59 protein-coding genes and 1 tRNA gene (2 of these 60 only partly in view) are annotated in these 54,466 nt (G+C 68.0%); 19 read left to right on the top strand and 41 right to left on the bottom strand.

The features are described from left to right. On the top strand, positions 1–191 hold the final stretch of the coding sequence (locus ACXPWS_RS11455) for a winged helix-turn-helix transcriptional regulator (RefSeq protein WP_458713498.1). The gene continues 214 nt to the left of window position 1, outside the view; 191 of the gene's 405 nt are visible here — the last part of the coding sequence; its start codon lies beyond the left edge, outside the window; its stop codon occupies positions 189–191. A gap of 102 nt (positions 192–293) precedes the next feature. Here the strand turns inward: ACXPWS_RS11455 and ACXPWS_RS11450 are convergent, their stop codons facing one another. Beyond that, positions 294–905 (bottom strand): TetR/AcrR family transcriptional regulator, encoded by a 612-nt coding sequence (locus ACXPWS_RS11450; RefSeq protein ID WP_458712543.1) that lies wholly within the window; start codon positions 903–905, stop codon positions 294–296. Positions 906–976: 71 nt separating this feature from the next. Here ACXPWS_RS11450 and ACXPWS_RS11445 point away from each other — a divergent pair, with 71 nt between their 5' ends. Then, positions 977–2,080 carry an FAD-dependent monooxygenase gene (locus tag ACXPWS_RS11445; RefSeq protein ID WP_458712542.1) on the top strand — a complete coding sequence of 368 codons (1,104 nt, stop codon included), beginning with the start codon at positions 977–979 and terminating at the stop codon, positions 2,078–2,080. 362 nt (positions 2,081–2,442) lie between these two features. Here the strand turns inward: ACXPWS_RS11445 and ACXPWS_RS11440 are convergent, their stop codons facing one another. The 6 genes from ACXPWS_RS11440 to ACXPWS_RS11415 form a co-directional block, all read right to left on the bottom strand. Continuing rightward, complete coding sequence (locus ACXPWS_RS11440) at positions 2,443–2,868, bottom strand: nitroreductase family deazaflavin-dependent oxidoreductase (protein WP_458712541.1); 426 nt, start codon at positions 2,866–2,868, stop codon at positions 2,443–2,445. Continuing rightward, positions 2,865–3,833 carry an NmrA/HSCARG family protein gene (locus tag ACXPWS_RS11435; RefSeq protein ID WP_458712540.1) on the bottom strand — a complete coding sequence of 323 codons (969 nt, stop codon included), beginning with the start codon at positions 3,831–3,833 and terminating at the stop codon, positions 2,865–2,867. Before ACXPWS_RS11435 ends, ACXPWS_RS11440 begins: the two co-directional genes overlap by 4 nt. 30 nt (positions 3,834–3,863) lie before the next feature. Beyond that, positions 3,864–4,115 (bottom strand): hypothetical protein, encoded by a 252-nt coding sequence (locus ACXPWS_RS11430; protein ID WP_458712539.1) that lies wholly within the window; start codon positions 4,113–4,115, stop codon positions 3,864–3,866. Between the two features lie 94 nt (positions 4,116–4,209). Next, on the bottom strand, positions 4,210–5,154 hold the full coding sequence (locus ACXPWS_RS11425) for an NADP-dependent oxidoreductase (RefSeq protein ID WP_458712538.1): 945 nt from the start codon (positions 5,152–5,154) through the stop codon (positions 4,210–4,212). Positions 5,155–5,270: 116 nt separating this feature from the next. Continuing rightward, complete coding sequence (locus ACXPWS_RS11420; RefSeq protein ID WP_458712537.1) at positions 5,271–5,537, bottom strand: alpha/beta fold hydrolase; 267 nt, start codon at positions 5,535–5,537, stop codon at positions 5,271–5,273. Positions 5,538–5,711: 174 nt separating this feature from the next. Beyond that, a complete protein-coding gene (locus ACXPWS_RS11415) occupies positions 5,712–6,164 on the bottom strand; it encodes a DUF2000 family protein (RefSeq protein WP_458712536.1) in 453 nt (150 codons plus the stop codon). Positions 6,165–6,243: 79 nt separating this feature from the next. Here ACXPWS_RS11415 and ACXPWS_RS11410 point away from each other — a divergent pair, with 79 nt between their 5' ends. Beyond that, positions 6,244–6,732, top strand: coding sequence for an Lrp/AsnC family transcriptional regulator (locus tag ACXPWS_RS11410; protein WP_458712535.1), 489 nt, complete (start codon positions 6,244–6,246; stop codon positions 6,730–6,732). A 114-nt stretch (positions 6,733–6,846) separates the two neighbouring features. On the opposite strand, the gene ACXPWS_RS11405 is transcribed toward ACXPWS_RS11410, so the two are convergent. The 8 genes from ACXPWS_RS11405 to ACXPWS_RS11370 form a co-directional block, all read right to left on the bottom strand. Continuing rightward, positions 6,847–8,595, bottom strand: a complete 1,749-nt coding sequence (locus ACXPWS_RS11405; RefSeq protein ID WP_458712534.1) for a phospholipase D-like domain-containing protein — start codon at positions 8,593–8,595, stop codon at positions 6,847–6,849. A gap of 485 nt (positions 8,596–9,080) precedes the next feature. Continuing rightward, the gene (locus ACXPWS_RS11400; RefSeq protein WP_458712533.1) at positions 9,081–10,451 is read right to left on the bottom strand and encodes a metallopeptidase TldD-related protein; all 1,371 of its coding nucleotides are present in this window, start codon (positions 10,449–10,451) and stop codon (positions 9,081–9,083) included. Further along, positions 10,448–11,965 (bottom strand): TldD/PmbA family protein, encoded by a 1,518-nt coding sequence (locus ACXPWS_RS11395; protein ID WP_458712532.1) that lies wholly within the window; start codon positions 11,963–11,965, stop codon positions 10,448–10,450. The genes ACXPWS_RS11400 and ACXPWS_RS11395 overlap by 4 nt, the downstream gene beginning before the upstream one ends. A 34-nt stretch (positions 11,966–11,999) precedes the next feature. Continuing rightward, positions 12,000–12,788: an ABC transporter permease gene (locus tag ACXPWS_RS11390; protein WP_458712531.1), complete on the bottom strand. Its 789-nt coding sequence runs from the start codon at positions 12,786–12,788 to the stop codon at positions 12,000–12,002. After that, on the bottom strand, positions 12,785–13,936 hold the full coding sequence (locus ACXPWS_RS11385) for an ABC transporter substrate-binding protein (RefSeq protein ID WP_458712530.1): 1,152 nt from the start codon (positions 13,934–13,936) through the stop codon (positions 12,785–12,787). Before ACXPWS_RS11385 ends, ACXPWS_RS11390 begins: the two co-directional genes overlap by 4 nt. Continuing rightward, positions 13,933–14,646 (bottom strand): ABC transporter ATP-binding protein, encoded by a 714-nt coding sequence (locus ACXPWS_RS11380; RefSeq protein ID WP_458712529.1) that lies wholly within the window; start codon positions 14,644–14,646, stop codon positions 13,933–13,935. Before ACXPWS_RS11380 ends, ACXPWS_RS11385 begins: the two co-directional genes overlap by 4 nt. Then, positions 14,622–15,641 (bottom strand): acyl-CoA dehydrogenase family protein, encoded by a 1,020-nt coding sequence (locus ACXPWS_RS11375; RefSeq protein WP_458712528.1) that lies wholly within the window; start codon positions 15,639–15,641, stop codon positions 14,622–14,624. The genes ACXPWS_RS11380 and ACXPWS_RS11375 overlap by 25 nt, the downstream gene beginning before the upstream one ends. After that, positions 15,638–16,168: a DUF4242 domain-containing protein gene (locus tag ACXPWS_RS11370; RefSeq protein WP_458712527.1), complete on the bottom strand. Its 531-nt coding sequence runs from the start codon at positions 16,166–16,168 to the stop codon at positions 15,638–15,640. The genes ACXPWS_RS11375 and ACXPWS_RS11370 overlap by 4 nt, the downstream gene beginning before the upstream one ends. A 93-nt stretch (positions 16,169–16,261) precedes the next feature. Here ACXPWS_RS11370 and ACXPWS_RS11365 point away from each other — a divergent pair, with 93 nt between their 5' ends. From ACXPWS_RS11365 to ACXPWS_RS11350, 4 genes are read left to right on the top strand one after another with little or no spacing between them, the layout of a single operon-like run. Beyond that, positions 16,262–16,861, top strand: a complete 600-nt coding sequence (locus ACXPWS_RS11365; protein WP_458712526.1) for a TetR/AcrR family transcriptional regulator — start codon at positions 16,262–16,264, stop codon at positions 16,859–16,861. After that, a complete protein-coding gene (locus ACXPWS_RS11360) occupies positions 16,861–17,730 on the top strand; it encodes a carbohydrate ABC transporter permease (protein ID WP_458712525.1) in 870 nt (289 codons plus the stop codon). The genes ACXPWS_RS11365 and ACXPWS_RS11360 overlap by 1 nt, the downstream gene beginning before the upstream one ends. After that, complete coding sequence (locus ACXPWS_RS11355; protein ID WP_458712524.1) at positions 17,717–18,529, top strand: carbohydrate ABC transporter permease; 813 nt, start codon at positions 17,717–17,719, stop codon at positions 18,527–18,529. The genes ACXPWS_RS11360 and ACXPWS_RS11355 overlap by 14 nt, the downstream gene beginning before the upstream one ends. Continuing rightward, positions 18,526–19,836, top strand: coding sequence for an ABC transporter substrate-binding protein (locus ACXPWS_RS11350; protein WP_458712523.1), 1,311 nt, complete (start codon positions 18,526–18,528; stop codon positions 19,834–19,836). The genes ACXPWS_RS11355 and ACXPWS_RS11350 overlap by 4 nt, the downstream gene beginning before the upstream one ends. A gap of 8 nt (positions 19,837–19,844) precedes the next feature. Here the strand turns inward: ACXPWS_RS11350 and ACXPWS_RS11345 are convergent, their stop codons facing one another. Together ACXPWS_RS11345 and ACXPWS_RS11340 are read right to left on the bottom strand one after the other, a co-directional pair. Beyond that, positions 19,845–20,666 carry a CbiQ family ECF transporter T component gene (locus tag ACXPWS_RS11345; RefSeq protein WP_458712522.1) on the bottom strand — a complete coding sequence of 274 codons (822 nt, stop codon included), beginning with the start codon at positions 20,664–20,666 and terminating at the stop codon, positions 19,845–19,847. Beyond that, positions 20,663–22,693, bottom strand: a complete 2,031-nt coding sequence (locus tag ACXPWS_RS11340; protein ID WP_458712521.1) for a DUF2232 domain-containing protein — start codon at positions 22,691–22,693, stop codon at positions 20,663–20,665. The genes ACXPWS_RS11345 and ACXPWS_RS11340 overlap by 4 nt, the downstream gene beginning before the upstream one ends. A 106-nt stretch (positions 22,694–22,799) precedes the next feature. Between ACXPWS_RS11340 and ACXPWS_RS11335 the strand changes: the two genes are divergently transcribed. Beyond that, entirely contained in the window at positions 22,800–23,243 is a 444-nt protein-coding gene (locus ACXPWS_RS11335; protein ID WP_458712520.1) for a MarR family winged helix-turn-helix transcriptional regulator, read from the top strand. A 68-nt stretch (positions 23,244–23,311) separates the two neighbouring features. Here the strand turns inward: ACXPWS_RS11335 and ACXPWS_RS11330 are convergent, their stop codons facing one another. Further along, a complete protein-coding gene (locus ACXPWS_RS11330; protein ID WP_458712519.1) occupies positions 23,312–24,394 on the bottom strand; it encodes an esterase-like activity of phytase family protein in 1,083 nt (360 codons plus the stop codon). Between the two features lie 19 nt (positions 24,395–24,413). Beyond that, positions 24,414–25,124 (bottom strand): VIT1/CCC1 transporter family protein, encoded by a 711-nt coding sequence (locus ACXPWS_RS11325; RefSeq protein ID WP_458712518.1) that lies wholly within the window; start codon positions 25,122–25,124, stop codon positions 24,414–24,416. A gap of 100 nt (positions 25,125–25,224) precedes the next feature. Here ACXPWS_RS11325 and ACXPWS_RS11320 point away from each other — a divergent pair, with 100 nt between their 5' ends. After that, positions 25,225–27,195, top strand: coding sequence for an acyl-CoA dehydrogenase family protein (locus tag ACXPWS_RS11320; RefSeq protein ID WP_458712517.1), 1,971 nt, complete (start codon positions 25,225–25,227; stop codon positions 27,193–27,195). 1 nt (position 27,196) lies between these two features. On the opposite strand, the gene ACXPWS_RS11315 is transcribed toward ACXPWS_RS11320, so the two are convergent. Continuing rightward, the gene (locus ACXPWS_RS11315) at positions 27,197–30,247 is read right to left on the bottom strand and encodes an MMPL family transporter (RefSeq protein WP_458712516.1); all 3,051 of its coding nucleotides are present in this window, start codon (positions 30,245–30,247) and stop codon (positions 27,197–27,199) included. Between the two features lie 101 nt (positions 30,248–30,348). Between ACXPWS_RS11315 and ACXPWS_RS11310 the strand changes: the two genes are divergently transcribed. Further along, complete coding sequence (locus ACXPWS_RS11310; protein ID WP_458712515.1) at positions 30,349–30,915, top strand: TetR/AcrR family transcriptional regulator; 567 nt, start codon at positions 30,349–30,351, stop codon at positions 30,913–30,915. Between the two features lie 64 nt (positions 30,916–30,979). On the opposite strand, the gene ACXPWS_RS11305 is transcribed toward ACXPWS_RS11310, so the two are convergent. Together ACXPWS_RS11305 and ACXPWS_RS11300 are read right to left on the bottom strand one after the other, a co-directional pair. After that, positions 30,980–31,459, bottom strand: coding sequence for an LppP/LprE family lipoprotein (locus tag ACXPWS_RS11305; protein WP_458712514.1), 480 nt, complete (start codon positions 31,457–31,459; stop codon positions 30,980–30,982). Positions 31,460–31,488: 29 nt separating this feature from the next. Continuing rightward, positions 31,489–31,561, bottom strand: a tRNA-Asn gene (locus tag ACXPWS_RS11300). Positions 31,562–31,705: 144 nt separating this feature from the next. Here ACXPWS_RS11300 and ACXPWS_RS11295 point away from each other — a divergent pair. Further along, complete coding sequence (locus ACXPWS_RS11295; protein ID WP_458712513.1) at positions 31,706–31,972, top strand: hypothetical protein; 267 nt, start codon at positions 31,706–31,708, stop codon at positions 31,970–31,972. Here the strand turns inward: ACXPWS_RS11295 and ACXPWS_RS11290 are convergent. Genes ACXPWS_RS11290 through ACXPWS_RS11280 form a run of 3 tightly spaced genes read right to left on the bottom strand, consistent with a single transcriptional unit; the run spans position 31,969 to position 35,520 of the window. Then, complete coding sequence (locus ACXPWS_RS11290; protein WP_458712512.1) at positions 31,969–32,295, bottom strand: DUF7155 family protein; 327 nt, start codon at positions 32,293–32,295, stop codon at positions 31,969–31,971. The two genes, ACXPWS_RS11295 and ACXPWS_RS11290, sit on opposite strands and share 4 nt — an antisense overlap. A 16-nt stretch (positions 32,296–32,311) precedes the next feature. Beyond that, a complete protein-coding gene (dnaG, locus tag ACXPWS_RS11285; RefSeq protein WP_458712511.1) occupies positions 32,312–34,231 on the bottom strand; it encodes a DNA primase in 1,920 nt (639 codons plus the stop codon). Between the two features lie 20 nt (positions 34,232–34,251). Beyond that, a complete protein-coding gene (locus ACXPWS_RS11280; protein ID WP_458712510.1) occupies positions 34,252–35,520 on the bottom strand; it encodes a deoxyguanosinetriphosphate triphosphohydrolase in 1,269 nt (422 codons plus the stop codon). A 32-nt stretch (positions 35,521–35,552) separates the two neighbouring features. Here ACXPWS_RS11280 and ACXPWS_RS11275 point away from each other — a divergent pair, with 32 nt between their 5' ends. Beyond that, positions 35,553–37,553, top strand: coding sequence for a TPM domain-containing protein (locus ACXPWS_RS11275; protein WP_458712509.1), 2,001 nt, complete (start codon positions 35,553–35,555; stop codon positions 37,551–37,553). Here the strand turns inward: ACXPWS_RS11275 and ACXPWS_RS11270 are convergent. Continuing rightward, complete coding sequence (locus tag ACXPWS_RS11270; RefSeq protein ID WP_458712508.1) at positions 37,550–37,999, bottom strand: winged helix-turn-helix transcriptional regulator; 450 nt, start codon at positions 37,997–37,999, stop codon at positions 37,550–37,552. The two genes, ACXPWS_RS11275 and ACXPWS_RS11270, sit on opposite strands and share 4 nt — an antisense overlap. A gap of 91 nt (positions 38,000–38,090) precedes the next feature. On the opposite strand from ACXPWS_RS11270, the gene ACXPWS_RS11265 reads away from it, so the two are divergent. From ACXPWS_RS11265 to ACXPWS_RS11255, 3 genes are read left to right on the top strand one after another with little or no spacing between them, the layout of a single operon-like run. Further along, complete coding sequence (locus ACXPWS_RS11265) at positions 38,091–38,768, top strand: SDR family oxidoreductase (RefSeq protein WP_458712507.1); 678 nt, start codon at positions 38,091–38,093, stop codon at positions 38,766–38,768. A gap of 12 nt (positions 38,769–38,780) precedes the next feature. Next, entirely contained in the window at positions 38,781–39,797 is a 1,017-nt protein-coding gene (locus tag ACXPWS_RS11260; RefSeq protein ID WP_458712506.1) for an alcohol dehydrogenase catalytic domain-containing protein, read from the top strand. Then, positions 39,794–40,300, top strand: coding sequence for a DUF302 domain-containing protein (locus tag ACXPWS_RS11255; RefSeq protein WP_458712505.1), 507 nt, complete (start codon positions 39,794–39,796; stop codon positions 40,298–40,300). Before ACXPWS_RS11260 ends, ACXPWS_RS11255 begins: the two co-directional genes overlap by 4 nt. Here the strand turns inward: ACXPWS_RS11255 and ACXPWS_RS11250 are convergent. Next, positions 40,297–40,824 carry an EspA/EspE family type VII secretion system effector gene (locus tag ACXPWS_RS11250; RefSeq protein WP_458712504.1) on the bottom strand — a complete coding sequence of 176 codons (528 nt, stop codon included), beginning with the start codon at positions 40,822–40,824 and terminating at the stop codon, positions 40,297–40,299. The genes ACXPWS_RS11255 and ACXPWS_RS11250 overlap by 4 nt on opposite strands. Before the next feature lie 50 nt (positions 40,825–40,874). After that, positions 40,875–42,257, bottom strand: a complete 1,383-nt coding sequence (locus tag ACXPWS_RS11245) for a glycine--tRNA ligase (RefSeq protein ID WP_458712503.1) — start codon at positions 42,255–42,257, stop codon at positions 40,875–40,877. A gap of 85 nt (positions 42,258–42,342) precedes the next feature. On the opposite strand from ACXPWS_RS11245, the gene ACXPWS_RS11240 reads away from it, so the two are divergent. Both ACXPWS_RS11240 and ACXPWS_RS11235 read left to right on the top strand, forming a co-directional pair. Further along, complete coding sequence (locus ACXPWS_RS11240) at positions 42,343–42,696, top strand: ArsR/SmtB family transcription factor (RefSeq protein WP_458712502.1); 354 nt, start codon at positions 42,343–42,345, stop codon at positions 42,694–42,696. Continuing rightward, positions 42,693–43,085 carry a Fur family transcriptional regulator gene (locus ACXPWS_RS11235; protein WP_458712501.1) on the top strand — a complete coding sequence of 131 codons (393 nt, stop codon included), beginning with the start codon at positions 42,693–42,695 and terminating at the stop codon, positions 43,083–43,085. Before ACXPWS_RS11240 ends, ACXPWS_RS11235 begins: the two co-directional genes overlap by 4 nt. On the opposite strand, the gene ACXPWS_RS11230 is transcribed toward ACXPWS_RS11235, so the two are convergent. From ACXPWS_RS11230 to recO, 4 genes are read right to left on the bottom strand one after another with little or no spacing between them, the layout of a single operon-like run. After that, the gene (locus ACXPWS_RS11230; protein ID WP_458712500.1) at positions 43,078–43,476 is read right to left on the bottom strand and encodes an NUDIX hydrolase; all 399 of its coding nucleotides are present in this window, start codon (positions 43,474–43,476) and stop codon (positions 43,078–43,080) included. The genes ACXPWS_RS11235 and ACXPWS_RS11230 overlap by 8 nt on opposite strands. Next, a complete protein-coding gene (locus ACXPWS_RS11225) occupies positions 43,473–43,859 on the bottom strand; it encodes a hypothetical protein (protein ID WP_458712499.1) in 387 nt (128 codons plus the stop codon). The genes ACXPWS_RS11230 and ACXPWS_RS11225 overlap by 4 nt, the downstream gene beginning before the upstream one ends. Then, on the bottom strand, positions 43,859–44,740 hold the full coding sequence (locus ACXPWS_RS11220) for a decaprenyl diphosphate synthase (RefSeq protein ID WP_458712498.1): 882 nt from the start codon (positions 44,738–44,740) through the stop codon (positions 43,859–43,861). The genes ACXPWS_RS11225 and ACXPWS_RS11220 overlap by 1 nt, the downstream gene beginning before the upstream one ends. After that, a complete protein-coding gene (gene recO, locus ACXPWS_RS11215) occupies positions 44,688–45,530 on the bottom strand; it encodes a DNA repair protein RecO (protein ID WP_458712497.1) in 843 nt (280 codons plus the stop codon). The genes ACXPWS_RS11220 and recO overlap by 53 nt, the downstream gene beginning before the upstream one ends. 66 nt (positions 45,531–45,596) lie before the next feature. Between recO and ACXPWS_RS11210 the strand changes: the two genes are divergently transcribed. Both ACXPWS_RS11210 and ACXPWS_RS11205 read left to right on the top strand, forming a co-directional pair. Beyond that, positions 45,597–47,054 (top strand): amidase, encoded by a 1,458-nt coding sequence (locus ACXPWS_RS11210; RefSeq protein WP_458712496.1) that lies wholly within the window; start codon positions 45,597–45,599, stop codon positions 47,052–47,054. 11 nt (positions 47,055–47,065) lie between these two features. After that, on the top strand, positions 47,066–47,554 hold the full coding sequence (locus ACXPWS_RS11205; RefSeq protein ID WP_458712495.1) for a CAP domain-containing protein: 489 nt from the start codon (positions 47,066–47,068) through the stop codon (positions 47,552–47,554). A gap of 3 nt (positions 47,555–47,557) precedes the next feature. On the opposite strand, the gene era is transcribed toward ACXPWS_RS11205, so the two are convergent. The 9 genes from era to dnaJ form a co-directional block, all read right to left on the bottom strand. Beyond that, on the bottom strand, positions 47,558–48,460 hold the full coding sequence (gene era / locus ACXPWS_RS11200; protein WP_458712494.1) for a GTPase Era: 903 nt from the start codon (positions 48,458–48,460) through the stop codon (positions 47,558–47,560). Continuing rightward, positions 48,457–48,720, bottom strand: a complete 264-nt coding sequence (locus ACXPWS_RS11195; protein ID WP_458713497.1) for a cytidine deaminase — start codon at positions 48,718–48,720, stop codon at positions 48,457–48,459. The genes era and ACXPWS_RS11195 overlap by 4 nt, the downstream gene beginning before the upstream one ends. Before the next feature lie 47 nt (positions 48,721–48,767). Beyond that, on the bottom strand, positions 48,768–50,054 hold the full coding sequence (locus tag ACXPWS_RS11190) for a hemolysin family protein (protein WP_458712493.1): 1,287 nt from the start codon (positions 50,052–50,054) through the stop codon (positions 48,768–48,770). After that, positions 50,051–50,587 (bottom strand): rRNA maturation RNase YbeY, encoded by a 537-nt coding sequence (gene ybeY / locus ACXPWS_RS11185; RefSeq protein WP_458712492.1) that lies wholly within the window; start codon positions 50,585–50,587, stop codon positions 50,051–50,053. Before ybeY ends, ACXPWS_RS11190 begins: the two co-directional genes overlap by 4 nt. Then, complete coding sequence (locus ACXPWS_RS11180; RefSeq protein WP_458712491.1) at positions 50,584–51,621, bottom strand: PhoH family protein; 1,038 nt, start codon at positions 51,619–51,621, stop codon at positions 50,584–50,586. Before ACXPWS_RS11180 ends, ybeY begins: the two co-directional genes overlap by 4 nt. Before the next feature lie 130 nt (positions 51,622–51,751). Continuing rightward, positions 51,752–51,919 (bottom strand): hypothetical protein, encoded by a 168-nt coding sequence (locus tag ACXPWS_RS11175; protein ID WP_458712490.1) that lies wholly within the window; start codon positions 51,917–51,919, stop codon positions 51,752–51,754. A gap of 157 nt (positions 51,920–52,076) precedes the next feature. Next, a complete protein-coding gene (gene dctA / locus ACXPWS_RS11170; protein ID WP_458712489.1) occupies positions 52,077–53,453 on the bottom strand; it encodes a C4-dicarboxylate transporter DctA in 1,377 nt (458 codons plus the stop codon). Between the two features lie 76 nt (positions 53,454–53,529). Next, entirely contained in the window at positions 53,530–54,264 is a 735-nt protein-coding gene (locus ACXPWS_RS11165) for a 16S rRNA (uracil(1498)-N(3))-methyltransferase (RefSeq protein WP_458712488.1), read from the bottom strand. A gap of 4 nt (positions 54,265–54,268) precedes the next feature. Beyond that, positions 54,269–54,466: the 3' portion of a molecular chaperone DnaJ gene (gene dnaJ / locus ACXPWS_RS11160; protein WP_458712487.1), read on the bottom strand. It continues 954 nt past the right edge of the window; 198 of the gene's 1,152 nt are visible here — the last part of the coding sequence; its start codon lies beyond the right edge, outside the window — the gene reads right to left on this strand; it ends in the stop codon at positions 54,269–54,271.

Here is a 54,466-nt window from a genome sequence, read left to right as displayed (position 1 = left end):
TGGAACGCGACGGCTTGCTTACCCGGACCGTGACGCCCACCGTTCCCGTCACGGTCTCCTACGAGCTGACCTCGTTGGGTCTGTCCCTGTATGCGTTGACGCACGGAATGCGGCACTGGGCCCAAGACCACATGCCCGAGGTGCTCGCCCACCGCGACTCCTACGATTCCCGCGTAGCGGGCTCGCCCTAGACGCGCCATGGGGCACGCTCACACATCCCGCTCGGTCAGCCTAGGAAAGATTGTGACAGTGAGCTTTCCGCGAGATGGCATGACAATGGCGGCGGCATTCTTCTAGCCGTCGTCGACTGCCCCGAGCCCGACCAGAGGCAGGAACACTGCGTCCACGATCTCCTCGATGGCCTCGTCGGTCAGGGGTGCCAGCGTGAACAGCACGTCGTGGCGAAGCAGATCGACGGGTAGCTGCGCGATGCGACCCGTGATCTGATCGGGCCGGATCTCTCCTCGGGCGACAGCACGGGCGATGAGCTTGTCCATGGTGGCGCCACGCTCACCTTCGAGCACGGCGCGCAGTTCGGCGAAGTTGATGCCGGTGTCGCGGTAGAAACTGCCGAGCCGGGTGATGACGGTGACCGCGAGATGACCGCGTTGACTGTTTGCCTGGCGCAACAGGTCGAGTACGTCGGCGCGCAGACTTCCATTGTCCGGCACGATGATCGGGTTCTTCATCATCGCGTCGATCAGCGCGGCGTGCACCAATTCCGGCTTCCCCGGCCAGCGCCGGTACAGCACCGCGCGACTGGTGCCGGCCCGAGCGGCGACGCCGTCGACGGTGAATTCGTCGTAGCCGCGCTCGTTGAGTTCGACCCAGGCCGCGGTCAACAACGCGTTCTCCAACGCAGGACCGCGGCGACGCCGCGGACCCGCGTCAGCGTTAAGAGACATTGCGTTTCCTAAGTGTTGTGGGTACGGTTCTTTAGATACACGACGAATCCTATCTCCGAGGAGGCTTACCGATGCGCATTCTGGTTTGTGGCGCGGGCATGGCGGGACTGTCCGCGGGCATCACCCTAGGCAACAGCGGGCATGACGTCACCATCATCGAACGCGCGCAACATCTTCGGGTCAACGGATCCCCGATAGACATCCGCGGCGAATCGCTGGCAGTAGCCCAAGAGATGGGCATCCTCGACGACATCCGAGCCCGTCGGGTCGACATGACGCAGCGCACGTGCTTCGTCGACGCCACCGGCGAGCGGGTGGCCGACCTCCCGCTCGCGGCAATCAACGACTCGGCCGACGACACCGAGATCCCCCGCGAGGACTTGGCGCACGTGCTGCGCAATGCGCTCGGACCGTCGGTGGCGTTGACTTTTGGCGACTCGATCGCCGAACTGCACGACGACGGTCGCGGCATCGACGTCCTCTTCACCTCCGGCGAGCGCAACCGGTACGACCTCGTGGTGGGCGCCGACGGTCTGCACTCCGCCACCCGCCGCATGGTCTTCGGACCCGAGCACCAGTACGTGCGTCATCTGGGTTTCTACACCGCGCTGGCGAATCTGCCGGACCATCGCCCGACGGACACCCCCAACCCGATCTACAACTACCCGGGACACATGGCGGGAATCGTCACCTATCGTGACGTCGCGCTGGCGGTGCTGACCTTCCGATCGTCCTGGATCGACTACGACTACCAGGACCTCGATGCGCAGAAGCGCATCCTCACCGAGGAATTCGGCGGCCACGGCCGATGGCGGGTGCCCGAGCTGCTCGACGCCGCACGCCACGACCCCGACCTGTACTTCGACTCTGTCAGCCAGATAGACATGCCGTCGTGGCACAAGGGACGGGTCGTCCTCGTCGGCGACGCGGCCCACTGTGCATCCCCGATGTCCGGGCGCGGCACCAGCCTGGCGCTGACAGGAACATGGCTGCTGGCCAAGGCATTGACCGAAAACGCCGGCGACCTGGAAGCGGCGTGCACCCAGTACGAGCATGAGCAACGCCCGCACGTCAGCTACGCGCAGGGCACGGTCGACGCGGGCGGGAACCTGCTGATCCCCGCCTCTCAGGAGGCCATCGACGCACGCAATCGGGAGCTAGGTCGAGCTGGCTGACTTCGGCCACAGGCGGGTCAGGGTGCTTCGGGCGGCGGCTGCGCGTGGCAAAAGGCGGGAGCCCCTCTGCCACCGTCGGCGGGTCGACCCGCGGCCACGACCTCGGTGAGCACGGCGTCGTCAGGGCGCCGTCGGGTCCTGATGCCCGAGGATCGGTGTGGCGCACTTCGATCATGCTCAACCCGCCTGGCAGCCCGATCCGCGCCGCGCCGAACACCGCAAGGACGTGGTCCACGGCAGCGGAGGTCATCCATCGGCCCGTGCCCCCGCGCGGGCACGGCCGTGGGTGGGTCCAGATGAATACGGGTCAACCTGTCGAGAACGCCGGCGGCACGGCGGCGTCCAAGGCGTCACGGATGCGGTCATCCACCGTGGGGTCCGCGCGGTTGCAGCGCGATGACCGGAATCGTGCGCGATGTCTTGCGTTGGTACTCGGCGAAGCCGGGATACCGGCGGGCCTGCTCGGCGTACTTCTCGTCGCGTTCGGCGCCGGTGAGTTCGACGGCGTGCACGTTCAGATGTTCGTCGCCCACCTCGATGCTCGCATCGGGGTGGTGAAGCAGGTTCCAGTACCACGCCGGGTTGTTGTTCGCCCCGGCCGCCGAGGCGAACACCAGATAACGGTCGCCGTCGGCAAGGTACATCATCGGACTGACGCGCTCCTGCCCGCTGCGCACCCCTACGGTGTGCAACAGCAACATCGGTGCGCCCTCGAAGGATCCGCCGAGTCGGCCATGATTGGCGCGGAACTCCTCGATGTTGCGGCGGTTGAAGTCCTCGACGCTCATGCGGGTGTCTCCAGACCTGCGCGGGTGAGCCAGTCGCGGAATGACTGCAGTGCGGGATTGAGTGTGCGCACTGCCGCCAAGTCCCGATCACCGACGAAGCGCGCAGCGTTCTGCGCGTAGTACTGGAACATGTTGCCCATCTCGACGGCTCCGGGGAAACCCTGGGCGCGGAAGTCGTCCCAGCTGATTGGCCGGTAGGTGACCGTCTCGCCGAAAGCCTCGCTGAACGCCGCTGCGTACTGGTCGCCGGTCAGGTGTTCGCCGGCAATGCTCACCGTCTGGCCGATGAATTCCGCGCCGCGCTTGAAGATGCCAAGCGCGGTCTTGCCGATGTCGGCGACGGCGATCCCGGACAGCGGTTGATCGGCCATCGGCATGGTGAGCACCAGCGCGCCGTCGCCGTCTCGCATCGGGCCGACGCCGCCGGCGAAGCCCTCCCAGAAGAACGTGGTGCGCAGAAAAGTCGTCGGCACACCGTAATCGCGGAACGATGCATCCGCCTCGGCCTTGGCGTCGAAGTGTGGCACCTTGTAGCGCTCGTCGACGGTGGGGACTTGGTCGTCGGAGCCGAGGACGTCGCGGGTGTCCTCGAGGGTGGACCAGATCACGTGCCCGACGCCGGCCCGTTTGGCGGCCAGCGCGGCGTTGTCAGCCTGCCTGAGTTCCATTTCGGCTCTGGTGGTTTCGGCCTCGTCTTCCGCAGAGCGTTCGGCCCAGTAGTTGGTGACGACGAAGGCGCCGTCGGCGCCCTCGAACGCCGTCCGCACGCTCGCCCCGTCCTCGAGGTCGGCTGCGACGACCTCGGCGCCGGCAGCGGCCAGCTCGCGGGCCTTCGCCGACTGCGCACTGCGGGTGAGGACCCGCACCCGAAATTCCCGTGCGGGGTCGTCGAGGATGGCCCGGACCAGTCCTCCGCCTTGGGATCCGGTGCCTCCCACCACGGCGATCAGCTTCTCGTTGGTCATGATCTTCTCCAATCGTGTTGATATGAAACGCTATTGCGCGGTCGTGGTGATGTGCTGGGCGGTGCGCGCCTCGTCCAGGGTGGCCGCAGCACGGGCAGCCATGCGCACCGAGTCGTCGAACAACATCTCGTTGCCGCCGACTTGGAGCAGGGTGATGCCGTCGGGTGCGGCGAAGTGGGCCATGTTTCGGGCGAAGCCCACGCGTAGTTCCGTAGGTGTGGACCCGGGCATTTCGGACTGCCGGTAGAAACGGTCGATCGCTTCGCGTTGTCGGGTGCTCATCGTGGCTTCTCCTTGGGTGGGGCCGTGCCGTCCCGCCGGAGGAGGCGGCGGGACGGCACGGTGGCCGGTACTCGAATGCAGTTGCGGCAGAGCGCTACTTGTCGGCCGGCACCAGGATGGTCTTGCCGTGCAGGCGTCCGGCGTCGGAGTCGGCGTGCACCGCCGCGGCCTCGGCGAGCGGGCGACGGCGGGCGACCTCGACCCTCAACTGCCCGTCGTCGACCCGGCGCACCAACCCAGCCAGCTGCGCGGCGTCACTGCGCACGAACACCCGCTGCGACCGCACCCCCCGCTCGGGCTCCTTCGGCCCGAAGACCATCGTGCCGACATGGAAACCGCCATCGGCCACCAGTCCGATCAGCGCGTCGGTCTGCTCGTCAGAAGTGGGAACCAAGTTCAGCACCACGTCGAACGGCGCACCCTCGACCACCAGTGGGGACTGGGTGTAGTCGACGTAGTCCACGATGCGGTCCGCGCCGTAGCCGCGCAGCCGATCCGCATCACGGTCCTTCGCGGTCGCGGTGACCACAGCACCGGCCTGCTTGGCCAACTGAATGGCGTATCCGCCCACCGCACCCGAGGCGCCGTTGATCAAAACCGACTGGCCATCGGTGAGCCCGGCGATCTCGAAGAGGGACTGCCACGCCGTCAACCCGGCCTCCGGCAGCGCGGCGGCATCCGCCAGCGGAACCGACGTCGGTGCGGCAGCGAGCGATTCGGCCGGGGCGATCGCGTACTCCGCAGCGGCTCCGTCAGCGTCCAGCGGGAGGAACGCCACCACCGCATCGCCGACGTTCCAGCCCACCACGCCCTCGCCGATCTCGGCGATGGTTCCCGCCACGTCGACGCCGGGGGTGTGCGGGAAGCTGACGGTGTACACCTGGGCCAGATAACCGCCGCGGATGCCGGCGTCCACCGGGTTGAACGAGGTCGCGGCCACCTCGATCAGCACCTCACGCGGGCCGGGAACCGGTTGCGGAGCATCCTCGTATGCAAGAACGTCGCTGTCGCCGTAGCTGTGATACCGGACTGCCTTCATGATTCCTCCTCGGTTATTTGCTTCGAATGTGAAGCAGTTACGAACTGTACAAGTCGCTTCGATATCGAAGCATTCCTGATGGCGCTGTGAGCGTGGTCACACTGCGCGATGTCGGACTATTGCCCGGCGTGAGGCTCGGGAAGGGCCTGTTCGATGAGCAGGTTGACGAGCACGGGCCGCCTGGCGAAGGCAAAGTGGTCGCCACCGGGCAGTTCGGCCAAATGCGCCCGTGGGATCCGGTCTCGCAAATACAGCCCGACGCCACCGAGAACTTCCAGACCGGCCGTGCTGGAGAGGATCAGCGTCTGCGCTTGGATGCGAGGCAGCAGCTCGCGGTCGTCGTCGCGGGATATGCCGTCGAAGAAGCTCAGCAGCGTGGTCACCCCAGCAGCCAGACTCATCGGCGCGAACCAAGCGGCCAGTTCGGCGGCCCGAGCGTCGTCGACGTCGCTGGTCTCGATCAGTGCGTGCAGGTCGTCGACGTAGAGTTGCGTGACGTCAGAAACCTTGTCGCCCAGCGGGCTTGAACCGCTCCGGACGGCCCGGAAACGTCGCGGTCAGCCATGAAGCTTGAGTCCGTCAACGACCTTGTCGACGATCTTTCGTTCAGCGCGCACTGCTAGCCCGACGACGTCCAACTCGGCGCGCGAGACCGCGGCCACGGCGGCGCGGTTCTCGTCATCGTGGCCGGTGCTAAACAGCGCGGACGTGAAGATCACCGGCGACAACCCACGGCCCACTGCCCGGTTGAGAGTGCGCATCAGACGCGCTTTGTCCGCGCCGAACACCATGACGGGCTGACCGAACATCGGCGCGTAGTCGGTGCCATCGGCGTCGCAATAGCGTTCGCCGATCGACTCGGGCGCGGTGGCCGCGATTCCGCCGGCCAAGAAGGCTGTCACGTTGAGTTTCTGCCACGTGGGAAGGCTGTCGTCGAGGATCACGGCAATCTTTGTGTGCAGACGGTTCATCTCGTCAAATGCTCGAACAGGCATCGTTAGTTCGCTCATGGTGCCCAAGGTAGGCATTCCGATGGTTGCAATCCACTACAACCGAATTTCATTCGGGAGACCATGGGACGATGGCGGCGTGGACGAATTAGATTCAGCGATCATCGCCGCCTTGCAGGCAGACGGTCGGCGCAGCAACCGCGACCTCGCCGCAGCATTGGGCGTGTCACCGTCCACCACGCTGGAGCGGGTGCGCTCATTGCGACAGCGCGGCGTCCTGGCCGGCGTCCACTACGTCGTCGACCTCGCCGCACTGGGACGGCCCGTGCAGGCGATGATCACCGTCAAGCTCCGACCGCAATCCCGCGACGTCGTGTTGGGCTTTCGTAACTTCGCGCTCCAATTGCCCGAAACCCTGCAGGTGTTCATCACCACCGGCGCCGAAGACATCGTCCTGCACGTCGCCGTGCCCACGACCGAGGCGCTGCGGGACTTCGTGCTCGACTCCCTGACCAAACGGCGCGAAGTCGCCGGTGTGCGCACCGAGGTGGTCTTCGACCACGAGCGGAAGCACGTCATGCCCCCTTCCACGGCGAGCCGGGCGCAGCCTCAGCTCAGGTCAGGGTGACGACGACCTTCTGAGATGGAGAGTGAAAGCCCACCAGAAACGCCGCCAGCGCCGACCACCAGGTTCTATTGTAGGAGTGCCGTGTCGGTCGTGAAAGATCTTGTGCGGCAATAGCTATGGTGTTGGCGGGACGAAGGTGTGGGCGAAGACGTCGAGCCGTTTGCGTTTGAGTTTTCCAGGTGCGTATTTTTGTTGCCAGGCGTCGGTCTCGTCGAGGAACAGGCTGGCGGTGTCGGCGTCATGTTGGCCTTGGCGGGCTTCGGTGACGCTGCGGAAGTAGTAATGATTGAACAGCCGGTTGAATTCGGTGAAGTAGATGTCGGCGGCACGATAGCTGCCACGGATGGCGAGCATGTTCTCATCGTTGTCGGCAGTGGAGGCGGTGCTGAAGTTGGCTGATCCGGTGATGATGATCGGATCCCGGCCGAGCGGGTCGACGAGCATGAACTTCGAGTGGATGTAGTGCACGTGGGTGCTCAAACCCAGTCCACCGGTGGTGGTTTCCCGGGCCCACTGATAGACGGGGTTACGCATGAAGCTGCCCCACGCCTTGTACACGTTGTTAGCGGCGTTGATGACGACGAACGGGGCTTTGCTACGCGGGTCGGGTTGATCTTTGCGTTCCAGCAGCGCGAAGATCAGCGCGTCGTGGTTGGTGTTGTCGGTCAGCAGCGCTTTGAAGTCGGCGCCGATCCCGAAGGCCAGTGTGATGCAGCCCAATTCGTGTGCTTGGTCGAGTAGGCTGGCATAGCTTTTCAGTACGGAGGCATCCGGGCGTGGTGAGAAGATCGGCGTCGTCCCCTCCGAAAGGGCGTGCAAGTCGGCGGGCACCGGTGAAAGGTCTTCGACTGCGATCTCGAAGGCGGTGTTGGCGGCGCGCTTGATGGCGTTGGTGTCACCAGCTTTGCCACCCGGGTCGCCGCGCAGCAGCCGCCAGTACTGCTCATAACTGGCCGCGACTGCGGGGTTGCGTAACCAGTGTCCGACGTTGGTTTGGCCGGCCAGGCCGCTGAGGGTGAGGTTGGTGGACCCTGTCCACACCTGCTCGGCTGTCCCGTTGCGGACGAGGACCATGAACTTGTTGTGTGCGATGTCGCTGCTGCGGGCGGTACGCGCAACGACCCGGTCAGCCGGAAAGCCACTGCGGGTGAGTTCTTCCTGGTTTTCCTGGATCGGGAACTGATCACTGTTGTCTTTCTCATCGATGATCAGCGCAACATCGACACCGCGGGTGATCGCGGCCTGCAGGGCGTCGGTGGCCGGCGGATAGGCGAATTCGTAGAAGCAACCCAGCAGTTGGTCCCCGGCCTGGGAGTGGTTGATGAAGTTGAGCAGGGCGTCGTCGAGGTCACGGGTCAGCCAAGCGATCGCCTCCGCTCGGGTGCCGGCGTCGAGTTCATCAATAGGTGTGGATCCGAAGCGGCGCTCGTAGGCCTGGCTGCTGGCTACGCCGCGGTTGAAGAACACGTCGTGTTCGGTGTCGGTGTAGAGCGGTTCGGTGTGCACGGTGATGGTCAGCGGTGCGGTGCTGCGGTCGAGCTTCTTCGCGCGGCCCTTGAGGGGGTAGAAGTCGTAGGTGTAGTCCTGGTCGGGCTTGGTGGTGAAGTCGTCCCAGACGAAGCTCTGCACGGGTTGGTCGTAGGTGCTGACCTGCAGGGTGGGCAGTGGGTCAGGCATCACCGATTTGAAGACTTTGTAGCCGGCCATGAAGTACTGCTCGTGCGTGACGGGGTCGGTGCGCCGGACCGCGAACCCGAGCAGACCGTCGTTGACAGCATCGGTGGTGAGAAACGCGAACGACACCGTGTTGACCCCGGTGACCCCAATGACTTCCCCGCTCGGACCGTGCGCTCGAAACCTCATAGCCAATCCCCTCGTCCCTGGGTGCTGCGGCGCGCGGATCGCCAGCCGCAATGACCGCAGATTACGAACCCGTCATGTCGGCGCCATGAGTACCCGACTACCTGATTTGCAACATTCGCTTTGTCGTCACCTGCAGGCAAGCAATGTCCAAGACCTACCGCCACGCGCCTCGGCCCGGCCCGTCACGGGAGGCGGTGGGTACAGCGCTTGGTGCGGAGATCTGTGCGCCGAACCTCGGCGGCCGACAAATGCACGCGAATGTGGAAGCCATCGGCTGCTTCCAGCAGCGTCGGCGCCGGAGATCGGTCATCGAGAGGAGTGCACTGCGTCGACCGGACGAGCACCCAGCTTCCACACCGTCTCGGTGGCAGTCTTACTGAGAGTCTTGCCGACCCCGTCAGAACAGGTCCGCGAAAAGCTCTACCACGCCGGGCTTTTGGGACTCCACGCCGGCGTCGGTGACCAGGCCGCCGCCGTCCAGCGGCTTACTGCGCCTGACTCACCGACGACATGTGAAAGTCCGGGATCCGCAGGGCCGGCATCGTCGCCCGGGTGGCCCAATCGCCCCATTCGCGTGGCAGCGTCGGCTCACTGACGCCGGCCTCGGTGGCCCGGCGCAACAGGTCCAGCGGGCTCTCGTTGAACCGGAAGTTGTTCACGGCGGCGCGCACCTCACCGTCCTCGATCAGGTACACGCCGTCGCGGGTGAGACCGGTCAGCAGCAGTACCGCGGGGTCCACCGTGCGGATGTACCACAGCGTGGTCAACAGCAGGCCGCGCTCGGTGGCAGCGATCATGTCCGCCAGCGATGCCGTGCCACCCGTCATCAACAGGTTGCCGGCCGGAACAGCGACCGGGACACCGAATTCCGCGGCGGCCGAGCGCGGATAGGCCAGCTCGTTGATGACCCCGTCGCGCAGCCAGTCCACCCTGCCGATGTCCAGACCGTTGTCGAAGACCGAAGCGCGCTCCGAGGAACTCGGCACCGCCACGAATGGCTGGCATTCCTGCCCGGTCGCCAGCGGATCGGAGTACAGCGTCAGCGGAAGGTCGGTGAGCTTCTCCCCCACCCGCGTTCCCCCGGGTGCCGACAATGCGGTCCGGCCCTCCTGCGCGCCGCGACCGTCCATGCTCCAGCCGAGGTAGATCAGCATGTCGGCCACCGTGGACGGCGGCATCAAAGTCTCGTACCGACCGGCAGGCAACTCCACCGTGCGCGCCGCCCAGCCCAGCCGCAGCGAAAGCTCCTCCAGCAGTGCGTCGGTCGGCACGTCGGCGTAGTCGGCAGTACCCACACCGGCCCAGGCGCTGGCACCGTCGCGCTTGGCGTTGATCTCCACCGAACCGGTCGGCTGGGTGTAGCGCCGGCGCAACCCACCCGACGTCGCGACGAACGTCGTCTCCAGCACATGCCGCGCATACCCGTACAACGTGTCGGCGCCACCGAAGCCACGCACCAAACTCGTTGCCACATCGGCGAACACGTCGGCACCGGTGGCCGGCACTCCCGAATCCCAGTCCGCGGGCACACCGTCGGCCGGCAGTGCGGGCGCGGCATCGCTGGCCGCAGGCGCCGAGGCGGCCGCATCCTGGGAAGCCGCCACCAGTCCGGCAACCGCGGACGGATCCACCTCGGCGGAGGTCACCGAGCCGACGTGGGCGTCGTCACCGCGGCGCACCACGGAGATCACCGTGGTGGTCCGGGCGCGCGACTCGCCATTGGTGGTCATCGAATTTCCGGCCCACCGCAGTGAAGCATCGGACCGGTCGGTCACGATGACGGTGGTCTCGTCGACCTTGCCCCGCCGCGCCGCCTCGGCCAGCACCGCATCGATGACCTGCTGCGGGCTGATCATGCCCGGCCCCCTTCTGCTTGGGTGTTCAGCACATTCACACCGCGGAACAACGCCGACGGACACCCGTGGCTGACCGCGGCCACCTGACCGGGCTGGGCCTTACCGCAGTTGAACGCCCCGCCCAGACGCCAGGTGGACGGCCCACCGACGGCCTCCATCGATCCCCAGAAGTCGGTGGTGGTGGCCTGGTAGGCGACATCGCGCAGCTGGCCGTCCAGCCGCCCATCGGTGATCTTGAAAAACCGCTGCCCGGTGAACTGAAAGTTGTAGCGCTGCATGTCGATCGACCACGATTTGTCGCCGACGATGTAGATCCCGTCCTGCACCCGGGCGATCAGATCCTCGGTACTCAGATCCTCGGCGCCGGGTTGCAACGACACGTTGGCCATCCGCTGGATCGGCACATGATGCGGCGAATCCGCATAGGAACAGCCGTTGGAGCGGGCCATGCCCAGCCGGGGCGCGAACACCCGGTCCAGCTGGTAGCCCACGAAGACTCCGTCGCGCACCAGATCCCAGCTCTGGGTGCGCACGCCCTCGTCGTCGAAACCGATGGTGGCCAAGCCGTGTTCGACGGTACGGTCGGCGGTCACGTTCAGCACCGGCGAGCCGTATTTCATGGTGCCCAGTTTGTCCGGGGTGGCGAACGAGGTGCCCGCGTACGCGGCCTCATAGCCGATGGCACGGTCGTATTCGGTGGCGTGCCCAATCGATTCGTGAATGGTCAGCCACAGGTTGGACGGATCGATGACCAGATCCGTCGGTCCGGCGATCACGCTGGGCGCCTTCAGTTTCTCGGCCAGCAACGACGGCAGCTCGGCGAGTTCGGCGGTCCAGTTCCACACGCTGTCGTCGGTGACGGCCTCCCAGCCGCGCGCCGTCGGCGGCGCCAGTGTCCGCATCGTCTCGAACATCCCTGCCGCGGAGTCCACGGTGATGGCTTCCAGCTGCGGCTGCACCCGCACCCGCTGCTGAGTGGTCGAGGTGCCGAAGCTGTCGGCGTAGAAACTCTGCTCCTTGACCGCCTGCAGGTGCGCAGACACGTGGTGCACCCCGTCCGCCGCCAGGAGCCGCTGCGAGTAGTCGGCCAGCCGCGCGATCTTGTCCGCACCGGGCACCGTGAACGGGTCGACCGCGTAGTCGGACACCCACTGCACGTCGTCGTAGACCGGCTCGTCAGCGAGCTCGATACGTTCGGCGTTCAGCGGCGCGAGGGTGGTGGCGACCCGCACCGCCCGGCGCGCGGTGTCGGCCGCGGTCGCGGGATCCAGCTCGGCGTGTGAGGCGAAACCCCACGTCCCGTCCACGATGACCCGTACCGCAAGCCCAACGTCCCGGGTCACCACCGAAGATTCCAGCTCACCGTCGCGCAGTGCGATCTCCTCGGTGGTGATGCGATGGATGCGCAGGTCGGCGTACCCGGCACCGGCGGCGCGGGCGGCCGACAGGGCGGCCTCGGCCAGCGCGTGCCGGGGCAACGCCAGGAAATCAGGGTCGACGCTTCGAGCGGTCACGGTTTCCTACCGTAGCGAAGCCGGCCACCGAATTTCAGTTGCGGCGCACCGGGCCGAGCAGCCAGCGCGCGACGGTGTCGAGTGCGTAGCCGAGCAAGCCGATCACCAGGATCACCGCGACCACCTGGTCGTAGGCCAGCTGGTCGCGGGCGTTGAGGATCTGATAGCCCAGCCCCGATCGCACGCCGAGCATCTCGGCGGGCACCAGAACGATCCACGCCACACCGAGCGCCAGCCGGATCCCGGTCTGCACGTGGGACCGGATCGCCGGCAGGACCACCGCGACCAGCAGCTCGGTTCGGGTGGCGTGGAAGGAGCGCGCCACATTGAGCAGCCCGGAGTCCACGGCACGTACCCCGGCCGCGGTGTTCAGCAGCACCGGCCACACCGCGGCGACGGCGATGAGGAAGATCACCGGCTGGTTACCGATGCCGAACACGGCCAGCGCAATGGGTGTCCAGGACAACGGGGAGATCATCCGCAGGAAGGCGATGATCGGCCCGCCCGCGCGCTCGGCGACCCCGGACAACCCGATCAGCAAGCCCAGCGGTGTCCCGATCACGGCGGCCACGGCCAGCCCGATCACCAACCGCCACAGGCTCACTCCCAGATCGCCGAGCAGCACACCCCGCTCGATCAGGCCGGCAAGGGCAGGCAGCACCCGTTGCGGCGCCGTCTGGCGCAGCAGCGAACCGGGTCCGCTGAGCACCGTGGTTGCCAGCCACCACAGCGCGATGGTGACGACGATGGCGACGACCGGCGGGGCCAGCCGGCCGGACCACACCGAAACACGTTGGGCAGGAGACGAAGTGGTCAATGTCATATCGGTTGCACCTGTTCGGTTCGGGTGAGCTCGGCGGCCTGACCGAAGGCACCCGGTCCGCCGTGGGCGGTCAGTGCCTGCCGGATGAACCGGTCCTCGACGAGATCGGTGTGCACGGCGGCCGGGTCGAGCCGGTCCAGGAACCGGCGGTCACCGTCGACGACGGTGTCGTGCATGGCCTCGGCGAGCCGGCGGGTGAAGCTCGGATACGGAAACGGCTGAAAGCCCAGGCGCTGGGGCTGCCACTCCGGATGTGCCAGCGGGTACGGCGGTTTCGGATAGGTCAGCGCCAATGCGATGGCCGGCGTCGGCTGCGGCAGGTACTTGCCTGCCGTCAGTGCGGTAGCGGCGGCAGCCCGGTCGGCGTCGATCCGCAACTGCGCGCCGACCACGGCATCGGCCACCGACTGGACGGCCTGCGGCCGGCCGGCGATCACGTCATCCCGGGTGACCAGTGCGCAGCAGGCGTGATCACGCCACACGTCACCGAGGAAGGTGTGGATGTGGCCGATCTTCTTGATCTGTGCCATCGCGTTGAACGGGTCGGCCACCACGTAGCCACCCAGCGTGCCGTTGGCCAGGGCCGGCACCATGTCCGAGGGACTCATGACGATCAGCTCCACGGTCCGGTCGGTCCGGGAAGCGCTGCGCCGCAATACCGGTCGCAAGCCGTGCGCCCGAAGCAGTTGCTGCAGGACGATGTTGTGAATGGACCACCAGAACGGGATGGCCACCTGGGTGCCGGCCAGCTCGCCGATATCCCGGACGTGCGGAGCGACCGTCAGCGCCGATCCGTTGGTGTGATTCCAACCCAGCACCCGCACCCCGGCGCCGAGCGTGTAACGCAGCTGCACGGCCATCGGCATGAGCAGGTGCACGATGTCGACCTGGCGGGTGATGAATGCCTCCGCCAGCGCGGCCCAACTGCGGAACAGCACCGGCCGGCCGGTGTCCATCAGGCCGGCACTGTGCGCGACCAGCAGTGGCGCCGCGTCGGTGATGGGCAGGTAACCCACCCGCAGCGGCCCGGTGCCGCCCGCCGGGGAGGTCACGGCGCTGCGCGCCAGCCCGCCGATCCCGAACACCCCGCCCGCAGCGGTCAGTCCGGCCGCTCCCACCAGCAGGGAGCGCCGCGTCAGCACCGTCACCGCAGTTCCACCGCGTCGGTGCGGTACCGATCGAGAATCTCACTGCGGGTGGGCGCGACATCGCTGTCCACGGTCCAGTCCGCACGGATCCGTCCCGCATCGAGCAGCACGATGCGCTGCGCCAACGCCAGCGCCTCATCGACGTCGTGGGTGACCAGCACCACGGTGGAGCGCAATGTGCGCGTCACATCGCGTAGCCAGCCGACCAGATCGGCACGCGTCGCCGGGTCCAGTGCACTGAACGGCTCGTCGAGGAGCAGCAGCTGCGGCCGGGTCGCGGCCGCCCGCAGGATGGCCACCCGCTGAGCCTGTCCCCCCGACAGTTGGTCGGGGTACCGGTCGGCCAGATGGTCCAGGCCGAACCGGGTGAGTAGCTCGGCGGCGTGATCGGCATCGAATCCGGCTCGCTGCGCCGCGAATCGGCGGGCGAAGGCGACGTTGCCCGACACCGTCAACCACGGCATCAGCAGCGGCTGCTGGAAGACCACTCCGGTGCGCGGGCGGGTGCCGTCACCGGACCAGGTCAGGGTGCCCGCGCTCAACGTCTCCAGGCGGGCGCAGATCCGCAACAAGGTGGACTTGCCGCTGCCGCTGCGGCCCAGCACCGCCAGGAATTCGCCGGTGGAGATCGGCAGGTCGATATCGGCCAGGGCGGTGGCGGCGCCGAAATGCTTGGTGCCGTTCGTTATTCGTAGCGTGTGAGTTCCCACCGCAGTTGTCCTTCCGATGGTGATTGCACGGGCAGGAAGGCGGCTTCCCGGAATCTGCGATTGGCGGCGCTGCCCAGGGTGTATCCGGCGCCGCCGGTGAGGGCGAGTTCCAGCCGGGTGGCGTCGACGGCCAGCGCCGCGGCGTCCAGCCGCAGCCGGATGAGTTCGGCCGCCGACGCGGCGGCCGGGGACGCCGCCCACCGGTACAGACGTTCCCGGACATCACCCGCGCGCCGACCTGCATCGTCGAGCTCCGCGCCGAACCGGGCCAGCGGGCCGATGTGGGCCGATGTCGCACCGGTGAGCGCGGCACCGGTGACCCCGACGCAGAACGCGGTCTGCAGCAACAGGAACGCGGGACGGATACCGCCCACGAACGAGGCGAGATCGGTTGCCAGCACCCGGTGCCGGGGCACCCGGACTCGGTCCAGGCGCAGCGACGTCGAGCCCGTCGCGCCCAGTGCGGTCAATGCCGGTGCCGGGTTGACCGTCACTCCGTCGGCGCCGGCGTCGACCGCCACCACGACGGTGTGGTTGCCGATGCGGGCCGGCAGCACGATGAGCGCACCGGCAAAGACGTTGGAAGCCCACCGGATCGGACCGCTGATGAGCAGATCGGCACCGTCGGACTCGGCGGTGACGGGCACCGGTCCGAGCCCTGCCACCTGCTTGAGCCCGGAGGCCATTGCGGTGACACCGGCCCGCTGCGCCGCGGCCAGGGTGCTGAGCTGCTCGCCGAAATCGCGTTCCGACGCGCGCAGATACCGGATGGTCATGTGCTGGGCCCACGTCGAGAAACCCACCGCCAGGCTGTGCGCCGAGACCTCGTCGATCACCCGCACCATGGCCGGCAGGTCCAGATCCAGCAGTCCGGCGCGGCCGAGTTCGGCGAGGTCGATGCGGACGTCGCTGCGTTGCTCGTCGAGATCGGCGGCGCGAGCGGCGATTCCCGCACTCACCCGGCCCAGTTCGGATCCGGCGAGCGCCACGGTCATCGGATCTGTCCGTCCAGTCCGTACAGCCGATCGATCGGGGTGCTGACCGCGTCGCGCGCCCGGCGCACCGCGGCTTCGTCGGGGGCGTCGTAGAAGCACAGGCACTTGTCCATGTCCTCGCGAACGTAGGTGCGCAGGAACTGCACCTCGGGCACGTCGGCATAGCGCGGTGCGTTGGCCTTCTTGCGGGCCAGGTAGGAATCCATGTCCAGGTCGGCCGGCAGATCCCACTCGACCAGGTAGCCGGCCTGCGGCCGAACGGCCTTCACCTCGGCCAGATCGGCGCCGACCAGCCGGACCTGGTGCGGGCCGGCGACGGTCGCCGCGGCCAGCTGCGCGCCGTCCAGGGCGGCGGGATCGGCGGAGAACTCGGCGATGGCGAAGATGCGCCGACTCTGCGCGGTGACCTGCGCTTCGATCAATTCGCCTCCCCCGCGCGCGATCTCGGTATCGAGCGCCTTGAGCAGCTGCCCCACGGCGGCGGTGTCGTCGGCATCTGAGGTGATTTCGTACAGGTACAGGGTCACGGGGCGTCCTCGGCATCGCGGGAAGGGAACAGCACCGACGCTGTCATAGACAGACAGGTCTGTCTATGTAGGCGTTCGGGTTAGGCTGACGCCATGAGCACGATTCGGGCAGCCTCCACACCGGCCCGCACAGCGCCGGGCGGCGCCGTCGGGCCGGCGCAGCGACTGCTCGATACGGCCGCCGAACTGTTCGCCAAGCAGGGCATTCGCGCCGTGGGCATCGACCAGATCCTGCGCGAGGCCGGTGTGGCAAAGGCCAGCCTGTACAGCAGCTACGGCTCCAAGGACGCCCTGGTGATCGCCTACCTGACCGATTTGGATCACGCTGATCGCAACCGCTGGGCCAGGGCCGTCGCCGCCGTCGACGACCCGGTGCGTCGCATCCTGACCTTCTTCGAACTGGCCTCCGGCGCGGCCACCCGGCGCGATTTCCGTGGCTGCCTGTACGCCAACGCCGCCACCGAATACCCCGGCGTCGAACTGGAACCGGTGCGCGCACACCGTGAATGGTTGCGCGCCACCCTGGCCGCCCTGCTGGAGCAGGCCGGGGTCACCCGGTCGGCCGCCGTGGCCCGGCGGATCCAGTTGCTCTACGACGGTGCGCTGCTGGGCTCCAAACTCGAGCGGTCGACCGAACCGATCAGCGCCGCGCGCGCTCTCACCCGGGAGCTGATCGAGGCGGCCATCGATTGATGCGAAGGCCGCCACGCGCCGCCGTGCTGGGCTACGCCCTGGTGGCACCCAGCCTGTTCGGCGTAGTCACCTTCCTGCTACTGCCGATGCTGGTGGTGGCCTGGCTGACGTTGTACCGCTGGGATCTGCTCGGACCCATCCGCTTTGCCGGACTGGATAATTGGCATTCGGTGCTGACCGACCCGACCTTCGGGACCTCGTTGTTGGTGACGGTGGCGTTCATCGCGATGGTGGTGCCGGTGCAGACCGTGCTGGGCCTGGCGGCCGGCGCGATGCTGGCACGCGGACTGCCCGGCACCGGCTTCCTGCGGACCCTGTATGTGCTGCCGTGGATCTGCTCGCCGCTTGCGATCGCCGTGCTGTGGCGCTGGATCCTGTCCCCCACCGACGGCGCGCTGAGCACCGCCACCGGTCGCCACATCGAATGGCTGACCGACCCGGGTCTGGCCCTGCCGGTGGTCTCGGCGGTGACGGTGTGGACCAACGTCGGCTACGTGTCGTTGTTCTTCCTGGCCGGCAACCTGGCGATTCCGCGTGACGTGCACGACGCGGCCCGCACCGATGGCGCCACCGACTGGCAGCGGTTCCGGCACATCACCCTGCCGATGCTGCGGCCCACGCTCTATTTCGTGTCGGTGACGGGTGTGGTGAGCGCGGCCCAGGTGTTCGACACCGTGTACGCGCTGACCGGTGGCGGACCGCAGGGTCGCACCGACCTTGTCGCGCACCGTATCTACGCCGAGGCGTTCGGCGCCGCCAGCGTGGGACGGGCCGCGGTGATGGCCGCCATCCTGTTCGTCCTGCTGGTCGGCCTCACCGTGGCCCAGCACCTGTACTTCCGCCGCCGGGTCAGCTATGACCTCACGTAACGCACTGATCTACCTGGGCCTGACGGCGGGGGCGGTGATCACCCTGACACCGTTCCTGCTGGGGCTCATGACATCGTTCACCTCGGCACAGCAGTTCAACACCGGTACCCCGCTGTCCGTGCCGGCCCCACCGACGTTGGCCAACTACGCCACCCTCGGTGATGCCGGGTTCGGTCGTGCGCTGGTGGTCACCGCGCTGGTGACCGCGACCGTATTGCTGGGACAGCTGACCTTCTCGGTGCTGGCCGCATACGCATTCGCGCGGCTGGACTTCCGGGGCCGCGACGCGCTGTTCTGGTTGTATCTGGCCACCCTGATGGTGCCCGGCACCGTCACCGTCGTCCCGCTGTATCTGATGATGGCCGAAGCCGGGCTGCGCAATACGTTCTGGGCACTGGTGCTGCCGTTCCTGTTCGGTTCGCCGTACGCGATCTTCCTGCTGCGCGAGCACTTCCGCGCCATCCCCGCCGACCTGATCCACGCCGCGCGGCTGGACGGCGCGAACACTCTCGATGTCCTGGTGCACGTGGTGGTGCCGGCCAGCAAGCCGATCCTGGCGACGCTGGCGATGATCACCGTCGTATCGCAGTGGAACAACTTCATGTGGCCGTTGGTGATCACCAGCGGGCCGCGCTGGCAGGTGCTGACGGTCGCGACGGCGGGCCTGCAGTCCCGCTTCGACGCGCAGTGGACGGTGGTGATGGCCGCGACGACGGTGGCGATCGTGCCGCTGCTCGTGCTGTTCGTCGTGCTGGGCCGGCACCTGATCCGCTCCATCGTGGTGACGGGGCTCAAATGAGGACACGGTTCTCCACCCGGGTGGCCGTCGGCCTTGCCGTCGCCGGTGCACTGCTGCTCGTCGCGGCACTGCTGCTGGGCCGCGCCCCGGACTCCGGAAAGACCGTCGTCACCATGCGGCTCTGGGACGAGCAAGCCGCCGCGGCCTACCGGCAGTCGTTCGCCGAATTCGGCCGCGCCCATCCCGATATCGAGGTGCGGGTCAACGTCGTGGCCTACGCGAACTACTTCGACACGTTGCGCACCGATGTCGCCGGCGGTGGTGCCGACGACATCTTCTGGATGTCCAACGCGTACCTGGCCGGCTACGCCGACAACGGCCGGCTGCTGCCGGCGGACGCGTCTCCCGACTGGGATCCGTCCGTCGTCGCGCAGTTCACCCGCAACGGAACGCTCTGGGCGGTACCGCAACTGACCGACGCGGGCATCGCGCTGTACTACAACGCCGACCTGCTGCGGGCCGCCGGCGTGGACCCGGCCGACCTGGGCGACCTGCGCTGGTCTCCCGGCCACGATGACACCCTGCGCCCGCTGCTGGCCCGGCTCACCGTCGACGAGAACGGGAAGCATCCCGGTGCCGCGGCATTCGATCCGCAACGGATCCGGCAGTGGGGCTACAACGCCGCCAACGACATGCAGGGCATCTACCTCAACTACATCGGGTCGGCCGGCGGAAACTTCGCCGACGGTGACCGATTCAGCTTTGCCAACGAGCAGGCGGCCGACGCGTTCCACTACCTGGTCGGTTTGATCAATTCCGACCACGTCGCACCGTCGGCGGCCGACACCAATGGCAACGGTGACTTCTCCCGCAATCAGTTCCTCGGCGGCCGGATGGCCCTTTTCCAGTCCGGGACCTACAACTTGGCCGCCATCGCCAAGCAGGCGACGTTCCGGTGGGGTGTCGCGATGCTGCCCAGCGGGCCGGCCGGACGGGTCAGCGTCACCAACGGCATTGCGGCCGCAGCCAACTCGGCCACCCGGCATCCGGAGGCGGTCCGCCAGGTGCTGGCCTGGATGGGTGGCCGGGCGGGCAACGCCTTCTTGGGTGCCGACGGGGCGGCGATCCCGGCCGTGCCGGCCGCCCAGCCGGTGTACTTCGCGTACTGGCGCCGCCAGGGGGTCGATGTCACGCCGTTCTTCTCGGTGCTGCGCGGCCCGCAGATCCCCGCTCCCGGCGGTGCCGGGTTCGCCGCCGGCTATCAGGCGCTGCGGCCCTACTTCGACGAGATGTTCCTGGGGCGCCTCGCCGTACCGGCGGCGCTGGCACAGGCCCAGCACGCCGCGAACGCCGCCGCGTCGCGGTGATTTCGGCGCTAGCTGGTGGCCAGGAAGGTGCAGGCCTCCAGATAACCGGCCACCCCGCACACCGTCGCGATCGTCGCCAACGCGACATAGTCGGCCGCGCGCGGCCGCGACGGATACGCCGAGATCTGGCCCGCCCCACCGCGCGCGGTGATGGCATCGCCCATCTCGTCGGCGCGGCGCAGGGCCACCGTCACGGCGGTGGCCAGTAGGTCGACCAGTTCGGCCGCCAGTTGTTTGCGCCGGGCCCGGCGCGACTGCGGCCGCTCCCGTGGCCGCAGCCGGCGGGCGGCGTACAGCACGCTGAATTCGTCCATCAGCATGGGGAATGCGCGCAACGCCAGCGCCAGGGTCACGGCCCAGTCGTCGATCGGCAGCCGGAAAACGCGCAACGGCCGGCCGAGCGTCGACACGGCCGGGGCGATCTCGGCGACGTTGGTGGTCCACGACACCAGCGCGCCCAGACCCAGCAGCACCAGCGCCACCGCCGAGATTCGCAGAAAGTTCAGCAGCCCACCCAGGCCGAATTCCGTTCCGGCGACGGTCACCAACGGCGAGCCCGCGGCGAACGACGCGGTCACCCCACCGAACGCGACGATCAGCCATAACCAGCTCGGGATGGAGGGCAGCGCACCGCGTGGGATGCGGGCCAGCGCCGCGGTGACCAGGACCACGACGGCGACGAAGCCGATCGGCAGCCACCCCGGGTAGAACGTCAACAGCACCCCGAGCGCGGCGACGGCGATGAGTTTTGTTCCGGCCCACAGCCGGTGGATGGCCGAGTCCCCGGGGACCGGCCGCAGCAGCACGACGGGCCGGCGCGGCGCGCTCACGCGACACCACCGGCGGCACTCGAGGTGGCCGGCACCAGTTGGCCGTCGCGCAGATGCAGCGTGCGTGGACAAAGCTCTTCGAGGCCGTCGAAGTCATGCGAGATCACCACGACGGTGAGACCGTCCCGGCGCAGCTGCTCCAACAGGCGCAACAGGCCGCGGGAGCTGGCGGCATCCAGTCCGGCCAGTGGCTCATCGAGGATGATGGCCCGCGGCGACCGGGCCAGCAGGCCGGCCAGCACCACGCGGCGCATCTGCCCGCCGGAGAGCTGGTCGATACGGCGGGAGGCAAGGGCGGCCTCCAACCCGACGGTGGCCAGCGCGGCCACCACCCGGGTGTGGTCGCGCGCGGAAAAACCGGCGGCCGAGGCGATCTCGCGGTCCACCCGGCTGCGCATCAGCTGCAGCCGAGCCGCCTGGAAGGACAGCGCGACCGCACCGACCTGATCGGACACCGGACGACCGTCGAGCAGGCAGCTGCCGAAGGTGGGCAGCGTCAACCCGGCCATGATCCAGGCCAACGTCGACTTGCCCGACCCGTTGAGCCCGTGGATCAGCACCCCGTCGCCCTCGTTCACCACCAGGTCGATATTGTCCAGTGCGCTTGTCTCCCATGGAGTTCCGGCGGCATACCGATGCCCGACCCCGCGTAGTTCCAGCACCGGGGTGTCGCTGCGGGCGGCGGTCCGGCCGGCAGGCACCGTCGCCGCTTGCACCATTTCCGATCCACCGGCCAGGTTGACGGCGCGGTCGGCGGCCTCGGCTTCCTCGTTGTAGTGGGTGATGTGCACCAGGGACATCCGGTGGTGGCCGGTCAGCCCGGACAGCACCGACATCAGGCCGTCGCGGCCACGCTGGTCGACCATGCTGGTGATCTCGTCGGCGATCATCAGTGCGGGTTCGCGGGCCAGGGCAGCGGCCACCGCCAGCCGCTGTAATTCACCGCCGGACAGCCCACCGGTGTCGCGTTCGGCCAGACCGTCCAGGCCGACCTCGGCGAGCAGCTTGGGCACGTCGATCGCGGTGCCGACCGGCAGCCCCCACACCACGTCGTCGGCGACGCGGGTGCCCAGCACCTGACTCTCGGGGTGCTGCATGATCACCGCGGTACCACCCGGCGCACCGAGCCCGACGGCACCCGGACGCTCGACCGTCCCGGCGGTCGGCTCCCGGCCGGCGAGCACCAGCATGAGGGTGGTCTTGCCCGATCCGTTGGCCCCGGTGATCGCGACGTGTTCGCCCATCTGCACGGTCAGCGACACCGGGCCCAGCGCATCGCGTTCGGTGTCCGGATAGCGGAACACCACATCGCGCAGCCGCAACGGCACCGGGGCGACGGAGCCGGCCTCGGCCGAGGCCGGTACGTCGAGCTTGTGCACGTCGGGGACGCCGGCCAGCCGGGTGAGCACCCGGGACAGCGCCCACCAACCGATCAGGCTGACCGTCATGATCGTGAACACCCCGTAGGCGCCGATGAGCAGGGGCCAGAACCGTAGCGCGGTGGCGAACAGCTCGGTGAGCCGCGGTGCGATGTCCTCCATGCCGGGGATGTGGCCGAGGATCCTGGCGCTGCCCTCCACGTTGGCGGTCATCGCGTCGAACACCAGCTGCCGCAGTCGCGACGCGACGGCCAGCGCGCCGACCACAAACACGGCGAACACAGCGCCGGCGATCACCGACACCAGCATGGCGGTGGTCAGGCCGCGCCCGCGCCGTTTCACCGCGCCGGTCAGTCCACCGATGTAGGCGCAGTTCAGCACGGTCATCAGCCCGCCCATCCCGGCGATCAGGAAGGCGATGGTGGCACCGGCGACCGCCGCGGCGATCAGCACCTTCATCCGGTATCGGTAGGCGAGCAGTCCCATCGGCACGGTGCCGAGCACGGACAGCCCGGCCGCGAACGGGACGACGACGGCGATGATGGCGATGGCCGCGCACAGGGCCGCCATCACAGCGGCCTGGGCGAGCTCGTTCGGCTGCAACGATCCGGCCCGCCGTGGGATGGAGGTGGGGCCGGTAGCGGGCATTTCACGATTCTGCCAGGCGCAACGATTAAGTCGCCGCGCTGCACTGTGACGGTCCGCACGGCACGTCGGTGCAATCTACATAGTGATTCTATGTAACCATGGGGACATGACCACGACGACCGCGCTGGGCGCCGACCTGCTCTCGGTGGTGGCCCGGCTGAACCGGCTGGCCAATCAGCGGGTCCGCATCCAGCTGCCCTTCGCCCAGGCGCGGCTGCTCTCGACGATCGAGGATCAGGGCACCGCCCGGATCTCGGACCTGGCCGCCCTGGACCACTGTTCGCAGCCGACGATGACCACCCAGGTGCGCCGCCTGGAAGACGCCGGCATGGTGTCCAGGATCGCCGACCCGGTGGATGCCCGGGCGGTGCTGATCAGCATCACCGACGAGGGCAGGGACGCCCTGGCGCGGGTCCGCCTGGACCGGGCCGCGGCAATCGATCCGTATCTGGAACGTCTCGACGACGACGCGCGCGCCACCCTGACCGGTGCCGTCGCCGTCCTGCGCGACCTGCTCGATGTCGCGCGCCAATCCCCCACACACGAATAGGGATCGACGCCGAGGAGGACGCCCTCCAGGAGGCCGAAGCGCTCACCGTCGGTTCGGACAGCTGAGCCTCACCACGCGAACGCGAGCAACTGGGTCACCTGATCGGGTGAGAAGTTGTCGTCGGTCACCATCACCACCGATTGCCTGCCGTCGGACAGCTTGGGGCCCAGCGTGATTCCCTCGACGTTGTCCACCGAGTGCACCGTCGCCGAGAGGTCGGCCACCAACGTCTTGTGCATGGGAACCGCGTTCGCCGAGGACGGCCGGCCCAGGATGTCGTCGGCGCCGGCGATACTCGCCCGGAAAACCCGCACCGAGGTCCTGGTGCCGTGGCCGCGCTCGACGACCAGGAAATCGCCGCCGTCCAGCGCCACCAGGTCGGAGAGCCCGTTGCCGCCGCCGTCGCCGGAACTGACCGCGTCCAGCGGATAGGCGTACTGCGCCGCCGGTTGCCGGGTTTCGGGATCCAGCCGGGTGATCCGGGTCAGCGCGCCCTGCTCGGCCGACGGCAGCGGACCGTCGTTGAAACCGGGCGCCTCCATCCCGGCCCACAACGACTGTCCGTCCGGTGCCAGCGTCAGCCCCTCCAGGGCCTGGTTCTTCCGGGGTCCGGCGTCGCCGGTGGACATGTGCAACTCCGGCGGCAGCGCGAACTGGCCGCGGAACGAGCCATCGAGCCCGGCCGTGCGGACCCACGGATCCAGCAGCACCGGTGCGGTGTCCGGTTTGACGATCCGCTCACCCTCGCTGGACCAGTACAGCTGCCGGCGGCGGGGGTCGAAGGCGATGCCCTCCGGATCGGGTGGCACCGCGGTGGCCGACCGCGGCGCGAACGGCCTGCCGTCGGTGTCGAGCAGCGAGGTCGCCGCGCGCAGGTCGACACGGGCCAGGTTGCCGTCCGACAGCGCGATGCTCATGGTGTAGAACCGGGCCGGGTTCCGCTCGGACCTGTCGTCGCTGATCACGTAGTACTGGTCGCGGCCGGCATCGTAGGTGATGCCGGACAGCCCGCCGACGGTGGTGTCGGCGAACAGCAGGCCGTGCGCCAGTTCGACCTTGCCCAGGAACGCCAGCTGCGAGGTCGGTGCCGGCGCGGCGGAACATCCCGCCGATACCAGCATCGTCATCAGCAGCACGGCCGGTAGCTTCACACCGAACAGGTAACCACAGCTAACTGATAGCAACCCCGATGAGGGAGCCCACGATATAGGTGGCGCCGATCGCGATGGCCCCAAACGTCAACTGGCGCAACGACCCGAACCACACCGGCTGCTTCGTGACGAACGCCGCCAACCCACCCGCGATCAGCAGGCCCACCCCGCCGCAGGCCAGTCCCAGCGCGAGCGACCCGAACCCGAGCAGGTACGGGATCAACGGGATGATCGCGCCGACCGCGAACATCACGAACGACGACGCGGCCGCCACCCGGGGAGACGGTTTCTCCGACGGGTCGACACCGAGCTCCTGGATGAGGTGGAAGTTGATGGCCTTGGTCTCGTCGCCGTGCAGTTCGTCGGTGGCACGCTCCGCGGTGTCCCGACTGAGCCCCATGTTCTCGAACATCCCGACCAGTTCGGCCTTCTCCGCGTGCGGGTTCAGCTCGAAGGACCGGCGCTCGACCTTGACCTCGGAGTCGATCTGCTCATTGGCCGTGGTCACCGACGTGTACTCGCCCAGGGCCATCGAGAACGCCCCGGCCAGCAGCCCGGCCACGCCCGAGAGCACGACGGCCTGCGCGCTGGCTCCGGCCGCGACGCCTGCGATCAGCGCCGTGTTGCTGACCAAACCGTCCATCGCACCGAACGTTGCCGCGCGCAGCCAGCCGCCGCTGACGTCGGAATGCGTGTGATCGCTGTTGTGGGGTAATTCCACCTCGGCCATGGCTGTCATTGAACGCTGCGAATGTGACCCCGGCGAAATCAGGTAAACCTGCGTTGCCAGAGTCACGTTTGCAGACCGCGTCCACGGGTTAAGTTCGGGTATGACCACCACTGCCGAACACCTGCGCAACACCCTCGACGGTCGCTGGCGCGACGTGAAGAACGCCGTACGCAGCGAGCTGTCCGGCGAGGTCTTCCGGCCGCACTACACACCCAACACCGTCATCGCGCGCACCAAGGTCGCCGAGCAGATGAACATCATGGCGGCCGCGGGCGCCGCCGAGGACGGCTTCCGCAAGGAGCACGGCGGCACCGGTGACGTCGGGGCCGCCGTCACCCGGATCGAGATGCTGGCGATGAGTGACCTGTCGCTGATGGTCAAGGCCGGTGTGCAGTGGGGCCTGTTCGGCGGGGCGATCGAGAATCTGGGCACCGAGCGCCATCACAAGGCCTACGTCCGCAAGATCATCAACCTGGATCTGGTCGGTTGCTTCGCGATGACCGAGACCGGCCACGGCAGCGACGTGCAGGCCCTGGAGACCACAGCCACCTACGACCCCGCCACCCAGGAGTTCGTCATCGACTCCCCCACCCGGACAGCGCGCAAGGACTACATCGGCGGCGCGGCGCAAACCGCCCGAGTGGCTGCGGTTTTCGCGCAGCTGATCACCCAGGGTGAGGGCCACGGCGTGCACTGCTTCGTGGTGCCGCTGCGCGATGAGCAGGGCAACGACCTGCCCGGCATCACCACCTCGGACTGTCACTACAAGGGTGGCCTGCCCGGCGTGGACAACGGCCGCATCCAGTTCGACCACGTCCGCATCCCCCGGGAGAACCTGCTCAACAAGTACGCCGACGTCGCCGAGGACGGCACCTACTCCTCGCCCATCGAGAACCCCGGCCGGCGCTTCTTCACCATGCTGGGCACCCTGATCCGGGGCCGGGTCACCGTCGGTGGCAGCGCGGCCGCCGCGGGCCGGGTGGCGCTGGATATCGCGACCCGGTATGCGTTGCAACGCAAGCAGTTCAGCGCTCCCGATGCCGACGACGAAGTGCTCATCATGGACTATCTGGTGCATCAACGCCGGCTGTTCCCACTGATCGCGCGGTCCTATGCGCTGCAGTTCGCCCAGAACGAGCTGGTCGCCAAGCTGCACGAGATCCAGTCCTCGGACTTCCCGGACGCCGAGGAGCAGCGCGAGGTGGAGGCCCGCGCCGCCGGCCTGAAGGCCGCCAACACCTGGCATGCCAGCCGCGCGATCCAGGAGGCGCGGGAAGCCTGCGGCGGTGCGGGCTACCTGGCCGAGAACCGGCTGATCGCACTACGCGGTGACATCGACGTGTTCACCACGTTCGAGGGTGACAATCACGTGCTGACCCAGCTGGTGGCCAAGGAGCTGCTGACCGCCTACGCCGACGACATCAAAGGCATGAGCCCGGTGGAGTGGGTGCGCTTCGCGGCGAACTTCGCCGGCGAGCGGGTGATGAAACGCACTGCGGCCGAGACGATCATGCAGACCATCCTGGACACCCGGCAGGACAACGAGGAGGAGGGCAGCCTCTTCAACCGCGGCACCCAGGTCAAGATGTTCGAGGACCGGGAGGAGTACATCCTGTCCACCGTCGCACGCCGGTTGCAGGGCAAGGCCAAGGAGATGAGCGCATTCGAGGCGTTCAACTCGGTCCAGGATCACGTGCTGCACGCCGCGATCGCCCATATCGACCGGGTCGTACTGGAGGCCTTCGTGGCCGGCGTCGACTCCTGCGAAGACGAGGACGCCCGCGAGATCCTGAACCTGGTCTGCGACCTGTACGCGCTGAGCATCATCGAGGACGACAAGGCCTGGTTCGTCGAGCACCGGTTCCTGTCCACCGAACGCGCCAAAGCAGTCACCCGGGCCATCAACGACCGCTGCCGCAAGCTGCGGCCGCACGCCGAACTCCTGGTGGACGGCTTCGGGATTCCCGAGCAGCTGCGGTACGCCGAAATGCTGCATCCCGAACACATCCCGGACGCCGATGAGCATGAGGAGAAGGACGCCATCAGCTCCGGCACCATCGAGCCGAAGTAGGTCAGCCGCGCCGGGGCCTACTCGGCCACCAGATTCGGTCGCCGATCAGTGACATGGCGGCCGGCACCAGGACGGTGCGCACCAGGGTGATGTCGATGAGCAGACCGACCCCGACGGTGAACCCGATCTGCAACAGGTTGATCACCCGGCCGCTCATCAGGGCGAACATGGTGAGCGCGAAGACGATTCCGGCGGTGGTGATCACGCTGCCGGTGCTGCCGAAGCCGCGCATGATGCCGCGGATCATGCCGTCCGCGGACTCCTCCCGGATGCGTGCGGCGAACAGCATGCTGTAGTCGGCGCCGACGGCGATCAGCGCCATGAACGACACCGGGAACACCGACCAGTCGACGTCCACCCCGATGAGGTGCTGCCACACCAGTACGCTGATCCCGGACGCGGCGCCGAACGACAACACGACGACGGCCACCATGAACACCGGTGCGGCGACGCTGCGCAACAACACCATCAGCACCAGCAGCACGCCGAGGACCGCGACGACACCGTATACGGCGAAGTCCCGCCACACCTGGTCACGCATGTCCGCCGACAGCGAGGCAAGTCCGGTGGTGCCGAAATGTGCACTCTGCAGCGATGTTCCGTGCGCGGCCTCGGTCGCGGCGGGCGCCAGCTCGCGACTGGCGTTCAGCGCGCCGTCGCTGTACGGGTTGATCCGCCACACCACCAGCATCCGTGCGGTCTTGCCGTCGGGAGCGAACAGCAGCTTCTGTCCATCCTGGAACGCCTTGTCGGACAACCCTTGTGCGGGCAGGTAGAAGCCGGCACCGGCCCCCGTCGAGGTGTGCGCGGACAGTGCCGCCAGATAGTCCGAGGCCTGGGTGAGTCCGTCGGTGAGCTGCCCGGTGAGCCCGACCACCTGGTCGACGCCGCCCTTGACCTGGTTCAGCCCGGCCGCGAGCCGGCTGATGCCGTCGTCGAGGCGGTCCGCGCCGCGCACCAATTCGGCGAGCTGGGCGTTGGCGGCCGCCGGCGAACCGCCGGGCAGCATGGCCGCCAGCGTCTGCAGCCGGGCCAGCGCGTTCTTGATGCCGGGTTGGGCGGCCCGCACCTTGTCGACCGTCAACTGTGGCACGGCGGACATGATCTGCACCTGGCGCAACGTGCGGGTGACGGCTCCGTCGGAGACCGCATCCAGGTCGGCCAGGCTGCTTCGGGCTCGCATGCACACCGGATTGACCAGGCAGTCCGGTCCGGGCTGCGGCGTCAGCGCCGAACCCAGTGCCGAACTGACCACCCGGCCGCCGTCGGCGATCTGGGCGTTGTCCGACATCGCCTGCAGGCCCATGTCCAGCAGGCCCACCGAGGCGTTCAGATCGGCGAGCGCCGCGGGTAGATCGACCCGGCCGTCGGTGACGGTGTGCAGCGCGGTACTGGCCTCCTGATATCCGCCGAGCACCTGATGCGCCAGCGCGGTCACCGACTTGATCCCCGAAACCAGTTGGGGCAGTTGCGCGTCGGCAGCGGTCGCTCCGTCGCGCAGGGTGGTGGTGCCGGCGGCCAGCCGCTGCAGATCGGGGGCGGCCGTGCCGATCCGGTCCCTGGCGTCGCCGAGCCGGCCGGCGACGATCCCGGCCTGATAGCCGACGGTGGTCTGTTCCAGCTGGCTGCCCGAGGGCCTGGTCATGGAGCGGACGTAGGCCACCTCCGGCATCCCGGCAATGCGCCCGGCGACCCGGTCCAGCGCGGCCAGATCGTTGGTGTTGCGCATATCGTGGTCCCCCGAGACGATCAGGTACTCCGGCGCCACCTCGTTGACACCCCAATGGGCGTAAGCCTTTTCGTAGCCCACGGCGCTCTGGGTGCGGTCCAGCTGCATGGCGTTCTCATCGAAATTCACCCGGAAGGTCAGCAGCACCGACGCGGCCGCCAGCAGCAGCACCAGCGATGCGGCGGACAGCGCACCCGAACGCCGGATCATCGTCGTGCCGATCCGCCGCCACCGCCGTTCATTGAGCCGGCGCGGCTCGGCGAAACCGCGGCGGCCCAGAATCGACAGCAGCGCGTACGGCAGCGTCATGGAAATGGCCAGGGCGAGCACGATCGCGATCGCGATCGGCGGACCCGCGGCCCGGAACATGCCGAGCTGCGTGAACGCCATCGCGGTGGCCGCCGCGGCGATGGTGAGCATCGAGGCGATGAGAATCCCGGACACCTTCTGCCCGGCGCCGCCGAGCGCGTCGGGCACGGACAAACCGCCGCGCCTGCCCTCGTGGTAGCCGGCCAGGATGAAGATTGCGTAGTCGGTCGCCGCACCGAGCAGCATCGCCGTCATCAGCGCAATGGTGAAGTTGGAGACCGTCAGCACGCCGTGTGCGCCCAGCAGGGACACCACCGGACGGGCCACGCCGAGCCCCACCCCGATGGTCAGCAGCGGGATCAGTGCGGTGACCGGCGAGCGGTACACCGCGAGCAGCACCAGAGTGATCAGCAACACCGAGACACCGGTGATGATCAGCAGCGAGAAATCCATCGCGCTGAACAGGTCGGCCAGCGTGGGCGAGGGCCCGGTGTAGTACATCTGCAGCCCCGCGGGCTTGGCCAGCGCGTCGATGGTCTTGCGGATGTTGACGGTGTTGGCGTGGGCCTTGGTCGACCCGACGTCGCCGGTGGCGGCGACCACCAGATTGATCGCCTTGCCGTCCGGGCTCAGCGCGATGCTGCGCAGGGTGTCGATGCTGTAGCTGTCCAGCACATAGGCCACGTCATCGGTATCGGCGCGTAGCGCGGCCACCAGGTCGTGATACGCCCGCTCGTCGGGAGCGCCGATACCGTTCTCGTTCACCAGCAGCACGCTGCCGATGGCGGACGAGGACGGTACCCCGAATTCGTGCGACATGTGCCGAAGTGTTTGCGCTGCTTCGATATTGCTCGGTATGAACGGGGCCGAATGCTCGGCGACGGTGCGTTCCAGCTGCGGAATGGCCAGGTTCAGCGCACCGACCAGCACCACCCAGAAGCCGATGACGAACCACGCGTAGCGCGCGCAGAATCGGCTGAACCGGCCGAACAACCTGCTGTCCCCATGAGCCACTACATCCCCCTACGCCCCTTAGACCAAATGGTCTACACGTGGCGTGAGACGTTAGTAGACTGACTGGTACACCGCAACAACCCCAGGCAGGAAGCACGCGTATGCAAGCCCGCGATCGGCTCATCGCCGGTGCCGTCGACCTCATCCGCCGCAACGGCGTCGCAGGTACCGGCCTCGCGCTGCTGTTGGAGGTGAGCGGGACGGCCCGTCGTTCGCTCTATCTGAACTTTCCGGGCGGCAAGGCCGAACTGATCGCCGATGCCACCGCCACGGCCGGCCGGGTCACCGGCTCGGTGATCGACCGACTGGCCCGTGACGGCGACCCGGCGACGGTGATCCGGCGCTTCGTCGCCGGCTGGATCGCCGCGCTGGAAGCCACCGATTTCACCGCGGGCTGCCCCATCATGGCCGCGGCCCTCGGACGCTCGGAGGCACCGGCTGCGGCCGATACCGCCGGGGCCGTGTTCACCGACTGGGAACAGCGCCTGACCGGCCACCTCCAGGCGGCCGGATTGTCAGTGGGCGACTCCGGGCAACTGGCCACCGTCACCATCGCGGCCGTCGAAGGCGCCATCGTGATGTGCCAGGCCACCAAGTCCGATCAGCCGCTGCGGCGCGTCGAGGAGGGGTTGATCGAGTTGTACCGACAGAAGGCCCGCCGCGGCTGACGCGAGATTGCGGTTACTGCGCAGAAGTTCGAGTGCGGAGCCCGATAACCGCAATCTCGGCGCGCTACGGGTTCGGGATCGGATCCAGCGCCTTGAGCTTGCCGTCGTCGCCGATCTGGAAGCGCACCTGGCCGATACCGGTCGGGCAGCACGGTTTGTCCGCCCCCTGGCGCCACTGATACTGCACGGTTGCGGTCTTGTCCCCCAACGGCACAACGGTGGTGTAGGGCCGCGGCCGGGGCGTCGGCGGACCCAGCGGCGAATTGCGGTCGAAGAACAGCACCTGGACCGCCGCGTCCTGGGCGGTGTCGCCGGTTCCCACCACCACCCAGTGCAGCCGGCAGTCGCCGGTGTGCCCGTTCGAGGTTTCGTGCCAGCGACCGCCAAGCGCCTGCACCGCGGTGGACACCGTCTCGGCGGTCGGGGTGTCCTCGGCCTTGCATTCGGTGGAGGTCGACGGCCCCGCGTTCGGCGGGCTCCAGCCACAGGATGCTGCGATCAGCGTGATCGTGGACAGCAGGGGGATCATCCGCGAAAGCCGCATGGGTGCGAGCTTACGGACCGGAATGAAAGCTCCCCCGCTTGGACTCGAACCAAGAACCGTCCGATTAACAGTCGGAAGCTCTGCCAATTGAGCTACAGGGGATTGAACCGAAAACAGACTTTAGCGCATGTTGGCCATCCGACCCGAATCGGCATGTCAGAGCGTTTTCCGCACGCCCGTCGGCGAGCACACAGGCACGTGAGGCAGGATGGTGAGCGTTCTGCTTGACCCGGGGAGGGAGTGCACGTGTTCCGGTTCGTCTTCGTGCTGGGAGTCGGCTACGTGCTGGGCGCGAAAGCCGGCCGGCACCGCTTCGAACAGATCGCCGGCACGTACCGCGCGGTCACCGAGAATCCGGCCACCAAGGCCGTGCTGGACGCTGGGCGGCGCAAGCTGGCCGATCGGGTGTCCCCCGATCCGGCATTGGTGAACCTGACGGCGATCGACGCCGAGACGACGGTGCTGGCGCCGGTGGACGATGAGTCCGCGGCGTCCAACGGCCGGCGGCGCTAGTTGAGCGGGACGTTCCAGGTCTGACCGGGCAGGAGCGGGCCCGACTGGATGCCGTTGCTGCCCACCGAGATGCCCGGGCTACTGAAACCGGCACCGCCGCCGCCACCGGAGTTCGAATAGGACAGGCACTTGCCGTCCTCTTTGTTGCCGAACCACGCCAGGCATGCGGGCTGTGCCTGCACCGAACTCTGCGGGCCCGCGGCCGAGAGGGCCAGCACCGGTGCGGCCGCAGCCACCACCGCGAACGCGCCCACCAGGACCAGACGTCGAGCTGAAGTGTTCACCGGGATGCCTTTCTGATGGCACGTCGCACGCCCCACCATAGCGTGCGAGGTGGGGTCACGCAGTCATGTCATCACCGCTGGCCTGCTCCAGCAGGCTGCGGCGATAGGTCTCCATGGCCACCAGATCGCCGAACAACGCGTGGTATTCGTCGCTGTGGTCCACCGGTGACATCCGCTGCAACTTGGACTTGACCTCGGCGATCTGCCGTCCGACCGACACCTCCTGCAGGCGGGCGAGCACACCGGAGACGTAGCGGACCAGTCTCTCGTCGTCCTCGATCCGGATGGCTTCCACCCCGAGTTCGTTGACCAGGTTCGCCGCCTCCGGGGAGTCCACCAGATCACGGACCGCCTCGATCCACTGTCCCCCGGACAGCCCGGCCGACATCCCGCCGGCCGCGGCGATGGCCGCCCGCACCGACGCATATCCGGGATGGGTGAAGCTCTCGGCGGTCAGTGAGTCGAAGACGGGACCGGCCAGCCCCGGGTACTGCAGCGCCGACTTGAGCGCCTCGCGCTGCGGGCGCAGGGTCGGGTCGCGCGGGTCCGGACGAGTGACCGTGGGGCGCGGCCGGGCCGGTTCGGCGGCAGCGCGCGCCCGGCCGGCGTCCCGTGGCGCACCCTTCTTGGGTCCTTTTCGCCCGGCCTCCTCACGGACCCGGGCCAGCACCTGGGCGACGTTGTCCCAGCCCACCCAGCCGGTCAGCTGACGCGCGTACTCGTCGCGCAGCGTGGGGTCCTTGATTCCGGCCACCATCGGCACGCAGCGGCGCAACGCCGCCACCCGGCCCTCGGCGCTCTCCAGGTTGTGATCGGTGAGCGCCGTGCGGATGGCGAACTCGAACAGCGGGGACCGGCGGGCCACCAGATCGCGCAACGCGCCGTCGCCGGAGCGCAGCCTCAGATCGCACGGGTCCATCCCATCGGCGGCCACGGCCACGAAGGACTGCCCGGCGAGGTTCTGCTCCCCCTCGAACGCCTTCACCGCGGCGGCCCGGCCGGCCGCGTCACCGTCGAACACGTAGATGAGCTCACCGCGAAAGAAGTTGTCGTCCATCATGAGTCGGCGCAGCATCGAGAGGTGCTCGTCGCCGAACGCGGTGCCACACGCGGCCACCGCGGTGGTCACCCCGGCCAGGTGCATCGCCATCACGTCGGTGTAGCCCTCGACCACCACGGCCTGGTGCCCCTTGGCGATGTCGCGCTTGGCCAGATCCAGCCCGAACAGCACGTTGGATTTCTTGTACAGCACCGTTTCCGGGGTGTTGACGTACTTGGCTTCCATGTGATCGTCGTCGAACAGCCGTCGCGCGCCGAAGCCGATGGTCTCACCGGAGGACACTCGGATGGGCCACAGCAGCCGGCGGTGGAACCGGTCCATCGGGCCGCGTTTGCCTTCGCGGCTCAGCCCGGCGCCCTCCAGCTCCTTGAACTCAAATCCCTTGCGCAGCAGATGCTTGGTCAGGGTGTCCCAGCCCGACGGGGCGAAACCGCAACCGAACCTGGCGGCCGCCTCGGCGTCGAAGTTGCGCTCGATCAGGTACTGCCGCGCCGGCGCGGCCTCCTCGGACTGCAGCGCCTGGGCGTAGAACTCCTGGGCGGCGGCGTTGGCGGCGATCAGCCGGCTGCGGCTGCCGCGGTCGCGCTGCACATTCGTGGTCGACGAACCGGTGTAGGTGACGGTGTAGCCCACCTTGTCGGCCAGCAGCTCGATGGCTTCGACGAAGGTGACGTGCTCGATCTTCTGCAGAAAGGCATAGACGTCACCGCCCTCGCCGCAGCCGAAGCAGTGGAAGTGGCCGTGGTTGGGCCGCACGTGGAACGACGGTGACTTCTCGTCGTGGAACGGGCACAGGCCCTTCAGCGAGTCCACCCCGGCGCGGCGCAACTGCACATAGTCGCCGACGACTTCCTCGATGCGAACGCGTTCGCGAATGGCCGCGATATCGCGATCTGGAATACGCCCCGAAGCCATCGCGTCAGTCTAGAGGCCAGTCACAACGGCCTGCGTGAGCGCGCGTCATAGACGCGTTCCAACCGGCTCTCGGTGTAGGAGGCGATCTGATCGATCACCACCCGCAGCCGGGATCCGTCGTCACCCGCGGCGGCGAACTCCGGCGCGAACTGCGCGTCCAGACTGCTGGGCGCCTGCGCCCACAGCACCAGCGCGATCTCTTCGATCAAGGTGCGCTGGTCGGCCTGGATCTGCAGGTGCCGATGATCGGACATGATGAATTGCAGGGCCAGCATCTTGAGCACCGCCACCTCGGCGCGCACCAGCGCCGGAACCGCGAGCTCGGTGTCGTAACGGCGCAGCGGCCCGTCGCCGGCCACCGCCCGGGTCTGGGTGATCGCGGCGTTGGCGAACCGGCCGACCAGTTCACTGGTCATCTGCTTGAGGGAAACCGAGGCTGCGACGGTGCCGTCGAACTTGCCCACCGCCGCCACCACCGGCATCTCCGAGAGCCGCCGGGCCGCCGCCAGCAGGTCATCGTGGCTCACCGTCGGGAACGCCGCGGCGCCCAACCGGGCCAGCCCGTCGGCGGCGTCGTCATCGGCGAGCACGCGCAGGTCGATGCGGCCCGAGATGACGCCGTCCTCGACGTCGTGCACGGAGTAGGCGACGTCGTCGGCCCAGTCCATCACCTGGGCTTCCAGGCAGGTCTGCTCGAACGGCGCGCCGTCGCGCATCCACGTCGCGGCGTCGGCATCGTCGTCGTAGAAGCCGAATTTCTTGCGTTCGCCCTCGCGGTACCACGGATATTTCATCACCGCGTCCAGCGCGGCGCGGGTCAGGTTCAGGCCAGCGGAACGGCCGTCGGCGCCAAGAATTTTGGGCTCCAGCCGGGTCAGGATGCGGAAGTTCTGGGCATTGCCCTCGAACCCGCCGAAGGCCTTGACTATCTCGTTGAGCGCGCGTTCGCCGTTGTGCCCGTACGGCGGATGGCCGATGTCGTGGGCGAGTCCGGCCAGGTCGACCAGGTCCGGGTCACAGCCAAGCCCGACAGCCATCCCGCGGCCTATCTGAGCCACCTCCAGCGAATGCGTCAGGCGGGTGCGCGGGGTGTCGCCCTGGCGTGGACCGACGACTTGGGTCTTGTCGGCCAGCCTGCGCAACGCCGCACAGTGCAAGACCCGGGCCCGGTCCCTGGCGAAATCGGTGCGGTGCTCGGTACCGGTTCCCGGCATGGCGGCACCCTTGGGCGCTTCGATCACCAGGCGCTGCCTGTCGAAGTCGTCATAGGTATCGGTCACGGTGCCCACTGGCGGACAGTCTGCCAGCTAGATTTGCGGACATGCGCCTCGCCCGCCTGCCCAGCGTGATCCTCGCGGTATTGTCCGTCGCTCTGCTGGCGGCACCCGCGGCGAGGGCCGAGCCGCCGTTGCGGCTGTCCAGCCAAATCGTCGACAGCGCAAACGCGCTCACCGGAGCCGACGAGAGCAACGTCAGCCAGGCGATCGACAAGCTCTACAACGACCGGCATGTCCGGCTGTGGGTGGTCTACGTCGACACCTTCTCCGGTCAGGAGGCCGAACCGTGGGCGCGGGCCACGCTGGCGGCCAGTGACCTGGGCACCTACGACGCGCTACTGGCCGTCGCGGTCACCGACCGGGCCTACGCCTTCCTGGCCGGTGGCGTGGCCGCCAGCAATTCCGAGGCCAACACCTTGCGCCGCAACGAGATCGAACCCGCTTTGCACAACGGGGACTGGGCCCGGGCCGCCATCAGCGCCGCCGAGGGACTCAACACGAACGCCTCCTCGACGCCGTCGTCGTCGGATGCGGAGATGAACTGGGTCGGGTTGGTCGCCATCCTGGCGGTGATCGTGCTGGCGGTGCTGATCCTGGTGTTGTGGCAGCGCCGGCGTAAACGCAAGCGCCGCGAGGCCGATCTCGCGGCCGCTCAGCACGTCGACCCGACCGATCCCGGCGCCCTGGCCTCGGTGCCGCTGGACACCCTCGATGACCTGTCCCGCTCCCTGGTGGTGGAAGTCGACAATGCGGTACGCACCAGCGAGAACGAATTGACACTGGCGATCGAGGAATTCGGCGAGAAGGACACCGCGCCGTTCGTCACCGCGGTCGACGCCGCGAAAACGACGCTGGGACAAGCGTTCAACGTGCGCCAGATACTCGACGACACGGTGCCCGAGACTCCCGCGCAGCGCCGCGATCTGCTGACCAGGGTGGTGGTGGCCGCCGCGAAGGCCGACCACGCACTCGAGGCGCAGCGCGAGGCGTTCGCCCAGCTGCGCGATCTGGTGATCAACGCACCGGCGCGGCTGGACACCCTGACCCAGCAGATGGTTGAGCTCACCGCCCGGATTGCGCCGTCCGAGCAGACGCTGGCTGGACTGCACCAGCAGTTCGCCGACGCCGCACTGGCCTCGGTGGCGGGCAATGTCGAAACCGCGAAGCAGCGTGTGGCGTTCGCCGATCAGAACATCACCAATGCGCGCACCCTGGTGGCCCGCCCCGCAGGCAGCCAGGCCGGCCTGGTCGACTCGGTGCGCGCCGCGGAGTCGGCCTTGGGGCAGGCCCGTACCCTGCTGGATGCCGTCGACAGCGCCGCCACCGATATCAACCGGGCCATCGCCGCGCTGCCCGCCGCGATCGCCGACATCCAGAACGGCATCAACGCCGCGGGCACTCAACTGGCCCAGGGCAACCTGGCCCAGGCCGCCGCACTGGGCGCGGCCCGCGACACCGCGGTCAAGGCCGTATCTGCCGCGCAGAGCAGCGGCACCGCCGATCCGCTCGGCGCGTTCACCGATCTCAGTGCCGCCGACGCCGACCTGGACCGCCTGTTGGCCACGGTCACCGAGGAGCGTGAAACCGCCGAACGGCTGCGCCGGGCCTACGAGCAGTCCTTGTTCAGCGCGCAGTCGAGGGTGCGCGGGGTATCGGATTTCATCGACACCCGGCGCGGCAGCATCGGCCCCGAGGCGCGGACCAAGCTGGCCGAGGCGGTCCGCCAATTGCAGGCCGCCCAGGACCGACAGGCGACCGACCTGTCGGGCGCCATCCAATACGCCAACGGGGCGGCCACGCTGGCCGCCCAGGCCCAGATGCTGGCCAACCAGGATGTCGCCGCGGCCGCGCGGCACTACAGCGGCTACGGCGGCGGCAGCTCGAATTCGGGTGCCGTGCTGGGCGGCATCATCATCGGCAACATCTTGTCCGGGGCCCTGCGCGGCGGGCTGGGCGGCAGTGTGGGCGGTGGCTGGAGCCCGACATCGTTCGGCGGGTCGGGCAGCTCCGGCGGTTCGTTCGGTGGGGGCGGCGGGCGGTTCTAACCGCCCGGCGCCACCAGCGCCACCTCTGCCGGCGGAACATCGCCCCCGTCGCGGCGGCGGAACGCGATGCCGACGGGCTGGCCGGTGCCGGTTTCGACGAACTGGTAGGCGCTGCTGTAGTCCCGGGCCAGATGACGGTGACCCCACTGGCCGAGGGCGGCCAGCACCGGAATCAGGTCGTGCCCCGCCTCGGTGAGCACGTACTGGCTGCGGGTCCGGTCACCGGGCTTCTGGTAGTCCACCACCTCGAGTACTCCGGCGGCGACCAGCTCGGACAGCCGTGCACTGAGCACGTCGGAGGCGACGCCCAGTTGCTCCTTGAACTCGGAGAAGCGAGTGCGGCCCAGCAGGGCTTCGCGAATGATCAGGATCGCCCAGCGCTGCCCGAGCACGGACATGGTGCGGGCGATCGGACAGGGGTTGTCGATCCACGAATCGGTGCGCATCGTCATATTCTACCTAGGTTGGAAATACAAACCCAGCACTGTTACGTTGACTCCGGGCACAAGGCGCAGACAACGAGCAAGGGAGACGACCATGACAGGAACACAGGTAGCCGGGGCGACCGCGCTGGTGACCGGCGGGCAGCAGGGACTGGGCAAGGCGATCGTCACCGCCTTACTGGAGGCCGGTGCGGCCAAGGTGTATTCGACCAGCCGACGAACGGGCGCCTCCAAGGACCCGCGCGTGGTGGTCGTCCAGGCCGACGTCACCGACGGCGAATCGGTGGCAAAGCTGGCGGAACTGGCCGCCGACGCCACCATCGTGGTCAACAACGCCGGGGTGCTCGGAGGCAAGTCGCTGTTGAGCGACGACCTCGATGACGTCCGGTCCGTCCTGGACACCAATCTCTATGGCGCACTGCGGGTGACCCGGGCCTTCGCCCCACTGCTCGCGGGCCGCCAGGGCACCGTGGTCAACATCGCGTCGGTGCTGTCCTGGCTGCCCGGTTACGGCTCCTACGGCGTCTCCAAAGCGGCGCTGTGGTCGGCGACGAACTCGCTGCGCCTGGAGCTCAACGAGCAGGGCACCAACGTCATCGGGGCCTATCTGGGCTACACCGACACCGACATGACGGCCGATCTGGATGTGCCGAAGAACGATCCGGCCGATGTCGCCCGCCAGATCGTCGCGGGCATCGACTCGGGCGTGGCCGAAGTGCTCGCCGACGACCTCAGCCGTCAGGTGCACGCCCCGCTGTTCCCGGTCGCGTAGGAGTACCCGAACATGGCGACTTATCGGGCCTTTCAGGTCACCGGTCAACGCGAGTTCACGCTCACCGAACGCGAAGTGGTGCCGCCCGGCTACGGCCAGGTCCGGGTGCGGGTGCTCAGCTGCGGCGTCTGCCACAGCGACGTACTCGCCGTCGAAGGGCAGCGACCCGACCCCGCCCAGCCGGTGGTCCCCGGTCACGAAATCGTCGGCGTGGTGGACGCCGTCGGTGCCGGCGTACACGCGTGGGTGCCGGGAGACCGGGTCGGCATCGGGTTCCTGGGTGGACAGTGCAACGAGTGCGAATTCTGTCGGCGTGGCGATTTCGTCAACTGTCTCGATCAACCGACACCCGGCACCAGCACCGACGGTGGATATGCCGAGATGGTCTACGCGCGTGCCACCGGGCTGGTGCGGATACCCGACGGAATCGACGCCGACCTGGCCGCTCCCCTGCTGTGCGCCGGTGTGACCACCTTCAATGCCTTGCGTGGCGCGAACGCCGCACCGGGTGCGCTGGTGGGGATCCAGGGGCTCGGCGGACTGGGGCACCTTGGCGTGCAATATGCCAAGGCGCTGGGCTATCGGGTCGCGGCGATCGCCCGGGGATCCGAAAAGGCCGACCTGGCAAAGCAATTGGGCGCAGACTTCTACATCGACAGCGCTGCCGAAGACCCCGGCGCGGCATTGACCGCCCTCGGCGGGGCCGCCGCCATCGTCGCCACCGCGGCCAGTGGTGGGTCGATGGGCCCGCTAGTGAGCGGGCTGCGACCGCGCGGGCAGCTGGTGGTCGTCGGCGCCGCACCCGATCCGATCTCGGTGAACACCGTCGACCTGATCTTCGGCAGCCGCAGTGTGGTCGGCAGCCTCACCGGCTCCGCCATCGAGAACGAGGACAACCTGGCGTTCGCGGTCGCCCACGACATCGCGCCGATGACCGAGGTGATGCCGTTCGAGGACGCGCCGCAGGCCTACGAGCGGATGATGTCAGGCAAGGCCCGTTTCCGGGTGGTCCTGGAGATTGCGCGATGAGCCGGGCCAGCACCGCCGTCGAGCACCTGAACCGCCGCCTGCTGGTGGCGCTGCCCGACGGGTACGAGCAAGCCCGCACCCGCTACGAAGACCTCGCTCCTGCAGTCGATCTCGCCGCGTTCGCGAAGCTCGCCAACTGGGACGAGGTGCTCGCCGAGATGAAGGTGCAAGCCCCGCACGGGTTTGTCCGGTACGCCAGCTTCGATGTAGCGCTTTCGATGACGGGCTCCGGGTCGAAGTGGCCCGCCACCGAATATCTGATGGGCAATCACACCATCGCCGAACGCATGTACCGCCACGATCCCGGGGTCATGCTGCACGCACCGCTGCGGACCTTGCTCTACGCCGGACCCGACGGCACGGTGCTGGCGGTCGACCAGCCCAGCCTGTTGTTCGGCAGCTACGGGAATCCGGCGATCGCGGCGGTGGGTGTCGAACTCGACGGCCTGCTGGCCACCCTCATCGAGCTGCTCGGCGGCGAGGTGCCGACGGCGTTGCGTTAAGCGTCTCCACTGCGGAGTGCTCGATACTCGGTACCGATCGCGCGGATCCGGGCGGCGATACCGAACATGTCGTTGTTCGATCGCGACACGATGTCGGCGACCTCGGCGGCACCTTTGGACACCGCCGGAAGCAGAGCGCGCTCACCTGCCGCGTTCGGCGGCACACTGGCGGCGACGCTGAGCACCCACTGCTTGACCGAATCGAGTTCGCGGCGGCCGGCGGCCACCACCGCCGCGGACCGATCGACCTCGGCCCCCAGCCGCCTGTCGAGTTCGGCGAGCCGGGCCAACGTCGCGGCCAGGTGCTGGTTGTGGTCCGAATACGTCTGCGCCGCGGAGCCGGTCCAACTCGCCCCGGGCATGGCGGCCGAGACGGTCTGCCGCGATTCCTCGAGCCGACCGCTGGAATCGAATCCCGCCCCATCTACCGGCGCCCCGGCGCCCAGCGTGGCGCGGGCACTGTCCCACGTCGAAAGAAATGCTCCCAGAACGTTGATCACCGCCCCTTTCGGTACCTTGCTCAAATAGTAATTGAGCAGCAATACCCGCCGGAGCAGTAATTCACGGCCGGTGGCTAGGCGCCCTTGAGCCGGACCGCGAGGTAGTTCGACACCTCCGCGATGGCCACCCGCTCCTGCGTCATCGCGTCGCGCTCGCGGATGGTGACGGCGTGGTCCTCCAGCGAATCGAAGTCCACGGTGATGCAGAACGGGGTGCCGATCTCGTCCTGGCGGCGGTAGCGCCTGCCGATCGCGCCCGCGTCGTCGAATTCGATGTTCCAGGACTGGCGCAGCTCGGCTGCCAGGTCGCGCGCCTTCGGGGACAGATCGGCGTTGCGCGACAACGGAAGTACGGCCGCCTTGACCGGTGCCAGCCGCGGATCAAGCCGCAGCACGGTGCGCTTGTCCACGCCGCCCTTGGCGTTCGGGGCCTCGTCCTCGTGGTACGCGTCGACCAGGAAGGCCATCAGCGACCGGGTCAGGCCGGCCGCGGGTTCAATCACGTACGGCACGTAGCGCGAGTCGGTGCCCTGGTCGTAGTACGACAGATCGACACCGGAAGCCTTTGCGTGGCTGGACAAATCGTGGTCGGTGCGGTTGGCGATACCCTCCAGCTCACCCCACGGGTTACCAGCGAAACCGAACTTGTACTCGATATCGGTGGTGCCGGCGCTGTAATGCGACAGCTTCTCCTTGGGATGCTCGTAGAGACGCAGATTCTCCGGGTCGATACCGAGGTCGGTGTACCACTTCAGCCGGGTCTCGATCCAGTACTTGTGCCACTCCGGCGCCGTGGACGGCTCGACGAAGAACTCCATCTCCATCTGCTCGAATTCACGGGTACGGAAGATGAAGTTGCCAGGGGTGATCTCGTTGCGGAAGCTCTTGCCGATCTGGCCGATGCCGAACGGCGGCTTGCGCCGCGCGGTGGTGACCACGTTGGCGAAGTTGACGAAGATGCCCTGCGCGGTCTCGGGGCGCAGGTAGTGCAGCCCCTCTTCGCTCTCGATGGGGCCGAGATAGGTCTTGAGCATCATGTTGAAGTCGCGCGGCTCGGTCCACTGGCCTTTGGTGCCGCAGTCCGGGCAGACGATCTCGGTCATCGGGACGTCGTCGGGTTCGCCACCCTTCTTCAGGGCGTACGCCTCCTGCAGGTGATCCTGCCGGTGGCGCTTGTGGCAGTTCAGGCATTCGACGAGGGGGTCGTTGAACACCGCCACGTGACCGGAGGCCACCCACACCTGGCGCGGCAGGATGATCGCGCTGTCCAGTCCGACGACGTCATCGCGACCGGTGACCACGGACCGCCACCACTGCCGCTTGATGTTCTCCTTGAGCTCGACACCCAGTGGCCCGTAGTCCCACGCCGACTTCGTGCCGCCGTAGATCTCGCCGGATTGGAAGACCAGGCCACGGCGTTTCGCGAGGTTCGCAACGGTGTCGATGATGGATGCCACGGGTTGACAGGGTACCGATCGGGCTTCACCGCGCCCGCCCGGGGACCATTGACATGCGCAGACCTGCATGTAATCTGGCACCATAATGAAAACCGTTTCCACTACCGCGCTCGAGCACGAGCACACCGGTGCGCCGGACGCCGAGCTGCCGGCCCGGGAGATCCTGGACACCGCGGGAGACCTGCTGCGCGCGCTGGCCGCACCGGTGCGCATCGCGCTGGTGCTGCAGTTGCGCGAGTCCGCCCGCTGCGTCCACGAACTCGTCGACGCGCTGGAGGTCCCCCAGCCCCTGGTCAGCCAGCACCTGCGCATCCTCAAGGCCGCCGGGGTGGTCGCCGGCGAACGCAGCGGCCGGGAGGTGATGTACCGCCTCGTCGATCAGCACCTGGCGGAGATCGTGCTGGCTGCGGTCACCCACGCCGGAGAGGACGTCGCATGACCACACCCGTGCGCGCCACCCGGCAGCGGGCCGCCATCTCGGCGCTGCTGGAGAACATCGAGGATTTCCGGTCGGCCCAGGAGCTGCACGACGAACTCCGTCAGCGCGGCGACAACATCGGCCTGACCACCGTCTACCGGACCTTGCAGGCGATGGCCACCTCCGGTTTGGTCGACACCTTGCGCACCGACACCGGCGAATCGGTCTACCGGCGCTGTTCGGCGCACCATCACCATCACCTGGTGTGCCGGGCGTGCGGCTCGACCGTCGAGGTGGAAGGCGGTGCGGCCGAGGAGTGGGCCGAACAGGTCGCGGCCGAACACGGGTTCACCGATGTCAGCCACACCATCGAGATCTTCGGGGTGTGCGGCTCCTGCGCGGTCAGCTGACGCGCGCGAAGTCCAGCACCGCGCCGAGGGTCAGCGGGGCGAGCTCGATATCCACGGGCGCATGCGGGTCCACCCAGGCCATCTCGACGATCTCCGCACCCGGCCGCGGCGGCCCGTCGAGGCGCACGGCGAACAGGTCCGCCGCAACCCGGTGACCGGGTTCGTTGGCCGCGGCCGCATCGTGATGACCCAACGACCGGATGGACTCCGGCACCACACCGGCATTGAGTTCCTCACGGACCTCGCGGCGCAGCGCCTGCTCCGGCGTCTCCCCCGCTTCGATCTTCCCGCCGGGCTGCATGAACGCCGTCGTGCCACGTTTACGGACGACCAGCACGTGGTTGCGGTCGTCGAGAATCACCGCCGCGACGATCCGGATGACGGGAGTCACGTTATGAGCGCCCGGCGCACGTCCGCCCCGGTGGACAGCACCATCAGGATCAGCGTGCCGAGCGCCTCGTCCGTCAGGCCCGCGGCGGGAAAGTTGTAGCGCAGCAACACATCCGCGGCATCCGGCGCCTTCTCGGTCAGTGACACGGTGCCCAGTAGGGTGTGGTGCGCGTGCTCACCTATGGTGGCCCGAAGTTCGGCGTCCAGGGGCAGATCCCAGGCCAGCATCTGGGTCAGCGCCACCATGTCCAGGCCCTCGGCGATCGTCACCACCCGAAGCGAGGAGAAGGTGCCGTCGTGCTGGACGGTGATCGACCCGTCCTCCTCGTGGGTGGTGGGCAAGATGGCCTCGGCGACGGCGGCCAACCGGTCGGACAGGCTCATCAGGCTCTACCGAAGCGACGGTTGCGATTGACGTACTCCTCGCACGCCGCCCACAGATCGCGCCGGTCGTAGTCCGGCCACAGCTTGTCCTGGAACACGTACTCGGCGTAGGCCGCCTGCCAGATCATGAAATTACTGGCCCGCTGCTCCCCCGAGGTCCGGATGAACAGGTCCACATCGGGGATGTCCGGTCGGTGCAGATGCTTGGCCAGCGTGGCCTCGGAGATCCGGGACGGATTCAGCTTGCCGTCGGCCGCCTCCTGCGCGATGGCCTTGGCGGCCTCCACGATCTCGGTGCGCCCGCCGTAGTTCACGCAGTAGTTGACGGTAATGACGTCGTTGTCGACCGTCATCTCCTCGGCGATGTCGAATTCCTTGATCACGCTGCGCCACATCCGGGGCCGCGAGCCCACCCAGCGCATGTTCACACCCATGGCGTCCAGGTTCTCCCGGCGCCGGCGCACCACCTCGCGGTTGAAGCCCATCAGGAAGCGCACCTCCTCGGTGCTGCGTTTCCAGTTCTCGGTGGAGAAGGCATAGACGGACAAGTGTTTGATGCCGAGTTCGATGGCACCGCAGGTGATGTCGATGAGCACCGCCTCGCCCATCTTGTGGCCCTCGGTGCGGCCCAGACCGCGCTGAGTGGCCCACCGGCCGTTGCCGTCCATCACCACCGCGACGTGGTTGGGCACCTGGTCGGCGGGGATCTGCGGGGCAGCGGCCTTGGACGGGTGCTGCGGCGGGCGGGAGAACGTGCCGTTGGTGTGCGGCGGCAGCTCCGGGAACAGTACGGGCCAGGTCGACGTGTCCGGGAAGACCGGATAGTCGTCAGGCGCCGGGGGCAGCTGCGGGTAGGTGATCTTGCCCCGTTTGGTTGCCATGCGCCATATCCTGCCCGACCACCCCCACCCGCCGTTCGAGGCCCGCGCTATCGACCCGGTAAACCCGTTCGACCAGTGGCAACGTCCGCAGCTGACGCTCCAGGTGCCACTGCAGATGGGCGGCGACCAGCCCGCTGGCCTGACTGCGCTGCGATGAGGTGGACGCCTCGGCGAACTCCCAGTCCCCGTCGTGCAGGGCGATCATCAGGTCCAGCACCGCCTGGGCGGGTGTCGCCGAGCCCGACGGCCGGCAGTGCACACACACGCTGCCGCCCGCGCCGATGTGGAACGCCCGATGCGGGCCGGGCGCCGCGCAGCGCGCGCATTCGGCCAGCGCCGGGGCCCAGCCCGCGATCCCCATGGCCCGCAGTAGGTAGGAGTCCAGTACCAGCTCCCGCGGCCGGCGGGCCGCCGCGACGGCCCGCAGCGCCGCCACCGTCAGGCTGTGCAATTCCGGAACCGGGGCATGCTCCTCGCCTGCGAGCCGTTCGGCGGTTTCCAGCACCGCGCACGCGCAGGTGTAGCGGCCGTAATCGTTGACGATGTCGACGGCGAACGCGTCGATGGCCTGGACCTGGGTGACGATGTCGAGGTTGCGGCCAGGGTGCAGTTGAACGTCGATGTGTGCGAACGGTTCCAGCCGGGCCCCGAACTTGCTGCGGGTCCGGCGCACCCCTTTGGCGACAGCGCGGACCACACCGTGCTCGCGGGTGAGCAGCGTGACGATCCGGTCGGCCTCGCCGAGCTTGTGCTGGCGCAGCACCACCGCTCGATCCCGGTACAACCGCATCCGGACAGTCTCTCATCGCGTGCCGACACCGTCCGGCAGGCAACGCCGGATATTCTCGAAAGCAGTATGGCTCCCACCCCGGAACAACCCGCCCGCATGGCTCCCACCCCGAAATTGAGCACCCTCACCCAGCAGCTCTATCGCCTCGCCAGCGGTGCCACCACATCGGAACAACTGGTACGCCAGTCCCTGGACGCCATCGAGGCCAGCCAGCCCACCCTCAACGCTTTCCGGGTCGTACTGACCGACAGCGCACTGGCCGAAGCCGCCGCGGCAGACCGCAAACGCGCTGCGGGCCAACAACTCCCGCTCCTCGGGGTACCGATCGCGGTCAAAGACGACGTGGACGTCGCCGGCGTCCCGACCCGCTTCGGGACCCGCGGCCAGGTGCCCGCCGCCACCGCGGACGCCGAAGTGGTTCGGCGGCTGCGGGCAGCCGGCGCGGTGATCGTGGGCAAGACCAACACCTGCGAGCTGGGTCAATGGCCGTTCACCAGCGGCCCCGGCTTCGGGCACACCCGAAACCCGTGGTCACGCGAGCACAGTCCGGGGGGTTCCTCCGGTGGCAGTGCCGCGGCCGTCGCCGCCGGCCTGGTGACCGCGGCCATCGGGTCCGACGGCGCAGGCAGCGTGCGCATCCCGGCCGCGTGGACACACCTGGTCGGCATCAAACCGCAGCGCGGCCGCATCTCCACCTGGCCGCTGCCCGAGGCGTTCAACGGCATCACCGTCAACGGCGTACTGGCCCGCACCGTCACCGACGCCGCGATCGTGCTTGACGCCGCCTCCGGCAACGCCCCCGGTGACTTGCACCAGCCCGAGCCGATCCGGGCCACCGAACACATCGGCCGGGCCCCCGGCGCCTTACGCATCGCGCTGTCGACGAAGTTCCCGTTCACCTTCTTCCGCGCCACGCTGCATCCCGAGATCGACGCCGCCGTGCGGGACGTGGCCACCCATCTCGAACAGCTCGGTCACACCGTCGCCGAAGCCGATCCGGATTACGGGCTGAAGATGTCGTGGGACTTCCTGGCCCGGTCCACCTCCGGGCTCCTGGACTGGGGCTACCGCCTCGGGCCGGGGATCGACTGGGATACCCGCACCGTGAGCAATATGCGCACGGGCCGGCTACTGTCCGAACACGTACTGCGCAAGGCCAGGACCGCCGAGGCGCAGGCCCGGCGGCGGGTGGGCTGGATCTTCAACATCGCCGACGTGGTGCTCGCCCCCACCACCGCACTTCCCCCGCCGCTGGTCGCCGAATACGACGACCGCGGCGCTCTGGCCACCGACCGCGCGATGATCCGGGCCTGCCCGCTGACCTGGCCGTGGAACCTGCTGGGCTGGCCGTCGATCAACGTGCCGGCCGGATTCACCTCCGACGGACTGCCGATCGGGGTGCAGTTGATGGGTCCCGAAGGCAGCGAACCGTTGCTGATTTCGCTGGCCGCCGAACTGGAGGCGATCAGCGGGTGGATGACCAAGCAACCCGAACCGTGGTGGGCGAGTCCCACGCTGCAGTAACCTCTGTGACCATGTCCGCAACCCGCCTCGGCGTCCGCGCCCTTCCCGTACTGGCTGTCGTTGCCGGCGCGGTGCTCACCGCCCCGGCGGCCCATGCCGACAACATCCGGCTGAACAACAGCGTGATCGCCAACGTCTACACCATCCAGCACCAGGCGGGCTGCACCAACAACGTCGTCAAGAATCCGCAACTGCAGCTGGCCGCCGAATGGCACGCCAACGATGTGCTCAACAACCGGGCCCTGGACGGCGATTTGGGCTCGGATGGCTCCACCCCGCAGTCCCGGGCTGCGGCCGCCGGGTACAAGGGCACCGTCTCGCAGACCGTGGCGATCAACCCGGCACTGGCGATCAACGGCATCGAGATCATGAATCAGTGGTACTACCGCCCCGACTACATGGCGATCATGAGCAACTGCGCCAACACCCAGATGGGCGTGTGGTCGCTCAACAGCCTGGACCGCAGCGTCGTCGTCGCGGTCTACGGCATCCCGGGCTGAACGCTAGAACCCAAGCCGGCCAAGCTGTTTCGGGTCGCGCTGCCAATTCTTGGCGATCTTGACCCGTAGGCTCAGGTACACCTTGGTGCCCAGCAGCTTCTCGATCTGCAGACGGGCGGCGGTACCCACCTCGCGCAACCTCTCACCGCCCTTGCCGATCACGATGCCCTTCTGACTGTCGCGTTCGACGTACAGGATCGCGTGCACGTCGATGAGATCGTCGCGGCCTTCCCGCTCTTCGATCTCCTCGATCACGACGGCCAGCGAGTGCGGCAGTTCGTCGCGGACCCCTTCCAGCGCGGCCTCGCGGATCAGCTCGGCCATCAGGACTTCCTCGGGCTCGTCGGTGAGCTCGCCGTCGGGGTAATAAGCCGGCCCGGGCGGCAGATTGGCGACGAGAACGTCGGTGAGCACGTCGAGCTGCTCCCCCGCGGTGGCCGACACCGGCACGATCTCGGTGTCCGGACCGACCAACGTGCTGACCGCCAGCAGCTGGGCGGCCACCCGGTCCTTGGGCACCTTGTCGATCTTGGTGACGATGGCGACCAGGGTGGTCTTCGGCGCGACCGCGCGGATCTGCGCATAGATCCACTGGTCGCCGGGACCGATCTTCTCATCGGCCGGGATGCACAGGCCGATGACGTCGACCTCGGAGTAGGTGTCCTTGACCAGGTCGTTGAGCCGCTGCCCGAGCAGCGTGCGGGGCCGGTGCAGGCCCGGTGTGTCGACGAGGATGATCTGGAAGTCCTCCCGGTGCACGATGCCGCGGATGGTGTGCCGGGTGGTCTGCGGGCGATTCGACGTGATGGCGACCTTCTGGCCCACCAGGGCGTTGGTGAGCGTGGACTTACCGGTGTTCGGCCGCCCGACGAAACAGGCGAAGCCGGAACGGAATTCGTCGGTCATGACAGGTTCCCGGCGCGGTCGGTGACGATGACGGCGGCGTCCGGGGACAGCTCGCGCACCGCGGCCACCCCGGCGTCCTGCGCCGAACCACCCACCAGCACCGCGGCCTCCAGCCCGGCGGCCCCACTGGACACCGCGGCGGCGATGGCCGCCTGCAGCGCGGTCAGCGTCAGGGCCGTCAGCCGCACCGGAGCACCGGCATAGGTGCGCCCATCGAGGTCGCGTACCGCGGCCCCCTCGCCGGCTTCGGCCCGGCCCATCGCGCCGCGGGCCAGCACCACCAGCTTGTTGTCCTCTTCGGTGAGATTCACGAGGTTTCCTCCTCAGTCTCGGCCGGGCGGATCAGCACGGTGCCGATCCGCACCCGGCCACGATGGTCCGGCCCGCCCTCGGCGCGCAATCGCAGCCCGTCCCAGGTCACCTCGGCGCCGGGCAGCGGCACCCGGCCCAGTTCATGAGCCAGCAGTCCGCCCACGGTGTCGACCTCGAGGTCCTCACCGATCTCCAGCTCTTCGTACAGCTCACCGAGGTCCTCGATGGGTAGCCGCGTCGAGACCCGGAACTGCTTGTCGCCCAGTTCTTCCCAGGGCGCCACTTCGTCGGCGTCGTATTCGTCGTTGATCTCGCCGACGATCTCCTCCAGGACATCCTCGATGGTGACCAGACCGGCGATCGCACCGTATTCGTCGACCAGCAGCGCCATGTGGTTGCGGTCGCGCTGCATTTCGCGCAACAGGGCGTCCAGAGGTTTGGAATCGGGCACGAACACCGCCGGGCGCATCAGATCACCCACCCGGGTGTCCAGCGAGTCCGCCGCCGAATACGAATGCTGCACGAGGTCTTTCAGATACACCACGCCCACCACATCATCGACGTTCTCGCCGATCACCGGCAACCGGGAATGTCCGCTGCGCACCGCGAGCGAGGTGGCCTGAGCGGTGGTCTTGTCCCCTTCGATCCACACCATCTCGGTGCGCGGGACCATCACCTCGCGCGCCGGGGTGTCCCCGAGCTCGAACACGGACTGGATCATCTTGCGCTCGTCGTCGGCCACCACGCCACGCTGCTGCGCCAGGTCGACGACCTCACGCAGCTCGATCTCGGAGGCGAACGGCCCGTTGCGGAAGCCACGCCCGGGCGTGAGCGCGTTTCCGATCAGCACCAGCAGCCGGCTGATCGGGGTGAGCAGCACCGAAATCGCCTGCAGCGGAAGCGCTCCGGCCAGGGCGATGCTGTAGGCGTTCTGCCGCCCGACGGTGCGCGGCCCGACACCGATGGCCACGAAGCTGACCACCACCATGATCGCCGCCGCCGCCACCAATCCCCAGCCGACACCGAGGTAGCCGTCCAGGTAGGAGACCAGCAGGACCGTCGCGCTCACCTCGCAGGTGATCCGCAACAGCACCACCAGATTGATATACCGGGGCCGGTCCTCGATCACCTGGGCCAACCGCGTCGCGCCGGGGCGTTCGTCGCGCACCATCTCATCGACCCGGGCGATGGACACCGTGCCGATGGCGGCGTCGACGGCGGCGAACAGCCCACCCACGCCGACCAACACGATCGCGCCGAGTAGTGCCGTCAGTCCCGTCACGGTGCGTCGAAGTATCGCGACTTGTCCAGCAGCCGTCGATCCTTCTCGGTCTGCAGATCCTGTCGGTAGGTCTGCACCTGGTCGGCCACCCACTCCTCGAGCAGGCGCCGCTGCAGGGCGAACATCTCTTTTTCCTCGTCAGGTTCGGCGTGGTCGTAGCCGAGCAGGTGCAGCACTCCGTGCACCGTCAGCAACGCCAGTTCCTGTCCGAGCGAATGTCCGGCCTGTTCGGCCTGGGTGGCGGCGAACTCCGGGCACAACACGATATCGCCCAGCATGGACGGTCCCGGTTCCGCCGCGTCGGGACGCCCGCCCGGCTCCAGTTCGTCCATCGGGAAACTCATCACGTCGGTGGGCCCGGGCAGGTCCATCCAGCGCATGTGCAAATCGGCCATGGCGGCGGTGTCGAGCAGCACCATGGACAATTCGGCGGCCGGGTTGACGTCCATCTGGCCGATGACGAACCGCGCGACGCTGATGAGCTCTTCCTCGGATACGTCGTACCCGGATTCGTTGGACACCTCGATGCTCATCGGCGCGACCGGCCGTTCGACGAGCGGCGCTGGGCGCGGTTGAGCATGCCCGGATCGTCGTGGCGCGCATACGCATCCACGATCTCGGAGACCAGCCGGTGCCGCACCACGTCGGCACTGGTGAGCTCGGCGAAGTGGATATCGTCGATATCGTCGAGGATGGTCATCGCCGCGCGCAGCCCGGAGGCCTGGCCGCCCGCCAGGTCGACCTGGGTGATATCGCCGGTGACAACCATTTTCGAGTTGAACCCGAGCCGGGTGAGGAACATCTTCATCTGCTCGGCCGTGGTGTTCTGGGCCTCGTCGAGAATGATGTAGGCGTCGTTGAGCGAGCGGCCGCGCATGAAAGCCAGTGGCGCCACCTCGATGACGCCCGAGGCCAGCAGGTTGGTGATGACCTCGGGGTCCATCATGTCGTGCAGCGCGTCGAGCAGCGGGCGTAGATACGGGTCGATCTTCTCGCTCAGCGTGCCCGGCAGAAAGCCAAGGCGTTCACCGGCTTCCACCGCCGGACGGGTCAGGATGATCCGGTTGACCTGCTTGGAGAGCAGCGCGGCAACCGCTTTGGCCATCGCCAGATAGGTCTTGCCGGTGCCCGCCGGGCCGATACCGAAGACGATGGTGTGGTCGTCGATCGCATCGACATACCGCTTCTGGTTCAGCGTCTTGGGCCGAATGGTCTTCCCGCGCCGGGACAGGATGTCCAGCGTCAGGACCTCAGCCGGTGAGGCGTCGGATTCACCGGTCATCATCGACACGGCGCGCCGGACCGCGTCCGGGTTCAGGGGCTGACCGCCGGCCAGCACGGCCACCAGTTCGCCGACCACCCGTTCGGCCAGCGCCACGTCGGCGGGGTCACCGGACAGCGTGACCGCATTGCCGCGGACATGGATGTCGGCGGCGAGCAGTGTTTCGAGGGTGCGTAGGTTCTCGTCGGCGGAACCGAGCAGGCCCACGACAGCGTCGGGCGGAACTGTGATACTGCTGCGCACCTGGCGGGAGGGCGAGTCAGCGGTCGTCTCGCGGGGCGTCACGTGGTGTTTCTTGCCTGCTTTCTGTGCTCTGGAATAGGTGCTGCCAGTTTAGCGCCGGTCACCGACCTGGCCCAACGGTTAAGGGCCACCCCGGATACCCGGGGTGGCCCTCAACGACGGTTGTTTGGTGTCAGTGGCTCTGATGCACCGTGGTGTCCACCTGCGGGACGGACACGCTCTGGCCGTTCTCGTGCACCCACTCGTTGTGGGCGACATCGGCCTGCGCCGGGCCCGCGAGACCCAGGACAGCGGCGGCCATACCGGCTGCGATCACACTGGCGAAACCGAACTTCTTCATCTTTGCGCTCTTTCCTCTTCGTCTACCGGCGACATCCGTGCCGGTCTGGCATGAAGAACCGCAAAGATGGGATGTTTCATTCCGGTTAATCGAAAAGGTTGACCAGAAGTGACCCGTTCCACCGGGCCCCGATCAGGTGGCCTACCTCACATGATGCTCAGTCGCGCATCCCGGCGGTCACCGCGGGGACCGCACCGGCGTCGGGCAGCGGCTCGACATCCTCGCCGGCCAGCACGCTGCGCATGCGGTCCTTGTCCAGCTGACCCTCCCAGTTCGCCACCACGAACGTCGCCACGCAGTTGCCCAGCAGGTTCACCGACACCCGCATCGAATCCATGATCCGGTCGGCGCCCAGCAGCAGCGCCACCGCCGCCACCGGGATCGCGCCGTGCCCGATGGCCGCCACGGTCGCCGACAGCGCCAGGAAGGACGACCCCGGAACGCCGGCCATGCCCTTGGACGTGAGCATCAGCACCAGCACCGCGGTGATCTGCTCGCCCAGACTCAGATCGACACCGAGCGCCTGCGCCAGGAACAGCACGCAGATCGAGAGATACAGCGTGGCGCCGTCGAGGTTGAACGAATAGCCGGTCGGCACAACCAGTCCCGTCGTCGTGCGCGAACAGCCCGCATTGGCGAGTTTGGTCATGATCCGCGGCAGCACCACCTCCGTGGAAGCGGTCCCCAGCGCCAGGAAGAGCTCGTCCTTGATGTACACCACGAACCGCCACAGGTTCACCCCCGCGAAGATCCTCGCGATGGCCGCCAGGATGAGGATGAAGAGAAGCGCCGCCAGATAGCAGGCGGCGATCAGCTTGCCGTAGCTGGCCAAGGACCCGATGCCGTACTGACCGATGATGTAGGCCATCGCGCCGAACGCCCCGAGCGGGGCCAGCCGCATCACCCAGCCGATGATGGTGAAGAAGATGTGGCTCATGTGGTCCACGAACTCGAAGATGACCGGCGGGCCGGACTCGCCGAACTTCGCCAGCGCCAGCCCGAACAGCACCGCGAAGAACAACACCTGGAGCAGGGCGTTCTCGGCGAAGGCCGACACCACCGAGGTCGGGATGATGTTGAGCAGGAATTCCACGGTGTGCGGCAGTTCGCCGTTGCTCGTCTTCTTGGCCACCGCCTCGGCGCCGGTGACCAAGGTCTGCGGATCGATGCTGAAACCGGCACCGGGTTTGACGATATTTCCGACCACCAGCCCGAAAAGGAGCGCAAAGGTGGTCACCGCCTCGAAGTAGATGAGCGCCTTCACACCGATCCGGCCGACCGACTTCAGGTCGCCGACGTGGGCGATGCCGATCACGACGGTGCAGAAGATGATCGGCGCGATCAGCATCTTGATGAGCTTGATGAACCCGTCGGCCAGCGGTTTGAGCGCGCCACCGACGTCGGGCCACAACCACCCGACCAGAATGCCGGCCACGATGGCCACCAGTAGCTGGACGAACAGCGACGTGTACCACGGCGGTTTGTTGGCCAGCCGGACCATTTCGCTGTGCGGGGGCTCCATCGTCATCGCCATGGCGTGCACGCTAGGAAGTCGAGGTCACCGCACAGTGTGCCGCATGTTTCCGGCAGGAAACGTCGCTCATATATCCCTACAGATCCCAGCGGCCGGTCAGCACCCCGATCGCGCCCAGCGCCACCGCGGCCGCGCTCGAGGTGCGCAGCACCGTGGGGCCGAGCCGCACGGCCACCGCCCCCGCATCGGTCAGCGTGCCGATCTCCTCATCGGTGACCCCACCTTCCGGGCCGACTACCAGCATTACCGAATCAGCCTGTGCCACAACCAGATCGGCCAGCGGCACGGTCGCCGACTCGTGCAGCACCAGGGTCAGCCCACGAACCCGGCCGGCCAGGTCGGCCGTGCTCAGCACACCGTCGACGGTCGGAATGTAGGCACGCCGCGACTGCCGGGCCGCCGAGCGGGCCACCGCCGCCCACCGGCGCAACCCCTTGTCGACCTTGGCCGCGCCGTCCCAGCGGGCCACGCATCGCTGGGACTGCCACGCCAGGAAGGCATCCGCGCCGGCCTCGGTGGCCAGTTCGATCGCCAACTCGGAGCGATCCGATTTCGGCAACGCCTGTACGACGGTCACCGGCGGAACCGGGGCGCTGACGCGGGCGGTGGTGAGCACGCGCGCGGCCAGCCGGCCCTTGGTGGCTTCCTCGACGACACAGTGCGCCGTCATCCCCGCGCCGTCACCGAGATCCAGTTCCTCACCGGGCCGGAACCGGCGCACCGTCGCGGCGTGGTGGCCCTCGTCACCGTCGACCACGGCGATCGCACCGGGTTCGGGCAGCACGTCGACGTAGAACAGCGCTCTACTCATGCGCTCAGCGGCCGGAGAACGTGTCCCGCAACCGGCTGAACAGGCCTCCGTTGGAGCCCGCCGAGCCGTGTGCGGACCGCACCTCGGCGACATCCCGCGACCGGTGCTCCTTGAGCTTGCGCAACAGGTCGGTGTCGGTCCCGTCCAGGCGGGCGGGGATGAGCACCTCGATATGGGCGTGCAGATTGCCCCGCACCCCGGA

Source organism: Mycobacterium sp. BMJ-28 (assembly GCF_054404835.1).
Note: the sequence above shows the minus strand (reverse complement) of the source record. Positions and strands in the feature narration are given on the sequence as shown.

Excerpts from the sequence above, each read along its gene's own strand:
- ACXPWS_RS11260 (WP_458712506.1), top strand. The coding sequence starts at position 38,781 with ATGGCGACTTATCGGGCCTTTCAGGTCACCGGTCAACGCGAGTTCACG.
- ACXPWS_RS11340 (WP_458712521.1), bottom strand. The coding sequence starts at position 22,693 with ATGCCCGCTACCGGCCCCACCTCCATCCCACGGCGGGCCGGATCGTTG.
- ACXPWS_RS11240 (WP_458712502.1), top strand. The coding sequence starts at position 42,343 with ATGAAAACCGTTTCCACTACCGCGCTCGAGCACGAGCACACCGGTGCG.
- ACXPWS_RS11415 (WP_458712536.1), bottom strand. The coding sequence starts at position 6,164 with ATGAGCGAACTAACGATGCCTGTTCGAGCATTTGACGAGATGAACCGT.
- ACXPWS_RS11360 (WP_458712525.1), top strand. The coding sequence starts at position 16,861 with ATGCGAAGGCCGCCACGCGCCGCCGTGCTGGGCTACGCCCTGGTGGCA.
- ACXPWS_RS11310 (WP_458712515.1), top strand. The coding sequence starts at position 30,349 with ATGCAAGCCCGCGATCGGCTCATCGCCGGTGCCGTCGACCTCATCCGC.
- recO (WP_458712497.1), bottom strand. The coding sequence starts at position 45,530 with ATGCGGTTGTACCGGGATCGAGCGGTGGTGCTGCGCCAGCACAAGCTC.
- ACXPWS_RS11425 (WP_458712538.1), bottom strand. The coding sequence starts at position 5,154 with ATGAAGGCAGTCCGGTATCACAGCTACGGCGACAGCGACGTTCTTGCA.
- ACXPWS_RS11400 (WP_458712533.1), bottom strand. The coding sequence starts at position 10,451 with ATGATCAGCCCGCAGCAGGTCATCGATGCGGTGCTGGCCGAGGCGGCG.
- ACXPWS_RS11270 (WP_458712508.1), bottom strand. The coding sequence starts at position 37,999 with ATGCGCACCGATTCGTGGATCGACAACCCCTGTCCGATCGCCCGCACC.
- ACXPWS_RS11440 (WP_458712541.1), bottom strand. The coding sequence starts at position 2,868 with ATGAGCGTCGAGGACTTCAACCGCCGCAACATCGAGGAGTTCCGCGCC.
- ACXPWS_RS11325 (WP_458712518.1), bottom strand. The coding sequence starts at position 25,124 with ATGGCCGAGGTGGAATTACCCCACAACAGCGATCACACGCATTCCGAC.
- ACXPWS_RS11350 (WP_458712523.1), top strand. The coding sequence starts at position 18,526 with ATGAGGACACGGTTCTCCACCCGGGTGGCCGTCGGCCTTGCCGTCGCC.
- ACXPWS_RS11265 (WP_458712507.1), top strand. The coding sequence starts at position 38,091 with ATGACAGGAACACAGGTAGCCGGGGCGACCGCGCTGGTGACCGGCGGG.
- ACXPWS_RS11175 (WP_458712490.1), bottom strand. The coding sequence starts at position 51,919 with ATGAAGAAGTTCGGTTTCGCCAGTGTGATCGCAGCCGGTATGGCCGCC.
- ACXPWS_RS11355 (WP_458712524.1), top strand. The coding sequence starts at position 17,717 with ATGACCTCACGTAACGCACTGATCTACCTGGGCCTGACGGCGGGGGCG.
- ACXPWS_RS11275 (WP_458712509.1), top strand. The coding sequence starts at position 35,553 with ATGCGCCTCGCCCGCCTGCCCAGCGTGATCCTCGCGGTATTGTCCGTC.
- ACXPWS_RS11225 (WP_458712499.1), bottom strand. The coding sequence starts at position 43,859 with ATGAGCCTGTCCGACCGGTTGGCCGCCGTCGCCGAGGCCATCTTGCCC.
- ACXPWS_RS11195 (WP_458713497.1), bottom strand. The coding sequence starts at position 48,720 with ATGGGCCGGGCCGAAGCCGGCGAGGGGGCCGCGGTACGCGACCTCGAT.
- dctA (WP_458712489.1), bottom strand. The coding sequence starts at position 53,453 with ATGGCGATGACGATGGAGCCCCCGCACAGCGAAATGGTCCGGCTGGCC.
- ACXPWS_RS11375 (WP_458712528.1), bottom strand. The coding sequence starts at position 15,641 with ATGACCGTGGCGCTCGCCGGATCCGAACTGGGCCGGGTGAGTGCGGGA.
- ACXPWS_RS11290 (WP_458712512.1), bottom strand. The coding sequence starts at position 32,295 with ATGGTGGGGCGTGCGACGTGCCATCAGAAAGGCATCCCGGTGAACACT.
- ACXPWS_RS11335 (WP_458712520.1), top strand. The coding sequence starts at position 22,800 with ATGACCACGACGACCGCGCTGGGCGCCGACCTGCTCTCGGTGGTGGCC.
- ACXPWS_RS11450 (WP_458712543.1), bottom strand. The coding sequence starts at position 905 with ATGTCTCTTAACGCTGACGCGGGTCCGCGGCGTCGCCGCGGTCCTGCG.
- ACXPWS_RS11405 (WP_458712534.1), bottom strand. The coding sequence starts at position 8,595 with ATGAGGTTTCGAGCGCACGGTCCGAGCGGGGAAGTCATTGGGGTCACC.
- dnaG (WP_458712511.1), bottom strand. The coding sequence starts at position 34,231 with ATGGCTTCGGGGCGTATTCCAGATCGCGATATCGCGGCCATTCGCGAA.
- ACXPWS_RS11320 (WP_458712517.1), top strand. The coding sequence starts at position 25,225 with ATGACCACCACTGCCGAACACCTGCGCAACACCCTCGACGGTCGCTGG.
- ACXPWS_RS11445 (WP_458712542.1), top strand. The coding sequence starts at position 977 with ATGCGCATTCTGGTTTGTGGCGCGGGCATGGCGGGACTGTCCGCGGGC.
- ACXPWS_RS11255 (WP_458712505.1), top strand. The coding sequence starts at position 39,794 with ATGAGCCGGGCCAGCACCGCCGTCGAGCACCTGAACCGCCGCCTGCTG.
- ACXPWS_RS11165 (WP_458712488.1), bottom strand. The coding sequence starts at position 54,264 with ATGAGTAGAGCGCTGTTCTACGTCGACGTGCTGCCCGAACCCGGTGCG.
- ACXPWS_RS11205 (WP_458712495.1), top strand. The coding sequence starts at position 47,066 with ATGTCCGCAACCCGCCTCGGCGTCCGCGCCCTTCCCGTACTGGCTGTC.
- ACXPWS_RS11220 (WP_458712498.1), bottom strand. The coding sequence starts at position 44,740 with ATGGCAACCAAACGGGGCAAGATCACCTACCCGCAGCTGCCCCCGGCG.
- ACXPWS_RS11430 (WP_458712539.1), bottom strand. The coding sequence starts at position 4,115 with ATGAGCACCCGACAACGCGAAGCGATCGACCGTTTCTACCGGCAGTCC.
- ACXPWS_RS11390 (WP_458712531.1), bottom strand. The coding sequence starts at position 12,788 with ATGACATTGACCACTTCGTCTCCTGCCCAACGTGTTTCGGTGTGGTCC.
- ACXPWS_RS11305 (WP_458712514.1), bottom strand. The coding sequence starts at position 31,459 with ATGCGGCTTTCGCGGATGATCCCCCTGCTGTCCACGATCACGCTGATC.
- ACXPWS_RS11210 (WP_458712496.1), top strand. The coding sequence starts at position 45,597 with ATGGCTCCCACCCCGGAACAACCCGCCCGCATGGCTCCCACCCCGAAA.
- era (WP_458712494.1), bottom strand. The coding sequence starts at position 48,460 with ATGACCGACGAATTCCGTTCCGGCTTCGCCTGTTTCGTCGGGCGGCCG.
- ACXPWS_RS11235 (WP_458712501.1), top strand. The coding sequence starts at position 42,693 with ATGACCACACCCGTGCGCGCCACCCGGCAGCGGGCCGCCATCTCGGCG.
- ACXPWS_RS11435 (WP_458712540.1), bottom strand. The coding sequence starts at position 3,833 with ATGACCAACGAGAAGCTGATCGCCGTGGTGGGAGGCACCGGATCCCAA.
- ACXPWS_RS11365 (WP_458712526.1), top strand. The coding sequence starts at position 16,262 with ATGAGCACGATTCGGGCAGCCTCCACACCGGCCCGCACAGCGCCGGGC.
- ybeY (WP_458712492.1), bottom strand. The coding sequence starts at position 50,587 with ATGAGCATCGAGGTGTCCAACGAATCCGGGTACGACGTATCCGAGGAA.